We start from the raw sequence: 57,671 nt of genomic DNA on the forward strand, positions 1-57,671 counted from the left end.
CGCCCGCGATCGAGTCCGGATATAAGTCCGCAACCACCCTCCTTGCCACGCACAATTACCTTGCAAATGGGAGGCGACCATATAAGTAATGTCGGGTTTTGACGTAGGTTCGTTGCCAGACAAGCGTTTCAGGAGCGCTGGCGATGAACACGACCGGGAGCATCACCATGTCGATGCGCGAACTGGACCGACTCAGAGTGATTCAGGCCGTCGCCGAACGCCAATAGCAGCCAGGCGAAGGGACGCATCGAGCGCGCCGATTCGACCTTGCAGGGCCGCTTCGAGAAGGTCCGCTATAATCCTCGCCATGAAATTTCTCCGGACGATACTCCTTCTGCTGCTTTGCGCCATGCTGCCCATCAGTGGACTGGCGGCTAGCGGCCTGACCGGAGAATGTCCGATGCAAATGAGCATGGGTTCCGACGAAGGCAGCACAATGTCGTCGGAGATGCCGGGCTGCGAGACAATGAAATCGTCTCAGCCCGAAAAAGCCAAAGGCTCGTTTTGCAAGGTAACCGCGCAATGTCAGCTCGGTAGCCTCTATCACCCGGTGTCGCGCATCGAGATCACGCGTCCCGCCGGGTTCTCCACCTCCGTCGTCTTTCACTACGCGCAGTCGCTCACCGTCCGTGAACCGGCCGGTCTCTGGCGACCTCCGCGCACCGTCTAATCCCTCGCTGACAGGTTCGCCGCATGTGCGGCGAGGTCGTCCTGCGTCCAGGACGTGGAGTTCCTATGGAACTCCGCCGTTGGGGTTAGAACATGCCTTCAATGATAGGCACGCCGTCATACCGGCGTGCGCTTTTTGCGTCGCTCCTGCTCGCAAGCATGGCCGCGCACGCTCAGGAAACATCCATCACGCTTGAGGCTGCACTGCAAGCCGCGACCGACCACTCTGCCGCGATGGGCGCGGCGCAGGCCTCGGTACGAGCCAGCTCGGAAGCGGCCGTGCGAGCAGGTCAGTTGCCCGACCCGATGCTCAAGGCGGGGGTCGACAATCTGCCCGTGACCGGCCAGCAGAAGTTCACGATTGGCCAGGATTTCATGACGATGCGCCGCATCGGCATCGAGCAGGAGTGGGTGTCGAGTGAGAAGCGTCGACTGCGCTCCGCACTGGCGGACGATGTGGTCGAGCGCGAGCGGGCAGGCTATCTCGGACAACTTGCGAACACTCGCCAACAGACTGCAACAGCCTGGCTCAACGCGACTTATGCCAAGAAAGCGGTCGTGTTGCAGCAGGAACTCGCCGAGCACATGAACCATGAGCTCGAGGCGATCAAAGCCACCTATCGCGCTGCGAAATCGACTGCCGCCGATGTCATTCAAGCCAGGGCGATGCTTGCGCAAACGCAGGACCAATTGCTCAGGGCTCGACAGAGCTTGCAAACCGCGCTTATCGGTTTGTCGCGCTGGACCGCCACGCCGGTTTTGGACGTAAGCGGAGAGCCGCCCGCGCCGCTGTCGTATGTGACGATTCTGCCGCCTGAAGAGTTGCGCGAGGTTCAGCCCGTGCTCGTCGCCGCATCGCGGGACATTGCCATCGCCGATGCCGACATCTCCGTCGCGAACAGTAATCGCACTCCGAACTGGTCATGGGAAGTCGCCTACCAGCAACGCGGCGGGGCGTACTCGAACATGGCGTCGATTGGCGTCAGCATTCCACTTCCGATCAATCGCAAAGACCGCCAGGACCGGGATGTTGGCGAGAAAGCGGAACTGGCGACCCGGGCGCGGCTGATGTACGAGGACGCGCAGCGTCAGGTGGAAGCGGACATCCGCGCGCAGTCCGCCACTCTCGCGAGCGGGCGCGAACGCATCGCCAATCTCTCCAGGTCCCTGCTGCCGGCAGCCGACCAGCGTGTGCAGCTCGCGGCAGGTGCGTACAGGGCAGGCACGGGCTCGCTCGCCGACACCTTTGCTGCCAGACGTGCGCAACTCGACGCTGAACTTCAGGTGCTCGACCTGCAGCGCGACGTGTCGCAGACCTGGGCGCAGCTCGAATACCAGGTCGTGCCCGCCTCGATATCGGCTTCGATGTCCGCTAGCCAGTGAAGAGGAACAGCATGCAAACGAAACAACTGGCACGCGCGACCCTGATGATGTTTGCCGCAGCGGCGCTGCTCGGTGCCGGCTATATCGTCGGGATGCATCGTACGGCGGCGACGAATACGCCCGCCACCATGGCGGCTTCCGCTCCGGGCGACGAAACTGATCCAAAGACGGGGCGCAAGGTGCTGTACTGGCACGACCCGATGGTGCCCAACCAGCACTTCGACAAGCCGGGCAAGTCGCCTTTCATGAACATGCAGCTAGAGCCCGTCTATGCGGACGAAGGCGGCGGCGCCACAGGCATCAGGATCGATCCCGGCCTTCAGCAGAATCTCGGCATCCGCTACGCGACGGTGCGCCGGCAGGAAACGCCGGAAGGTTTCGATGCCGTCGGCACCACGCAGTTCGACGAATCACGGTCCGACGTCGTGCAATCACGCGTCACTGGGTACATCGACCACCTTTACGCCAGCGCGCCGATGCAGCAGATCAAAAAGGGCGCACCGATTGCGTCGCTGTTCGTTCCCGACTGGCTCGCGCCGCAGGAGGAATATCTCGCACTCAGGCGCAGCGGATTGGACAGCAGCATGCTGGAAGCGTCACGTGCGCGCATGCGGGCGCTGTCGATTCCGGACGGAGTCATCGCGGCGCTCGACAGGACCGGCAAGGCGCAGACCCATGTCGTGCTGTCGTCGCCTGAAACCGGCGTCGTGAGCGAACTGAACGTCAGGGATGGCGCGATGGTCACGCCGGGGCAGACGCTCGCCAAAATCGCGGGGCTCTCGAAGTTGTGGCTGGTCGTCGAAATCCCGGAGACGCTCGCCTTGAACGTGCAACCCGGGATGACCGTCGATGCGACATTCAGCGGCGACCCGTCCGAGCACTTCAAAGGTCAGATTCGTGAAATCCTGCCCGGCATCAGCACAACGAGCCGGACGCTGCAGGCACGCCTCGAACTCGACAACTCGGCGCTCAAGCTGACGCCGGGCATGCTGATGCGTGTGCGCGTCGCTGGCCAGAAGGCAGTGCCGCGGCTGCTGGTGCCTTCAGAAGCCGTCATCACAACCGGCAAACGCTCGGTCGTCATCGTGAAGAATGGCGACGGGCGCTTGCAACCTGTGCACGTCACCCTGGGCCACGATGTCGGCAACGAGACCGAGGTACTCAGCGGTCTGAACGACGGCGAGACTGTCGTCGCTTCCGGTCAATTCCTTATCGATTCCGACGCCAGCATCAAGTCGGTTCTGCCGAGGCTCGAAGGTCGCGCCGCACCCGCGACTAGTTCGGCTCCAGTCCCGGTCCCCGCCACGACTCGGACGTACGAGACCACCGGCAAGGTCGAGAAAGTGACGGCCAGCGACATCACCTTTTCGCACCAGCCCGTACCGGCCCTGAACTGGCCTGCAATGACGATGTCTTTCAGCAAGCCAGCACCCGATGCGTTTCCGGATGTGAAACCGGGAGAGACCATGCACTTCGATTTCCGGCAGTCCGGCGATGGCTACCAACTGATGAAGGTCGAACCGATCGGAGGCGCCAAGTGATTGCACGTCTGATCCGCTGGTCCATCCACAACCGCTTCCTCGTGTTGCTGGCCACGGTGCTGGTCACGGCGTGGGGCATCTACTCTGTCGCGGAGACACCGCTCGACGCGTTGCCCGACCCCTCCGACACCCAGGTCATCATCAAGGCCTCGTATCCGGGCAAAGCGCCGCAGGTCATCGAGGACCAGGTGACCTATCCGCTAACCACTACGCTGCTTGGTGTGCCGGGCGCAAAAACCATCCGCGGCTATTCGTCGTTCGGCGACGCGTTCGTCTACGTGCTCTTCGACGATAAGACCGACCAGTACTGGGCACGCTCGCGCGTGCTCGAATACCTGAATCAGGTGCAAAGCCGCCTGCCCTCGGGCGCGACGGTCTCGCTCGGGCCGGATGCGACCGGCGTGGGCTGGGTGTACGAGTACGCGCTCGTCGACAGAACCGGGCAGCACGACCTGGGGCAACTGCGCGCGCTGAACGACTGGTTCCTGAAGTTCGAACTGAAGGCGGTGCCCGATGTGTCGGAGGTGGCCAGCATTGGCGGCATGGTGCGCCAATATCAGGTTGTCCTCGACCCGGACAAACTGCGCGCATATGGCATCACCCAGGCGATGGTGGCCGATGCGCTGGGCAAGGCGAATCAGGAATCGGGCGGTTCGGTGGTCGAGATGGCGGAGTCCGAATATATGGTCCGCTCTTACGGTTATCTTCGCTCGCTGGATGATTTCCGCAATATCGTCCTGCGCACGAATGATGCGGGCACGCCAGTGCTGCTCGGCGATGTGGCGCGCATCCAGATCGGACCCGAGATGCGCCGCGGGATCGCGGAGCTCAACGGACAGGGCGAGGTCGCGGGCGGGGTCATCGTGATGCGATCGGGCAAGAACGCGCTGACGACCATCGACGCGGTCAAAGCGAAGCTCGCCGATCTGAAACGGTCATTGCCACCCGGCGTCGAGGTGGTAACGACTTACGATCGATCGCAGCTCATCGAGCGCGCGGTGAACAATCTCAAGAACAAGCTACTTGAGGAGTTCATCGTCGTTGGGATTGTCTGTGCAGTCTTTCTGTTCCATCTGCGCAGCGCTTTCGTGGCGATTCTGTCGTTACCGCTCGGCGTCCTCGCAGCGTTCATCGTGATGCGCTATCAGGGCGTCAACGCAAACCTGATGTCGCTCGGCGGCATCGCGATCGCCATCGGCGCGATGGTTGATGCAGCCATCGTGATGATCGAGAACGCACACAAGCACCTTGAGGCGTTCGAGCACGAGTTCCCCGGCACGCGGATTTCCGCCGCGCAACGTTGGGAACTCATTGCGACGTCCGCCGCGGAAGTAGGACCAGCCCTCTTCTTCTCCCTGCTCATCATTACGCTGTCATTTATCCCCGTGTTCTCGCTGGAGGGCCAGGAAGGCAAGCTGTTTTCGCCGCTCGCATTCACGAAGACCTACACCATCGCGGCAGCAGCCGGATTGTCGGTCACGCTCGTGCCCGTCCTGATGGGTTATCTCATCCGAGGCCGCATTCCGCATGAGAACGCCAACCCCATCAACCGCGTGCTGATCCGGCTCTACAAGCCGTTGCTCGAAGCGACGCTTCGACGCCCGTGGTTTGTGATCGGGCTCGCCGTGATGGCGCTGGCTGTCACGGTCATTCCGATCTCGCGCCTCGGCGGAGAATTCCTGCCGCCGCTCGATGAAGGCGACCTGCTGTACATGCCGACGGCGCTTCCCGGCATCTCGGCCGAGAAAGCGTCCGAACTCTTGCAACAGACCGACCGGCTCATCAAGACGGTTCCAGAGGTGGCGACCGTGTTCGGCAAGTCGGGCCGCGCCGACACGGCCACCGACCCCGCACCGCTCGAGATGTTCGAGACCACGATCCAGTTCAAGCCGCGGAGTCAGTGGCGTCCAGGCATGACACCCGAGAAGCTGGTCGACGAACTGGATGCGATAGTCAAGGTGCTGGGGTTGTCGAACGTGTGGGTGCCGCCTATCCGTAATCGCCTCGACATGCTGTCGACGGGCATCAAGACCCCCGTCGGGATCAAGATCTCGGGCGCGGACCTCTCGCAAATCGACCGGATTGCGACACAGGTCGAAGCCGCGGTGAAGGACCTGCCCGGCGTGAGCTCGGCACTCGCTGAACGTCTCAATGGTGGACGGTACATCGATGTCGATATCGACCGGTCGGCGGCCGCCCGTTACGGGCTCGGCGTGAGGGATATTCAGGCAGTCGTGTCCTCTGCGGTGGGCGGCGAGAACGTCGGCGAGATGATTGCCGGCCGCGAACGCTTCCCCATCAATATCCGCTATCCACGCGAAGTTCGGGACTCCCTCGAGAAGCTGCGACAACTGCCCGTCCTCACGGACCGTGGCGCGCAAATCCAGCTTGGCGACGTTGCGCACATCACGATTGCCGATGGTGCACCGATGATTCGCAGCGAGAACGCGCGTCTTTCGGGCTATGTCTACGTCGACATCCGTAATACGGACCTGCAGTCGGCGGTGAAAGCGATGCAGCGAGCGGTCGCAGAAAAGGTCGTCCTCCCTCCGGGCTATTCGATTGCCTGGTCCGGGCAGTTCGAGTACCTGGAGCGCGCGACGGCCAGGCTCCGAACCGTCATTCCCGTGACGCTGGTCGTCATCTTCGTGCTGCTTTTCCTGACCTTTAATTCGACGGCCGACGCGTTGCTGCTCATGTCGACGGTACCGTTCGCGCTGATCGGCGGACTCTGGTTCATCTGGATACTCGGGCATGCCGTATCAGTTGCCACTGCGGTCGGGTTCATCGCGCTCGCGGGTGTGGCTGCGGAATTCGGCGTCGTGATGTTGTTGTACCTGAAAGGCGCGCTCAACCGGCGTCTCGAAGATGGTGCACTGCTGACCGAGGCGCTGCTGTTCGATGCGATTCGCGAAGGCGCCGTGTTGCGGGTGAGGCCGAAAGCGATGACCGTTGCGGTCGTGCTGGCCGGTCTCATTCCGATCATGATCGGCGACGGTGCCGGGTCGGAGGTCATGCAACGTATCACCGCGCCGATGGTCGGTGGCATGGTCACGGCGCCAATTCTTTCGATGTTCGTGATTCCCGCAGTTTGGCTTCTGCTACAGCGCCGTCGCGCACGGCAGGTCAGCGCGACCCGAACTTACCATGCTGTACCTTCCGGCACGCAAGTGTCATCCACCCAATCTGGAGAAATTCAATGAAGAAATTGATCGTTGCATCTGCCGCTTGTGCAACCCTGTTTGCAGCCCCCGCGTTTGCGGGCGATGACATGGCTGGCATGAACATGGCAGCGAAGCCGTCGGCTGCAAAGGCCTCGTCGAAGACCGCGCTCACCGATGCGGAAGTCAAAAAGGTCGACGCCGCGACCGGTATGGTCACGCTCAAGCATGCCGCGCTTGAGAATGTGGGCATGCCGCCGATGACGATGGCGTTCAAGGCGAAGGATGCCGCGTTGCTCAAGCAGGTTCGCGAGGGTGACAAGGTCAGGGTCCGCGTCGAGAACGTTGACGGGAACCTGACGATTGTGAAGCTCGAAAGGCAGCCTTGATGGAATACGGTTCGGTATCTTAATAGGTGGCCACAGAAGTAGCCCGCTGCCGATGCCTCGATGCTTCTCGCCGCTCCCAACGATGCCGTCAGAACCTGTACTTGAGCCGGACCTGCCCACCGTTCTCAACCTCGTGCGCGGCAACGACCCCGTCGTACTCCAGACGCACATCGAGGCGCTTGGTCGTATACACCTCCACCCCGGCGGAGAACTTGCCCGCGACGTGCGCATTGGTGAGCGTATTGGTGAAGTTGCCGTAACCCGGAGCAGCGGCGAATGACGCGTCGGTCGTGTAGCTATTGCCTGCAATGAAGCTGACCCCGGCGCCGACATAGGCGTCGACTGTCGCTGACCCGATCTGCGCGCGCGTCCCGATCCGCAGATTCGGTGTGCCGCTCGCAATGACGCTGTTCGCGCTCTTCACCTTCAGGTTCAGCGCACCCGCACCGCTCTCCGTGTAGCCGGGGAGATTGACGTCGTTCAGATCGGCGTCGAGCGCCGGCTCCAGGTAGAAGCGGTCGAACGGGATCTGGTAGGCCGCGCGCAAGTGCAGTCCGAGCGTGTACGAATCGGGCGAGGCGGTCGCCACCGCGTTGGCGCCCGGGATGACGCGCGAGCTGTTCATCCAGCCGTAGCTGGCATCCGCCGCACCGGTGAAAGTCCACGGCCCGACCTCGTGCTTCAGCGCGACGACGCCCAGAAGCGCGTTGCCGTTGGCGCTGGTCAGATTGTCGTTGCCGGTGAAGCGGTCGGTCTCGTAGCCAATGGCGCCACCGAGGAACCAGCCGGGCTGCAGTTCGACCTGACCGCCGACCTTCATCGTCGAACCTTGCCAGCCGTAGCCGGGGAAGGAAGCGTCGGCGCTGCGGTTTTCCCACATGCCCGAGGCGCGGAACCACACGCAGGAGCCCTGCTTTCTCACTGTGGTGTCGTCATCGGCAAACACCGGGCAACTGAAGACGGAACGCGCGAACGCCTGGCTCGCCTGGTAGCGCGCCGCAGCGATGCCGAGCAGTTCCTGGCCGGAGACCGCGGTCAGCGTCTGCGCATAGCCCGACGCACTGCCGACGTTGCCGAAGGCTCCGAAGATGGGTGCGAAGGCGGGATCGGCACTGTTCCACAGCCGGTCCAGGTTGGATGCGACGCTCTGCTGTGTGGCCGAAGTACCCTTGCTCGCACCCACGAAATCCGCATCGGTCTTGATCGCGACGGAGTTGCCCTGCATCACTGGCGTGAAGCGGTAGACCGGCGTCGAGGTGCCCGCGAGCGTCGCATCGGGCTGGATTCCGCCGGCCGCCGTCAGCACGGTGCTCGTACTCTTCAGATAGCTCACCGGCTCGACCTGCACCTTGCCGGCAAGCGATGCGGTACCGGTAACATCGAGGACATCGGATCGCTTGTTGGCCGGATCGATCTGGACGTTCAGCGCGCCGGTCGGACTCTGCACGAGATTGCCGGTGAGCACCGTCTTGCCGACCGAATTGGCGCCGCCGACTTTGAGCGTTCCTGCGTTGTTCACCGTGCCGCCTCCGACGTTCAGCTTCGTGGGTGTGTCGATCACGCCGCCGGCCAGATTGTTGACGACACTGGTGCTGCCAATGTCGATGTCGCCGGTGATAGTGCCGGAGTTGTTGACCGTGGTGCTGACAGCCCCGCCCCCGTACACCGTGGGGTACGCCAGGATCGCGTATTTGCCTAAGGTCTGGATGGTGCCCTGGTTGGTGATGACGTTGTTATTGCCCCCCAGCAGACGGATTGCGGCAGCATCGCGATACTCCGGGTCCTGCCCCACCATCTTGCCCGTCGGGAAATTGGGATCGGTCGTGCCGCCTATGACTTTGGAGCCGGGCGCCAGGTTGATCGAGATGCGCCCGGCTGTCTGGCCGTCGCTCTGCGCCAGGATGCCGGCGGAGCCGACGCCTGTCGCCATGACCGTGTCGTTATTCCTGACGTTGACGAAGACCGGGCCGCCCGCGCCCGCGCCGCCCGCGCTGCCCTCTCCCATCACATTCGGCAAGTTGATTGCGTTGAAGTTGGAGACCACCAGACCGCCGCCGCCGCCGACCGATTGCGCGAAGATCGCCGGTGCGTACCGGCCGGTCGTCACGACCTTCCCGCCGTTTGCCACGATGACGTTGACGGTGCCGCCATTGCCGCTGTTGGCAAATACCGCGCCGTTCGTAGCGCCACCGTAGCCCTGTGGGGCGGACGGGTCGCCGGCAAAGCCCCCGCCACCGCCGACCGATTGTGCGACGATCCCATACGCGCCGTCGCCGCTGGTGGCTACAGTGTTATTGGTGTCGACAACAAGAACGTTGCCGCCATCGCCCTTCGCGCTACCGGCGCCGGAGGCCGTGTTCGCGATCTGTCCGCCCACCACGAACCCGCCCCCGCCGCCGATCGACTGCGCGACGATACCGTGCGCGTCGAGTCCGCTCGTCGTCACGTTGCCTTCCGTGTTGACACTGACGTCGCCGCCCTTTCCCGAACTGCCGTTCTGACCGCCGAAGCTCAATGTCACGCCGTAGACGTCGGCGAGCCGTCCCTGAGGATTCACGATGATTTTGGAGGGATCGAACGTCTCATCGCTGCTCGCGGTCGTCACGACACCGCCGCCGCCGCCGATGCTTTGCGCGAAGATGCCGACGCTGTGCTTGCCCAGTGTCGTGACCGAGCCGTTGTTGTCGACGCTCACGGTGCCGCCATTCCCGGCGCTTCCGCCATTGCCGCCCACGGCGACCGACAGGCTTTTCAGCGAACCGCTGATCGCCCCCGACATCGCGCCGTTGCCGCCGCCGCCGCCTACGCTCTGCGCGTACACGCCAAACGCTTCCACCCCCTGCGTCTCGACCGCGCCATTCGCATTCTGCACGACACTCACCGCACCGCCAGAGCCGGCCGCGCCGCCGCTGCCGCCCACCGCGACCGCGGCCTGCACCTTCGAATCATTGTTCGACTTGCCGACCGAACTCGCCGCGCCGCCGCTGCCGCCGCCGCCGCCAACGCTCTGCGCGAAGATGCCGTGGGATTGCGCGCCATAGGTGCCGATCGCGCCGGTGTTGCTGGTGTTCACCGCGCCGCCCTGGCCACCCGCGCCGCCGCTGCCGCCGACCGACACGCCAACGCTGATCTGCGACACGGTGCCCAGAACTTTCGATACTCCATCCGGCTGCGTGAGGAGCTTTTCCAGATCGCCATAAGTCGCCTTGATTTTTTCGCCGACCACGCCGACCTGCAGGATGTTGTTGCCCAGGTTCTGCACATCCTGGTTGAGGCCGAGGCCCTGACCCAGAATGCCGAACAGGGTCTGGGCGTTGGAGATCGTGTCGAGGCCGCCGCTGCCGCCCGCGGCCGCCGCGCCCTTGCCGCCCTTGCCCCCGCCGCCGCCAACGCTTTGCGCGAAGATGCCGGTCGACGCCGCGCCGCGGGTGACGATGTTGCCGTTGTTGGTCGTCGTCACCGTGTTGCCGTCGCCGCCGACGCCACCCTTGCCGCCGACACCGACGGCGATAGCATCCTTGCCGCCGCTGGCCGCAGCGGTACCGCCGCCGCCTGCGCCGCCGCCGCCGCCCACGCTCTGGGCGAACACGGCGTCCGAGCCGTCGCCGCGCGTCGCGATCGAACCGTCGTTGGTCAGGCCGACCGTGCCGCCCGTCCCCCCTGTTCCACCCGTTCCGCCTACCGCGATTGCCGCGCTGAAGCTGGCTTTGGCGTTAGCCGCCGTTGCCGAGGCATCGCCCGTGCCGCCATTGCCGCCGCCACCGCCAATCGACTGTGCGAACACGCCGTGAGCGTCCTGTCCCAGGGTGGCGATCAGCCCGGAGTTTTCCAGCTTGACGGCGCCGCCTGTGCCGCCCGTGCCGCCGCTGCCGCCGAGAGCCACGGAGACCGACAGGGACGCACCTTTGGCAGGCGACGCGGAGTAGGACGCGGCGGTTGCGTCGCCGCCCGTACCACCGCCGCCACCGACGGATTGCGCGAAAACGCCGGTCGCGCTGTCGCCCGCCGTGGTGATCAGCCCGGAATTATCGAGCGTGACGTTGCCGCCGGTGTTACCGGTCCCGCCGGCGCCGCCGATCGCGACGCTGACACTGATTGCAGGAATGTTGGGGCTGCCCGATGCGGCCACGGCACGCGCCGTGGCGCTGCCGCCGGAGCCGCCGCCGCCACCGATGCTTTGCAGCACGACACCTTCGGCATCCGAACCATACGTGGCAACCTGCCCCGTGTTGGTCAGCGAAACCGCGCCAGCCGCGCCGCCTCCGCCGCCTTGTCCGCCAATGGCAACCGAGCTCGACAGGGGGCCGCCGACCGTGAACGCTGTAGCGTTGCCGCCATTGCCGCCACCGCCGCCGATCGACTGGGCCTTGATGCCGGCTGCGTGGTCGCCATGGGTCGTGACGAGCGCGCCGTTGTCGACCGTGACCTGGCCTCCCGAGCCGCCACCGTGGGCATCCCCGCCGATCACCATGGTGATCAGCCCGCCGCCGGCCGACGTTGCGTTGCCGGCATTGCCGCCCGAACCGCCGATGCTTTGCGCGAGTATCCCCGCGCCACCGCTCTGGTCGAGGCTGCCAAATACGCTGTTCTGGCCCAGCGTGAGTTTCACCGCGCCACCATTGCCGCCCTGGCCGCCGTTGCCGCCGATCTGGAAACCCGCACCAACGGTGACGCCGCTGGCGTCGCCGCCACTTCCGCCGCCACCGCCGATGCTCTGGGCGATCAGCGGGATGCTGCCTTCGCCCGATGTGCTGCCGGCCGTGACGAAGGCGTGGTCCGAGTTCACCGTGACCGCACCGCCATCGCCGCCCGCTGCACCTGCACCGCCCGCGCCGTTCAGCACGAAGCTGACACTACCGCCATTGCCCCCGCCGCCGCCGATACTCTGCACCAGGGCGCCATGCGTATATGGGCCGTTCGTTTTGATTGTCGCCGTGTTCGTCGCGTCTCCAAGGGCCAGCGAAGCGCTCCCGCCGGCGCCTGCCTTACCGCCATTGCCGCCTTCACCCACGGTAGTGCCCTGGGCGCCGTCACCGACACCGCCGGCGCCCCCATTGGCCTGCACCAGCACCGCCTCGCCCCCGATCAAACCGGCAGCAGACTGCCCTGCCGGAACATTCGCGGTGTAATCGATGGAGCCAAGGATGGTGGCGCTCGCGCTGCCCGCATTCCCGCCGTTGCCGCCCGCACCGCCCTCATTGCGGATGTTGCCGTCGATGGCCGTGCCACCTTCCCCGCCCGCTCCGCCATTCGCCTTGGCGGTTACGCCGCTGCCCGGCTGATACTGACTGTTCACCGGTTGCATCTGATCGGAGAAAGCGATCTGGCCACTGCTGCCGAGTTCCGCGCTGGCTGTGCCGCCGTTACCTCCGTCGCCGCCGGTCCCGCCAAAACTGCCACTTCCACCCAACGCGCCGCCAGCGTAGCCGCCCTTACCGCCATCGGCGTTTGCCTGCATCGGAAAGATCTGGCCTATAGGGGCGCTGGCGGTCAGACTGCCGTTCTGATACGCAAGTGTCGCGGTACCGCCGGCGCCGCCATCGCCGCCCTTGCCTCCATGGCCTTCCACGGCAAGATCACCCGGAGTGGGCGAGTTACCACCTTCCCCGCCGGCCCCGCCCAGGGCGTACGCGCGAAGGCCGACACCATAGAACTGAATATTGCCTGAGGCGTTGAGCGCTGCCTGACCACCCCGCCCCCCTTGTCCCCCGTTGCCGCCATAGAGTGGCTGTCTGCCTTGGGCATTGGACTCGGCACCCGCTCCGCCGGTACCGCCATTGGCTTCCACGTCGAGCGCGACTTCCGGAAGGACACCTTTCGAGTCGGGACCAACCGTGCCGCTGAACTGTACGGAGACCGCGCCGCCATTGCCACCCGCTCCGCCGTCTCCCGTGTGGGCGGAGCCATTGTCGTCATACCCGCCCTGTCCGCCGGCACCGCCGTCACCACCGTTGACGGACCATTCCGCTCCCATCGTGGGGCTGATGATGGTCGGCGCGAAGCCCCCCTTCACCGTAATCCCGCTGTTGACGCTGTTGAAGGAACCACCCGACTGACCAGCGAAGCCATCCTGGCCGTCGCCGTTCCAGGAGCCGTCGTCAGCGCCTTTGCATCCCCTTTGCCCCGAGGCGTTCAGGTAATACTGGGGCAGCGGCGCTGCGCCAAACGACTGATTGGAGAAGTTGGTCTGTGCCGGCGCCGCAGGCAGCGCGGGGTTGGCGCTGTTGCTGCACTGGGCGCGCGCCGCGACCGGAACGAGCAGCGTAGCAAGGGCCAACGCAACCACCGTTCTACGCCTGGCTCCGCAGCCATCCTCTGCAAAGAGCGCCGAGGTCGCTGCCCGCGCGGACTCACAATTCGATGAATGTTTGAATATGTACATGATCTTTCCCAAACTGGTTGCAGTCTTTTAAAAAAGACATCGAATTTGTCTGCGAGTCGCGCAGAGACTGGTTTTGCTAGCGATCCGGATCGATCGAGAAAATCCGATTTCTGGACGCTACGAATGAACGGCAGTCGGCACTGGCAATTGAGGCCTGTAAAATCGAGTCTCGCCAGTGTGATTAATCTTTAAATGTCGCAATGCGCTTTAATGAGTTCCGAATAGGCCTCAGCCAATATCTGTCTCATTACACGAGTCGGCCCTGTCTGAGTTCGCACTCAATGCGCATTTGAAATAACACCAATCACTTGCGCTTATTCTGGATAGTGCTCGTGGTGAATTAGAGATTTATTAGTAGGAGGGAACGACGCGTGCCGCTAGCGGGGCTTTGTTCGATTCAGTTCTTGCGGTAAAGATGGGGGACCTGATTAGCACCTCGAGATTCTCAAAATGACATCCTCGAATCTTCCACCGCTGCCGCGTTGGCGCACCGCGTTGAAAACGGCGCCGTGTCGTTCGTCTTTGGATGACACAGCGAAACGTGCGGAGAGTGCGATGAGTGGACGCGATTTTCTTGAACCGGGGCCGCTTCCGGCCATAGACGGCGTGCGAATCGGCGAGCTGATCGGATTCAGCGGCGACGGAGCGTCCGCGCTCGTCGTCATTCCCGGTCAGCCGGCGGGCGCGGCCCTGATGGCGCGCACGGTCACCGATCTGCGCGGCGTGCATATCGGCCGCCAGGTGGCGCTGATGTTCGAGGCAGGCGATCCCGCCCGGCCGATCATCATCGGCTGTCTGCTCGGCACGGAATCCTGGCCGCTCGACGACCTGCCCGGGCAGGTCGAAGTCGACGCCGACGGCAAGCGGCTCGTCGTGACGGCCACAGATGAAATGGTGCTGCGCTGTGGCAAGGCGAGCATCACGCTCACGCGCGCCGGACACGTGCGCATACGCGGCAGCAGCGTATCGAGTAGTGCGTCGGGCACGAATCGCATTTTCGGCGGATCGGTTCAGATCAACTGACGCACGGCGTGCACAAAATGGAAGCTCGTGAACACGTGCCGACGCTCAGGCCGCGCGAGCCGGCGGCGGATGCCGCGAGCGGCGTGCTGTTTCGCGTGCTCGACCAGCATGTGGAGGACGCCGCCGGTCTGCGCAGGGTTCGCTCGCGGCTCGTGCGCGCGCCGCACGTGAGATTGTCCGACCTGGCCCGGCTCGACGAGCGCTTGGCAGCGCACCTCGATGGCATTGCCGTGGCGGGCCGCGCGGGAGTGCGTTCGAGCATTCAGGCGCTCGAGCGCACGGGCAAGGGCGAGCTTTTCACTGCCGCCATCGGATGCATAGAGAGCCAGTCCGATCCGGCGATTCTGCGGCTGATCGCACTGGGCCAGGCCGTGCCCGATGCGCGGCCGGGCCTCCATTCGGCGTTCGGCTGGGTGAGCGCGAGCCGGCTCTCGGGCGTCGTCGCGATGCTGCTCGCGTGCGAGGATCCGGCCGCCCGGCTCGCGGGGCTCGAAGGATGCGTGCAGCATCGCGTCGATCCGAAGCGTCATCTGGATATGGCGCTCGTCTCCGGCGACCCTGCGCTGCGGGCGGCTGCATTGCGCTGCGCGGGCGAGATCGGCCGCGTCGATCTCCTCGATGCATGCGAATCCCGCCTCGATGACCCGGACGCGTCGTGTCGATTCCACGCCGCGCGCTCGGCGCTGTTGCTCGGCAATCGCCAGGCTCCGCTCGCCATCCTCCGCGAACTTTCGCTCACGACCTCGGCGTTCAGCGAGACTGCTCTCGCGCTCACCGCAAGCGTGCTGCCACCTGCCGACGCGCATCGCTGGCTGGAGGAGATCGCGGCACGGCAGGAAGGCGTGCGCGGGCTGATTCGAGCCATCGGCTTTGCCGGCGATCCGCGGTACGTCCACTGGCTGACCGGACATATGGGCGATGAGCGCCTCGCCCGGCTCGCTGGAGAAGCGTTCAGCCTCATCACGGGCGCGGACTTCGTGCGGCTTCGGCTCGAGCGGCCGAAGTCTCACGAAGACTCCGATGCCGCCCAGGAGGAAGACGACGGCGCGCCGTGGCCAGATCCCGACAAAGCGCGTGCGTGGTGGGAAGAAAACAGGACGCGAATGCCGGGCAAAGTGCGTCATTTCATGGGCGCGCTGCCGTCGAAAGCGCAGTACGTCGGCGTTTTGCGCAACGGCGCACAGCGGCAGCGTGCGGCGGCGGCCATGCAGATGCGTCTCGCCGATCCGCGCGGCGTGCTCTTCAACTGCGCCGCGCCAGCGTGGCGGCAGAAGCGCGCGTTGCTGGCGTCGATTTAACAGGCCTTCCTGCGTCGGTGTGCGCATCGAGGGGCGCAGGGCCGTCATGACGGCAGACACGCGGCCTCTTTCAAAAACGAGTCGCGCGGATCGTTTAAAGAACGCGAGACCAAGGCGGATTCGGATTATCCGTTGCCAACCGGCCGCACCCATGCGCGCGAACTCGTCCGCATGATCGCTCCCTCATCCCGGAACGAGGCCGGCTGACCGCCGGGATTGCCGATGTGGACCGTCACCAACTTCACCCCGTACAGCACGCAGGGAACCTGGATCCAGGACCGGGACGCGAATTCCCTTTGGCTCGTCGTGGTGAAGGCGACTTTTACCATCCGCGCGGACGGGTCCACTGCAATCGCCGAGAACCAGATTCCGCCCTTCATGGTCCCGCAGCCGTACGATCGCTTCGACAATAGCAGCCTGCGCTACGAGGCGGACCTCCACGGACTCAAGGCGTGCACCGACATCGTCCTGAACGGGAGCGCTTGGGCACCTCGCGGCCGTGTCGCGCGCGTGGTCGACGTTCGCATGAGCGTCGGCGGGATCGACAAGAGACTGCGGGTGTTCGGAGACCGCATCTGGGAACGCAGCGCGTTCGGCACGGTGCGCCTGACGGAGCCCATTCCCTTCGGGTCGTTGCCCATCCGCTACGAGCGCGCCTATGGCGGCTGGGATGCGTTTGCGCCGAATCCGCAGGACCACCGGCTCGAAGACCGTAATCCGGTTGGCGTGGGCTTCGCGATGAGCGCCCAGGCTTGCGTGGGAAAGCGCGCGCCGAACATCGAGCATCCTGCGCAGTTGATCGCCGCAGCCACGGACCGCCCCGCGCCCGCCGGATTCGGTGCGATCTCGTGCCATTGGTCGCCCCGCCGCGAACGGGCGGGCACGTATGACGACGACTGGCTGCAGAAGCGCTTTCCGCTCTGGGCCGAAGACTTCGATCAGCGCTATCACAACTGTGCGCCGGCCGATCAGCAAGCGGATCGCTTCCTGATCGGCGGCGAGCGTGTCGAGCTCTCAAATCTCACAGCCGATGGCCAGCTCGCGTTCGCATTGCCGAGGATTCACCCGACTTTCAAGACGCACTTCGGCGCCGATGTCGTCACGCACCGCGCGCAGCTCGCCACTGTCGTCATCGAACCGGATGCACGCAGGCTCATTCTCGTGTGGCAGACGTCAGTGGTCGGCAACGGGCGAATCGACCAGCTCGACGAAACCGTAGTCCTTGAGAAGACCGTGCTCTGAGGCGCGCGACATGGCCGACTCCGTAAGCTTCAGTGGCTCGCCTTCCAGTGAGGTATGCATTTGCGGCATCGGCGGCCGCAGTCCTGTCGGCCTGAACGCGCTCGCCTCTTCGTCAGCCGTGCGCGCCGGCATCTCCGCGCTCGCTGCGCATCCATACTTCGTCGACAAAGCGGGCAGGCCTATGAAGCTCGCATCCGATGCGCTGCTCGACCCGGGCGCGGACATCTCGCTTCGCCTGAACACGCTGCTCGCATCCTCGCTCGGCGAAGCGCTTTCCGACGCCGTCGCCGATGCCTGGCGCGCAGCGTCCCGGCGGCAGTGCTGGGTAGGACTGCCCGAAGCCCGTCCAGGGCTGCCTGACGATTGCAAGTCCAGGGCAGCGGAATGCATCGCGAGTGTTTGCGATCTGGCGCCGTCGACTGTACACGGACTCGCATGCGGGCACGCCGCCGGTCTCATGGCGATCCAGGCGGCGGCCAATGCTATCGCGCAGGGCCTGGCGGAAATATGCCTCGCCGCCGGAGTGGACTCCTATCAATCGCCTGTAACGCTCGAATGGCTCGACGACACAGGTGCGCTGATGTCGTCGTCGAACCGTAACGGTTTCCCTCCGGGAGAAGGCGCAGGCACGTGCGTGCTCGCGAGCGAAGACATGGCGCGCAGGTTCGCCTTGCCGATACTGGCCCGTGTCCTAGCCTGCAGCACGGTCGTCGAGCCGCATACCGCAACGAGCACGCCCGTGTGCGTCGGCAACGGGCTGACCGCGGCATTGCGGAATGCCATCGTGAAGTTGCCGGCGGGGAGCAAAGGCGTATCGGCGACGTACTGCGATCTCAACGGCGAGCGGCACCGTAACGAAGAGCTCTCCTATTCGCTGCTTCGCGTGCAGAAATCATTCGTCGATGCACACGACTTTCAGACGCCAGCCGATTGCTGGGGCGACGTGGGAGCGGCGTCCGGGCCCCTTTTCGCGTGCCTTGCCGTGATCGCCATGCAACGCGGCTATGCGAAAGGACCGACACCGATACTGTGGTCCGCCTCGACGGGAGGTCATCGCGCAGCCGTGCTGCTCGACCTTTCGACATCCGCGATGACGGTGCAGCCGTGGTGAGCGTGGCGGTCAATCCGCCGAAAACACCCGTTACGGAAGGAAGCAACGGCCTGGCGCCGGCATTGATGCCCAATGTCTGCAAGATGCCTGGTCCGCCGGCGCCTTTCGTGCCGACGCCGTTGCCGAACCTCGGGCGCACCTCCGACCAGTTGAGTGACGGTTCGACTACGGTGCTCATCGAGGGCTGCAAGATTGCAATCGGGAAGGCGTATTTCTACAGCAGCGCTTCACCGGACATGGCAAGCAAGGGCACGGGAGGCGGTGTCGTCTCGTCGCGAGAAGAAGGCAAGACGCAATTCATCGCGCCTGGCTCGATGGACGTCAAGGTGGAAGGAAAGAACGTTCATCTGCTTGGCGAGGACACGACCAACAACGGTGGCAGTCCGGCGAACACCACGGGCAAGGAACAGCAAACGCCGCAAACGCCGCCGCCCAAGATGCCGTTGAATGTGAATTGCGAAGAGAAAACGAAAGAGCGCCGATGGGACGACTGCATGGTCGAGCAGTTGTGCGCGATGGTGAAGGCGTATAACGAATCCAAACACGAGAAGCGCAACGTGGAGCGCAGCCCGTCGCACAACGCTTCGAAGTATCCGGATCTCACGGCAAAGCAGCGCGTGGCGCAGAATGCGGCGAACGCCAACTACACCTCGGGACTCTCGGATTTCTCGGACGAGTTCGACGAGCTTGTGGAGCAGAAGGGTCCGAAGAGCCCCGAAGTCGCGGCCAAGTTCCATTCCGATTGCCAGTACAAGAAATGGCTCAAGAAGGCCGAGACGCCGGTGCGCCGCTCCGGGCGGGGCGCGATGAACCCCGACCACGCACACCCTGCAGGATTGGGAGGACCGCTGACTACCGATAACCTGAAATGGGCCGACGCGAGAGTGAACCGAACCGTCGGGCCAGCAATGGATGCCCACGACCCGAAGAAATATCCGGGGGGCATTGCCGCACACAAATCATGCAAATGCAAATGAAAAGGAGTGTGGAGATGAATGACGAAGAGATGAGAAATACACTTGTCGAAACCCTTGAGCTGCAGAGCAAGAACGCGCAGTTCAGGAAGCGCAGACCGGCCGACGCACATCTTTCACCGCCTGTGTCCGAGGAAGAACTCCGTGCGCTCGATACGCATCTGGCCAGTCAGGGTCTGTCAGCCCCGCCTTCTTACCGGCAGTTTCTGCTGATCTCGAACGGCATAGCAGACTACATGCAACTCTCACGGCTTTCGTTGAGGAGCGCGCGGCAAGTCGTCGAAGAGTACGAGTCGGACGAGGAGTACGAAGACTTCGCGCCGTTGCACGAGTTCGTCATCAGCACGGGCAATACGTCCGATTTCCTCGCGTTCGATCGCCGGACGCTCACGAGCGATGGCGAGATGGCTGTCGTCCTCGTCAACGGACGAGGCGAGACGACCGACTATGCGAACTTCTGTACCTTCCTCTCGGAGCAACGGACGTTTCAATCGGATGTCTGGGAGGTGAACAGCGCGGACCGCGACAATCTTCCGGATAACTGAGACAGTGGCCACCAATCCGCTATACATTCCCTGCCGGGACCCCGCGGTAGGCGCTCCGCTCATCGAACTCAAGATGCATCTTTTGCTGTTCGTGGATGCGCCGCCTGGCCCCGTCATCGCTCGCCGCGTGTGGGATCTTTATTTGCGCAGGTGGGGCGATCCGTTTCGCCTGTACAAGTCCACGTCGGTCGGCGCGCTGGTCAAGCCCTGGTCGGCTGCGGCGCGCCGAAGCTTCGAACAGATCGAGCTGCCCGATCTGCGGCGCCACGAGGACTGGGGCTACGGTTTCGCGGATGAGCGATACAGCGATTCATGGATGTACATGTTTCATGGCTATCGGCCGGTATCCGAAGCGGGGAAGGCGAGCTTTTACCGCTTCGAGTTCGACTGGCACGTCGACCTCGATCGCCTGCTTTCCTTCACGGCCGACGTGTTGCGCATCGTGGACGTGGTCTCCGGCTACGGCGGCTATTTCTTTCAGGGGCTTCCGAACGGCCCGTATGCGCGCACCTACTTCGACCAGGCCTATGCGTGGGGCTGGCGCTACTGGGGCGTCGAGGTCGAGGATCTCGACGTGTCGGTGGATCATATGCTCGAAGGTTACAAGTGCCCGAGCTGGATCACCATCATCGGAGAAGCGCTGAAAAACAAGGATGCTTCGGCAGTGCGACGTGCCGAAGCCGCGGCATTTCGCGCAGGACATGTCGCGAGTAACACGGTGCTTCTGGCGGGTCCGTCGCCGACGCTCGGAGACCGCCATCTGCAGACGCCGCTCACCTACTACGAAGCCATAGCGCGCGCATTGGAACCGCTTCAGGTCAGGCAGCACGGCTCCTTCGGCGGCTCACGCTGGACCGATGCGAACACGATGGCGTGGCTGCGTCGCTTCTCCGGTCCGTGATGCGCAGTTTGAAGCTCGAGTGAGGCGACATGGCAATTCGATCGCTTCGAGGAGCGTGCGCGAATCCGCTCTCACTGACGGTTTCAGCTGATAAGCGCCGACCGTCTGGGGACGGCGATACCTGAGATCGTAGTCCGCCTCAAACTTGAGCGCGTGCCAATCGTAGCGGCGAGTCGCGAAGCGCGCGACCCGCGTTTCCATCCAATGTTCGAGAGACGAGCCTTCCGCATTGCCCGGACAGCGATCACAAACACGACGGACCGGGGCAATTTCCGCGCCGCGCTTTTCACATAGCGCCACTGCCCCGCAAAACCTCATTCAACCGCGACATACTGATCGGCTTAGTCAGGTGCAAGTCAAATCCCGCCTGCGCGCTTCGAGCCCGATCTTCCGGTTGCCCCCACCCGGTAAGCGCGACGAGTTGCACGCTGTTGGCAGCCGCTCCCGCGCGGAATCGTCGTGCCAGTTCGTACCCATCCATACCCGGCATGCCCAGATCAATGAACGCGACTGCCGGGGCGGACTTCTCAAGGGCGTCCAGTGCGCGCGCGCCGTCGTAGTAGACCGCAGCGTCGCAGCCGATCACACGAAGGAGCTCACCGAGGCTGTCGGCCGCATCGTGATTGTCATCCACGACCGCTACTCTCAGCCCTGCAAAGTCGTCCAGTCCGGCGTCGCGCCCAGCAGACGCGTGGCGACGTGCTGCTTCCTGAACGGGCAGCGAAACGGTAAAGCAACTTCCCTTGTCGCGGCCATCGCTGTTCGCCGAGATCGATCCGCCGTGCAGCTCGACCAGTTTTTTCGCGAGCGCCAGTCCCACGCCGAGGCCATCCCCATGAGCCGCCGGTTGCAACCGCGAGAACGGCACGAACAATAACGATTGCTCTTCGGGCGAAAAACCAACCCCTGTGTCCGAGATCCCGATCTCGACACAACTGCCTGTGCGCACCATCGCAATGTCGATTCGTCCACCAGCCGGCGTGTATTTGGCCGCATTGTTGATCAGGTTGGAGAAGACCTGAGCGAGGCGTACTTCGTCGCCGTCGACGGTGAATCCGTCGCTCGGCAGATCGACTTTCAACGCATGTCCCGCGCTCTCGACAGCGGTACGGCTAAGCTCGATCGCAGCTTCGAGCACCGTTGTCACGTCGATGGGTTGTCGACGCAACTGGATCGTACCCGTGTTGATGCGCGCGACTTCCATCAGGTCATCCACCAGCCGCACCATATGCTCGATCTGGCGATCGAGCATCTCGAACACCGCGCCGGCGCCCGCCGAGGTCTGGTTCTGGCGCAGGATTTGCAGCCCATTACGGATCGGAGCCAGCGGATTACGCAGTTCATGCGCGAGCGTCGCGAGAAACTGTTCTTTCATCCGGTCCATATGCTGCAAGCGGGCTTCGCTTTCCCGCAAACGCGCTTCGTCACGCATACGGGCGATCAGGCCCGCCGCCTCGCGCGCCAGGATATCCAGCAACTGAAGCTGACGATCGTTTGGCTCGTAGGCATGCCCCCAGTGCGTCGACAACATGCCGATCAGCTCTCCGTCGCGGGCACGCAAGGGCGTGGTCTGCATCGCGCGAATCCCGGTTTCGCGAAAGACCAGCAAATCCGTCGTATCGACCAGAAGATCGCACGTCTCGACGTCATCGATGATGACACGCTTGCCCGTCGCCAACGCGACGCCGCAGCTCGTGGTCGAATCGATAAACACCTTGCGCCAGTGCGTCGCCGCCGTCAGCGTAAAGCCGCAGTGGGCGATCAGTTCGAGCTGCAGCGTTTCGCCCGTGGCGCCCGAAAGCATCTGCAGGCTGGCGAAATCCGATCCGAGCAACTGTCTCGCCGCCTCGACAATGCGTCCATACAGGGCCGACGGCTCCTGTTCGACGAGCATATGCAGCGACAGGTCATGGAGTGCCCTGCTGGCGGCCAGATCCTCGTTTAACAGCGCGATCAGTCTGGTGGGATCGGGATCGCCATCTGTCATGCCGATCGGTTGATCCACAGGGCGGTCTGCGACTGACGGGCGTGCGGATGGGCTCTGGAGCAGAAGATGATGCCGTTGAACCACGTCGTTCACTTGCGGTTCATCGATAAGATCATGCTGGTAGCTGCACATGCAAATGAGGCGCCGGCCCTGAACGGCTTCCTGTACGCCCGTTTCGTACTCGAGGAAGCTATTCCACTGAGCGCTCTTGACCCATGCGCAATTGCCATTCGTCCGCACGCCTCGGTAGCCCGCAGCGAGCGCCTCGCGCTCGCGCTCTACGAGTCCTTCCACCAGTCGGCGTGGACGCAGAGGCTGCGCCGGATCATAAAACGCGCTTTTGTCCGAGATTTCGATCTGCCCTCTCCGCTCGCGGTCGTCGAGGTCGGGCACGGCTTCACGCAATGCGGCGCGGGCGTCTTCGACGCCGAACGCACCGTCCGTGACCCAGAGGCAGCGCTCGTTGTTCAAGAGGCCCGCACGAAAATAAGGCACGAGCATCTCGCGCAGGTCGGTAGCGGAATCGAAAAGCTGACCGATATGACTTCCCCATACGAGGAAGGGCATCGTTGCAATCCCGGATGGCGCGTGTGTTTGCGCGGAATCGTTTCTAATGTCGTCCATTTTCGAACGGTGCTTGTTTGGAGGCATATCGGTGCGGCGCGCGGAGCAGGCGTCGTGGTCAATCGCAATGATATACGTCTTCGGCTCACCCCCGCTTGCGGACTGAAAGATGCATGGCGCTCCGGCACTTGGCGGCCCAAACCTGACCTGTTCGATATGAAAATCGTCTGCGCCGGCAAACAACCGACTTTTCCTGGACGAATGAAAGAGCTACTTCGACCGATCCGACTCGATCGTGTATTTCGCCATCGCCGACCAGTCTCTTTCGCCCATCCCCGCAGCGACCGTTTCGCTCATGCGTCCATGCACCGCGGTGAGCATCGGCAACGTGCGGCCCGCGTCCGCGGCCGCCTGGGACGCGAGCTTTAAATCCTTCAACCCGAGCGTCGCCTTGAAGCCCGGTTCGTAGTTCGCATTGGCGATGTTCGCCGAGTACACCTGATACGACCGGCTGCCGAACAGCGTATTCAGAATCACGTCGAAAAAGCGCTCGCGCGGCAAACCGTTCGCTTCGGTGAGCACGACGGCCTCGGCCATCGCTTCGATCGCCATCGTGATCATCATGTTGCAGGCAATCTTCGCGGCGTTCGCGGTCGGCGCTTCGTCGCCCATGTCCCAGATGCGGCCGCCGATCACATCGAGCAGCGGCCGCACCTTTGCGATTGCATCCGGCGGTCCTCCCGCCAGTACATTGAGTTCGCCTTTCGCCGCGACATCGGGTCGTCCGAGCACGGGCGCCGACACGTAGCCGATGCCCGCCGCCGCATGGAGCGCGACCAGTTCGCGTGCGAACGCGACCGAGATCGTCGATGCGACCACATGCACGAGACCTGCCTTCGCTTGCGCAAGTACGCCGGACGCGATCAGCGTCGAGCGGATCGCGTCGTCGTCGGACAGCATGGTGAAGACCGCATCGCCCCGAAATGCCTCGACGGGCGATGCGACCATCGTCACACCATCCACCGATCCGCCCGAGCGGTTCCACGCTTTCACGTCATGTCCCGCGCGCGCGAGATTGCGCGCCATCGCACGCCCCATCGCGCCCAGTCCGATGATGCCGATTTCCATGGTTCTTCTCCTTGCAATGAATCAGATGATGCGCGCGGGCGCGATGTGCCACGGCTCTAACTGCTTTATAGCGGCGTTGCGCGTGAGCGATGCGCCGCGAGATCGGTGAAATTCGGCAGGTCGGCCATCACTTCGGCCGCTTCAGGCGAAGCGAACGCCGCATCGACCGATGCCATGTCGCTAAAGCGGCATTCGCAGATGGCGAGCGTTCCCGCTCGCGCCACTGCCGGGAAAAACGCCGCGACGCTTTGCAAACCGTATCGCGACCAATGCCGCATCACGAGCGGCAGATGATGATCCACGTAGTACGCGCGATCGAAACGAACGCCGGGTTCGCCTTCATAAGTCACGTAGATCGTGACGCCGGGTTGCTGAGACATCGTTTCCTCCTTGCGGTGATTCGTGAAGCGCGTGGTCGCGAAACCGGCTGGCGCGGGACTCGCGGCGCTGCCGAGTCGAGCGCGACGTCAGCCGGTTGCGCCGTGCGCCGCGCGATGTATCGCCTCGACGATGCTTTCGTAGCCCGTGCATCGGCACAGATTGCCGCTGATGGCGCGCCGGATCTCATCTCGGCTCGGCCGAGGATTGTTCCTGAGCAGGTCCGCCGCCGCGACGATCATTCCGCTCGTGCAGAAGCCGCACTGAAACCCGTTCTCGGCGATAAACGCCTCCTGCAACGCTTCGATGCTCTCGATGCCTTCGATGGTCCGCACATCATTGCCGCTTATCGACGCCGCCAGCACGAGGCACGACTTGCGCACCTCGCCATCGATCAGCACCGTGCACGCGCCGCAATCGCCCGTCAGACAGCCGATACGCGTGCCTTTAGCATCCAGCGCATCGCGAATCACCTCGACGAGCAACTGGCGCGAATCCACCTGCACGCAACGCGGCTCGCCGTTGAGCGTGAGCCGCACCTCGATCGTTTGTTTCATAGCCTGCTTCCGGTAAGTACGCTGCGCATGTGCCGCTTCACCACACCCGGCACGATCGCGCGACGGTAGTTGCCATCCGCGAGTTCGTCGCTCCAGCCGGCGCCGACGAGATCCAGCGCACTCAGCGCCGCGTGTTCGATGAAGGCATCGGGCGCGCGCAGCGTGTCTTCGTCGATCACGAACCGCCGATACGCAGGCCGCTGCCCGGCCGCGCCGACCGCGAGCCGCACGCTCATCTCGTCGCTGCGATGCAGCGAACACGCGACCGTCACGATCGGCCACGAACTCGCGCTCGCCTTGTACTTTTGATACTCGCAGCCGACGAGCGTCGCGTCGCGCGGCACGCGAATGCCGGTGAGAATTTCGTCGGCGCGCCGTGCGGTGCGAAAGGCGTCGATGAAAAAATCGCTTGCCGCGATGTGACGCACGCCACGCGACGAGCTCAGCTCGAAGATCGCCTCCAGCGCGGCGAGACAGCCCGGCGCATCCGACGACGGATTCGCGAAGCTCGCGGCCCCGCCGAGCGTGCCCTGATTCAGAATCGACGCACCGCCCGTGACCTGCGCGGTCATCGCGGCGAGCAGCGGCGCGTGCGTTGCGACGAGCGGCGAGGCGAGCAGGCGCGCATACGTCGTCATGGCGCCGATATGCAGATGCGTGTCGGCGAGCGCGATCTCGTTCAGGCCGAGCGCCGCGAGACCGATCAGATGACCCGGCCGCGCGAGATTCGCCGACATCGACGGCACCAGCATCGTGCCGCCGCCGAGCACGGATGCATCGTCCTGAAAACGGGCCAGCAGGCCGCACGCTTCGCCGAGTGTCGCCGGCTGATGAAACTTGAAGTAATGGCCGATCATGCGCATCGCTCCTTCAGAGATGCGATGACGTGCGCGGGTGTCGCCGGAACGTGTTCGAGCCGCGCGTCGTCGCCGAGCGCATTCGCCACGGCGTTGCTGACGGCGGCGAGAGCCCCGCCGAGTCCCGATTCCCCCGCGCCCTTCATGCCGAGCGGATGAAACGGATTGAGCGTGACGCGATGTCCGACGCGAATCGGCGGCAGATCGTTCGCACGCGGCAACAGGTAGCTCTTGAAGCGATCGGTGATCATGCGATGCCGTTCGTCGAACCGGATGAGTTCCCACAACGCGACGCCGATCCCCATGACGATCGCGCCGCGCAGTTGTGCTTCGACGAGCGCGGGGTTGATCATCGCGCCGCAGTCGTGGACGACGGCATAGTCGAGCAGCTTGCTGTTGCCGGTGAGCATGTCGAGTTCGAGCGCCACGGCATGCACGGAGTAGGAAAACGTCGGATACGTGGCGATGCGGCCCTGCGCGTCCGGCTCAACGCGCACGTTCTTCGGCGCGAAGCTGCGCGTCACTTCCAGCGGGAGTGTCACGCCCGCCGCCACCGTGAATGGCCGCAGATGCGCACCGAGCGCGAGTTCGGCGACGGCGATCTTCGCGCCGTCCGTCATGCGTTGCGCGTGGCCGTCACGGAGCACGATATCGCCGGGCGCACCGCCCAGCATGTTGGCCGCGCATTGCCGAAGCCGCTCGCGCAGCTCCTGCGCGGCCAGATACGCGGCGGTTCCGCCGTACATCAGCGCGCGGCTGCTGGCGTTGCCGGTGCCGAGCGGCGTCACGTCGGTGTCGCCTTCGATCACGCGCACCTGATCCGCGCGCAAGCCCAGTTCGCCCGCCACCATCTGCGCGATGCCGGTGTCGCTGCCGCTGCCGGGCGATGTCACGCCCGTGAGCACCTGCACGTCGCCCGAGGGCATCATGCGCACCGTCGATGTCTCGTAGCCATTGGGAAAGTTGCCGGGCCGCGCGCCGCCTTCCGGCGTCAGTTCGAACGCGATCCCTATGCCGATGCGCCGCTCCGTATCACGCGCGGCCCGCGAGCGCGCCTGCCATCGCGGGTAATCGAACAGGGTCAGCAATTGTTCGAGGCCGCCCGGATAGTCGCCGCTATCCACGTTGAGTCCCGATGGCAGCAGACGCGGCAAGGCTTCGCGCGCAACCAGATTGCGCCGCCGCAGCTCGACCGGATCGATGCCGGTCTGACGGGCGAGCAGATCGACGGCACGCTCCAGCACGAGGTTGCCGATCTCCTTGCCGTAACCGCGAATGGCCTGCCACGGCGGCTGGTTGGTGATGGCGAGCGAGCATTCGATATCGCAATGCTCGATGGTATAGACGGTCGGAAACACCGCCGGCGTGACGAGCGCCATCGCCCAGCTATGACCCGCTCCGATGATACCGACGTCGACCAGCATCCGGTCGCGCCAGCCAATCAGCCTGCCGTGCTCGTCCGCTGCGATCTCGAAGCTGTGATGTTGCGAGCGCGCCCCCGCGAGCAGCGTCTCGCGCCGCTCCTCGACCCACGCGACCGGGCGCTTCGTGATGCGGCTGAACAGCGCGACCAGCACTTCCTCCGGATGCCCCGCCATCTTGAGCCCGAACGTTCCGCCGATGCGCGGCGCGATCACCCGCACCTGCGACTCCTTCACACGCAGCGCCGCCGCGAGCAGCCAGCGGCTCGTATGAGGATTCTGGAACGTGCCAGTCAGCGTATAGCGTTCGCCGCGTGCGTCCCATTCGGCGATATAGCAGAGCGTTTCCATCGGCGCGCTCGTCGATGCGCCGATCGTCAGTTCGCCCCGCGCGACATGCGCCGCGCGCGCGAAGGCGGCATCGGCATCGCCTGAACGAATGCGGTCGCGCACGAGGAGGTTCGTGTCCCAGCCGGGCTGGACGATCGGCGCACCTTCGCGCAAGGCGTCGTGCGCGTTCGTCGTCGCCACATGCACTTCGTATTCGACGCGAATCTTCTCGAGCGCCGCTTGCGCATCATGGACCGATGTCGCCACGAGCGCCGCGACCGGCTGCCCGAAGTACGTCGCGTGGCCCAATGCGAGACAGCGGCTCTGCAGCGGACCGCGCGCGCCTTTGGCCGGCAGATCCATCGCGGGCGGCATGGGATCGGACAGACGCGCGGCGTCTTCGCCCGTCAGCCCGGCCACGACGCCGGGCATGGCGAGCGCATCGGACAGATCGATCGAAACGAGGGTCGCGCAGGCGTGAGCGCTGCGCAGGATCGCGAGGTGGAGCGCGCCTTGCGGAATGAGATCGGCGCTGTAGTCCACCCGTCCCGAGACGAATCGCGCGCCGTCCAGCCGGGCGACGCTCGCGCCCAGCAGGCTTCCCGGCGATGCATCCTCGAAGGTCTGTTCCATGTGTGCCGGCTGCGCTTGCGTTGGGTTCGTCGCTTCGTTCGTCATCCGTTTGTCCGTGCTCCGGCGCGCATGCACAGCATGGCGCAGGCGCCGAGTGCGAGCAGCGTCGTCATCAGATAGAGACCGCTGTTCAGCGTGCCGCTCAGGGTCTTGAGCCAGCCCATCGCGAACGGACTGGCGAAGCCGCCCAGGAGACCCAGGCTGTTGACGAACGCGATGGCGGCCGCGGCGGCCGGCGAGCCCGCTAAGTATGCCGACGCTAGCGACCACAGCAGCGGAATGGTGACGATCACGGTGTTCGAGGCGATCGTCAGCAGCACGATGGTCGCAGTGAGATCATGCGCCAGAAGCGGCAGCAGCGAAAGCGCGATGGCTCCGGCAAAGGCGGACAGCGCGCCGTGCCAGCGGCGTTCGAGCAGCCGGTCCGAGTGACGGCAGATCAGCACCATGCCGATGGCCGCGATGCCGTACGGAATCGCCGACAGCCAGCCGATACGCTCCACGCTCGTCGCGCCCGCGGCCTTCAGCACCGTCGGCAGCCAGAAACTCAGCGCATACGTGCCGCAGATGAACGTGAAGTACGCGAAGCTCATGAGATACACCTTCGGGTCGGCGATCACCTGCCGCAACTGGCCGGCATGTTTCGAGCCCTCGTCGTGCCCTTCGGCGCGCAAAGCATGGCGCAAGGTGTCGCGCTCCGGCTCGGTGAGCCATCGGGCGCGTTCGATGTCGTCCGGCAGCGTGAACCACGTCACGATGCCCAGCAGCACCGCCGGCACCGCTTCGACGATATACAGCCACTGCCAGCCCGCGAGACCCGCGATGCCCGCGAGATGCGACATCGCCCATCCCGATATCGGGCCGCCGATCATGCCCGCGATCGGAAAGCCCGTCATGAAGAGGCCGAGAATCTGCCCGCGCCGGCTGCGCGGGAACCACTGGCTCAGGAAATAGACCACGCCCGGAAAGAAGCCCGCCTCGAACACACCGAGCAGAAAGCGCAGCACGTAGAACGCGGCGGGACTCGATACCGTCGCCATCGCGCAGCCGGTGATGCCCCACAGCACCATGATGCGCGTGATGGTCTTGCGCGCGCCGATACGCTGCAAAAGCAGATTGCTCGGCACTTCGAACAGAAAGTAGCCGATGAAAAAGATGCCCGCGCCCAGACCGTACACGGCGTCGCTGAACCCGAGCGCCTCCTGCATCTGCAGCTTGGCGAACCCGACGTTGATGCGGTCGAGATACGCAACCACGTAACACACGATCAGAAACGGCACGAGCCGAACGGCAACCTTGAAATACAGCGCACGCTGCGTGTCGTCGGGTGTCGTCACCGGAGCGGGCGCGTTGGCGTCGAGAGCGATTTTGCGCGACATGGCGGCCCCTCTCAGTGAAGGTTGGGAAAACGGCGCGTGGACGACGGAAAGCGTTTCATGAAGCTGTCTCCTTGAGCCTGCCGGCGCGCGGTCGGGCCGGCGGCATGAGCTTTTGTCGGGGCTGCGTGGAGCCGGGCGAATGCCGCGAATCCGCAGGAAGCGAAAAACTGATCGATCGAACAGTCAGCACAGTAGCGGACGAGCGAACGGGTGGTCAACCGGAAACGCGGGCGGAATTTCCCTTGTTGACTGATCGATCAGTCAGGACTAGTATCGGCGGCTGAAACCCTTGCCCGGCGACATGTCGCAACCGAGCGGCCGTCGCCAGCGCGAATCTTCAACGTTCAGCAGAGGAAAGAGCCGTGAGCCATTTCGACGAATACGCAGACAAGTTCGAGACCATCCGCATGACGCGCAGCGACGGCGTGCTGGAGATGCACTTTCATACGCACGGCGAGCCGCTCGTGTGGAACCTGACGGCTCATCGCGAGTTCGAGCAGGCCTTTCTCGATGTCGGCCGCGACCGCGAAAACGACGTGGTCATCATGACCGGCACGGGCGATGCGTTCAGCGGCCCGTCCATCGCGCCCGGCATGCACCAGAACCGCAATTCGATGACGCCCACGATCTACGATCCGATCTACTGGGAAGCGAAGCATCTGCTCATCAACCTGCTGAATATCGAGGCGCCGGTGATCAGCGTCATCAATGGTCCGGCGGTGCGGCACGCGGAGATTCCGCTGCTCGGCGACATCGTGCTGGCCTCCGACACCGCGACCATTCAGGACACCGCGCACTTTCAGGGCGGCATGGTGCCGGGCGACGGCATGCATCTGATCATGCCGTTGCTGATGGGCCGCGCGCGCGGCCACTATTTTCTGCTGACGGGTCAGGAAATCAGCGCCGACGAAGCGTTGAAGATGGGCCTCGTCAACGAAGTGCTCCCGCAGACGGACCTTTTGCCGCGCGCGCGCGAACTCGCGAAGTTGATGCTCAAACAGCCGCGCCTCGTGCGACGCTATACGCGCACCTGCCTGAATCAGGAACTGAAGGCGCGCCTGCATGACGTGCTCGGTTACGGGCTCGCGCTCGAAGGCATCGCGCGCATGAAGGAACCGGCTGTCTGAATATTCGATCCATCGAAATCATTTACATCGAGAAACAAGGAGACAGCATGACAGTCAGCAGCATCACGAGACCGATCGACATGGTAGGTTCGGTCATCGACGTGGTCGATTCCACGCCCGACGTGCTCGGCGAATCGATCATCTGGGACGAGAAGACGCAATTGCTGTGGTGGGTGGACGGCATCGGTCAGGCGATTCATCGCCTCGACATTTCGAGCGGCGCCAAGAAAAGCTGGCCGATGCAGGAAGAGATCGGCAGCATCGGCCTGCGCGCCAAAGGCGGCCTGATCGTGGGCATGCGTTCGGGCTTCTACTTTTTCTCGCCCGAAACCGGTGAACTGAGCGAAATCGCGCGTCCGGATGCCGAGCGGCCCAAGAACCGTTTCAACGACGGCAAATGCGATCGTCACGGACGCTATTGGTCCGGCACGGTCGAAGCCGCCGCCTACACTCCGCGCGGGCGCCTGTTCCGCCTCGATCCCGATCTGCAGCCGAAGCTGATCATGGAAGGCATCACGTGCATCAACGGCATCAGTTTCAGCCCCGATAACCGGCTCATGTACATGACCGATTCGTTCAGTTGCCAGATCGACGTATTCGATTACGACTCGGTGGACGGCGCTATCTATAACCGCCGCAAGTTCGCGGAGGTGCCGCTCGGACGCGGCATTTGCGACGGCTCGACCGTCGATGCCGACGGGTGCTTCTGGAGCGCCAACATGGACGGCTGGTGCGTCACGCGCTACGACCCGCGCGGACGAATCGACATGGTGATCAACCTGCCGGTGCGGCGCGTGAGCAGCCTGTGTTTCGGCGGCCCGGATCTCGATACGCTTTTCATCACGACGGCGCGTCGGCGCATGACCGAAAAGGAACTCGCGCAGCAACCGCTCGCGGGCAACGTGCTCGCGGTGCGGCCCGGTGTGAAAGGACTTGCCGAGCCCGAATTCCTCGGATAAGCAGCGCTCGCTCATCGGCGGACCGCGTCGCCTGGCGCGACGCGGTCCGAATCGGGCGACCCGCGCGCAAGGCGTCGCGATATACTGACTGATCGATCGAATAGGACAACGCGGGAGCGTCTGAACATGAAAACATCGCGTGAGAAGAAAGCGTCCGGGAACCCGGGCAACCATGCTCAGGAAACCGAGCGTGCACCGGGCTCGCGGCTCTCCGCGATACTGAACGCAGCGGAGCGGGTGTTCGGCGAACATGGTTACGCAGGGGCGAGCATGCGCAACATCGCCGACGAAGCCGGTGTGGCGCAGGCGCTCGTGCACTATCACTACGCGAACAAGGACAGGCTCTATGAGGCGGTCTTCGAGCGCCGTTCATCGGCAATCAACGATCATCGCGGCAAACTGCTCGACGCCCTTTTCGAGAGTGACCGTACCGCGACGGTCGAAGACGTACTGACGATCGCTTTCACACCGTTGTCGGAGATTTTTCACGGCGAGGACGCCGCGAACCTCGCGCTTTACGTGCAACTCGTGGCCTCCGTCAGCCTGGGTAGCGACGAGCGGTCTCGACGTATCCGCGAGACATACTACGACCCTATAGCGGAGCGCATCATCGATGCGTTGCATACGGTCATTCCCGGCATCTCGCGGGAGCATGCGACGTGGGCGTATCTCTTTTCCGTCGGCGCCAGGCAGCAAGCGCACGCGCTCAACGGCCGCGCCGAGCGTCTCGGCGCTGCCGCCCGTACGTCGAAATCTACTGCGCATTATGAGCAGCTCGTCAAGTTCGCGGCTGCCGGTATCCGGTCGCTGGTCGATCCGACGCCGGGCGGGAAAGCGGCAAAGGCGTCGGCGCCGAAACGCTCCCGTCGTGCAGCCAGCGTTCAACCGGAGTGAATCAACTCACCGTCGCCTGTTCGGTCGTGACCCGGCCGATCACCCGCTTCTCCTGCAACTCGCGCACGGTGTCCACGTCGAGTTTGAGTCGCCCGACCAGCATTTCGTGGTTGTGCTCGCCGAGTTCGGGGCCGACGCTTCGGATGCTCCCGGGCGTATCCGAAAGCCGCGGCGCCACGTTCTGCATTTTCAACATGCCGAAGCGCGGATGGACGATCTCGATGATCGCCTCGCGCGCCTTGAAATGCGTATCCTCCAGCATCTCGGCCGCGCGGAAGATGTCGCCGCGCGGCACGCCCGCTTCATCGAGCACGCGGCCGAGCGCTTCGCGATCGAAGGTGGCGGTCCAGTCGGCAATGATCTGGTCGAGCGCGGCCTGATTCGATCCGCGCGCGGTATGCGTCGCGTAGGCCGGGTCGGTGGCCAGTTCGGGCTGTCCCATCGCGGCGACGAGCCGCCTGAACACGCCGTCCTGATTGGCCGCGATCAGCACGAAGGTGCCGTCCCTGGTCGGATACACGTTCGACGGCGCGACGTTCGGCAGGATCGCGCCCGTTCGCTCCCGCACGTAGCCGCTCTTGTCGTATTCGGTCACCAGCGATTCCATCACCGCCAGCACGGCCTCGTAGATCGCACTGTCGACCATCTGCCCGCGGCCGGTACGCTCGCGCGCGTGAAGCGCCATCAAGCCGCCGATACAGGCGAAGGTGGCGGCCAGCGTATCGCCGATCGAGATGCCCATGCGCGACGGCGGCGTGGACGGATCGCCGACCACGTAGCGCAAGCCGCCCATCGCCTCGCCGATGGAGCCATAGCCCGCCCGCTGCGAATACGGCCCGGTCTGTCCGTAGCCCGACACGCGAATCATGATGAGGCGCGGGTTGATCTTCGACAGTTCGTCGTAGCCCAGACCCCAACGCTCCATCGTGCCGGGCCGGAAATTCTCGATGAAAATATCGGCCTCTTCGATCAGGCTGCGAATGATCGCCTGTCCTTCGGGCTGCCGCGCGTCGATCTCCACCGATTTCTTGCCGCGCGCGATGATCGGCCACCACAGCGATCCGCCCTTGAGCTTTTCGTGCCCCCAGTCGCGCATCGGATCGCCGACGCCGGGCGCCTCGATCTTCACGACCTCGGCCCCGAAATCCGCCATCAACTGGCCGCAGAACGGGCCGGCCAGCAGTTGCCCCATCTCCACCACGCGAATATCGCCGAGCGCGCCGCGCGGTGAATTCAGTTGCGTCGTCGTCATGCCACGCTCCCACGTTGTTCGAGTTCGAGGCGAACGGCCTGCTCCGCGCATCGCCGGGCCATCGTCTTCAGCGCTGGAATTGCGCGGGCGACGGGTCCATCAGGTCGCTCGCATCGTTGATCGCCCGATCCGATGCATCCAGCGACACGTCGCGCATTTCGACGCGCAACAGCGCCACGCCGATGATCAGCAGGACCGCCACCGATACGACCATCGCGACGATGCCCTTCACGCCGAAGTGCTCGAACAGCATCACGATGGCGTACGGCATCAGGATCGAGGCGAAGCGGCCGCACACGTTGGCGAAGCCGCCGCCGCGCAGCCGCAACGCGGTGGGAAACAGTTCGGGCGCATAGGAGTAGAAGCCGACCGCCACCAGGTAGTAGATCGAGCTGACGAGGCAGAAGCCGGTCAGAGTCAGCAGCGTCGGATTGGTGAGCGTCGGATAGATAGTGCCGAAAACGATGATCGCCACTGCCGAGCCGATCATCGAGACCTTGCGCGGAATGCGGTCGGAGATGAAGAAGGCGAGCAGCGCGCCGGTCGGTCCGCCCGCCGTCATCAAGGTCGTGTAGCCGAGCGACGAAACCACCGACATGCCCTGCTTGACGAGGAACGTCGGAATCCACGCGATCATTCCGTACACCGAGACGTTGACCGCTATCTGCACCAGCGAGGCGACCACGGTGCGTCCGAGCAGCGCTCGCGAGAACAGCGCGCGCAGCGGCACGTAGGTGGTCGTCAGATCCTGCACCACGCCGACGGGCGGCAGGCTGCCGTGCTGCGCCATCACCTCGGCTTCGATCGCCGCGAGCGTCGCCTCGGCTTCTTCCGTGCGTCCGCGCGATTCGAGCCAGCGAGGCGACTCGGGCATGTGCCGCCGCATGATCCACACCAGCACGCCGCCCACCGCGACCAGCAGGAACATGGCGCGCCACGAACTGTGCGGGATGATGAAGTAGCCCGCGGCATTCGCGGCCGGCAGGCCGATGTTGATCAGCATGCCGAGCAGCGCGCCCCAGCGGCCGCGGTATTTGGGCGGAATGAACTCGCACAGCGTGCCGGCGGCGACCACCAGCTCGGCGCCAAGACCGAGTCCCATGACGAAGCGGCAGACGATCAGCCACCACATGTTCGGCACGAAACACGCAGCGAACGATGCGATACCGAAGATCGCGAGATTGATCTGATACGACGCCCGGCGCCCGTAACGGTCACCGATCCAGCCCGAGCTGGCCGCACCGATCAACATGCCGAAGAAGCCGGCGGATATGAACATCGCGCCGTGCGCGAGGTCCGTGAAGCCGTCCTTGACGGCGGCCGCGACGACACTGGAAGGCAGATAGACGTCGAACGCATCGACGAACCCGCCCGCGGCGATCAACATGAGCATTCGCCAGTGAAAGCGCGAGATGGGGAGCCGATCGAGCCGGGCTCCAGAATTGACGATGGTTGCCATTTCCTTGTGCTCCTCCAGGTGTCGCTCCGATCTTCGTCGGGGACGTTAATGACGGCCGAGAAAGTCCAGTAATGCTTCGGCGAATTCCTTCTTCCGTTTGCTTCCCGCGATCACGTGGCTCGCCTCCGGCATGTCGAGACCCACGGCGCCGGGGATCGCGTGCTCGATCGGTCTGGTGGTGCGCGGTCCGGTGACCGGATCGAGCCCCGCGTGCTGCACGAGCGTCGGCACGCGAATCCGATCGGCGCGCCCGCGCATATCGTGATCGAGACAGGCCTCGATCAGCCGTCGATGCGTGTCGATCCGGCCGTTCAGCTCGCTCCACACGCCCTCCTCGCCCAGCAGACGATCGACGTTCTTCGCGTAGTACTCCGGCTCGAACGACAGCAGCGAAACGATCTTCTGGAACGGCAGGAAGCCGAAGTCCCGATGCGTCCACAACAGCATCTTCAGTTGATCGGCGAGATAGCGATCGCAGTACAGCCAGCAACCGGTATTGACCATCGAGCGCGCGAGCGACGGCTTCGCCACCGCGACTTCCTGCATGATGCAGGCGCCCATGCCGATCAGCCCGACCAGATGCGCGCGTTCGACGCCGAGGTGCGCCGCGAGGCCGATCACGTCCTGCGCATAGAGCGCGGTGGTAGCCGGAACCGCATGGTCGTCGCCGCTTTCGCCGATGCCGCGATGATCGAAGATGATGACTTTGTAGCGCTCGGTGAGGCCCCACGGCAACTGCTTCTCGCCGCCGTGGCAGAACGTGCCCCAGCCGCCCGCGAGGATGATCGGCTCGCCCTCGCCGTGCACCTCGTAGTACATGCTGTGATCGTTGATTTTTGCTACTGGCATAGGAGTCCTCGTCCGGGATCGTTAAGCGGCCGCACGCGCGATCTGCTCGAAGCGCGCGATACAGGTCTGGGAATCGACGATGTCGGCGTAGCGGCGTCCTACGTCGAGCAGGTTGGCTTCATGCGGTCCCGCCTCCATGTCGCCGCAGCAGTCGGCGGCGACGATGGTGCGAAAGCCGTGCGAGAACGCATCGATGATCGACGCGCGCACGCAGCCCGACGTCGTGCAGCCGGTGATCACGACCGTATCGACGCCGTTGCGCTGCAAGATGCTGCTGAGCGGCGTGCCGAAGAAAATCGACGGACCGGCCTTGACGAGATTGACGTCATAGCTGCGGTCATAGACGCGCGGGTCCATCTCGGTGGCGGGATCGCCGTGAAACATGCCCGTGCGGACCGCGGTCGTTTTCCACGGGATCATGCCGCGCTCGTTGCTCCACGCCGTGTAACACGACGCCACCAGCACGCCAGCCTTGCGCGCCGCCGCCAGGAGCGGCACGGTTCGTTCGACGGCCGCGTGAATGTGCGGGGACTTGCCCGCCGGCATGGCCGGATCGGTGAACGCACGCTGAAAATCGACCACCAGCACCGCCGGCGTGCTGCCGAAGCCGACCGGGTTCTCGCCATAGCCTGCCAGATCGAATAAGTCGCTCATCGTGGTTTCTTCCTGTCGGCGAGCCAGCCCGATTCGAGCACCGCTTCGGTGTCGCCGCCGAGGGCGGGTTCCCGAAGATTCGGCCGGGCCGGCTCATTGCTGAAACGGATCGCGGGCGCGAGCTGCTCGCGTCCGTGTTCGTCGATCAGAACCATTGCGCGCGCCTGCGCGTGATCGTCGTCGTAGCCTTCGCGCAGGGTTTTCACCGGCGCGAAGCACACGTCCATGCCGTCGAACCATTGCTCCCACTGCGCGAGCGTTTTGCTGCGGAACGTCTCGCGCAGAAAGTCGATCAACGGCTTCTGATGCGGTCCCGGGCCCGCCTCGCACAACGGCACGAAATCCGTGCGCTCCAGACGCCCGAGCAGCGTGCGTACAAACTTGATCTCCTGACCGCCCAGCACCAGATGCCGGCCGTCTTTCGTCTGGTATATCTGGTAGAACGCCGAACCGCCGAGACTGCGCTGATCCTTCGCGACGTAGTCGCGTTTCTCGGCGAAGACGCTGCCGGCCACGTTGGGGCTCGCGGCCAGGATGCAATCGTGCATCGAGATATCGAGGTAGTCGCCGCGGCCGGTGGTCTCGCGCCGGTACAGCGCCATCAGCACGCCGGACAAGGCCTGAAGCGAACTGACGATGTCCGCGACCGGCAGGCCGGGAATCGCCGGCTGGCCGTCGCCGCCCAGATTGATCGAGAGCGCGCCGCTGAGCGCTTCCACGGCGAGATCGTGAGCCGGCCGCTGCACGTACGGTCCGTCCTGGCCGAATGCGCTGATCGAGCAATAGACGATGCGAGGATTGCGCGCGCTCACGGCGGCGTAGTCGATGCCGAGCCGCGCCATCACGCCCGGCCGGAAACCTTCGACGAAAACGTCCGCTGTCTCGCACAACTTCAACAGTGCTTCGCGCCCCGCCGCCGTTTTCAGATCCAGCGTGACGCTGCGCTTGCCTCGATTGAGATTGCGGAAAAATACGGTCGAGCTTCCTTCCACCGGACCGATCTCGCGGCCCGGATCGCCGATGCCCGGCGGCTCGATCTTCACGACCTCCGCGCCGTGGTCGGCCATCGCCAGCGTGAGATACGGGCCGGGGAGGAACATCGAAAGATCGATGACGCGCAGACCTTCGAGTTTCATGCGTGCCTCCTAGCGCGCCGCGTCGTGCGACACGAGCGGACCGAGCAGATCAGCATCGTCATGCCCCAGCGGCGCACAGACCTGCTGCGCGAGGCGCTGGCCGTTCACTTTGAGCGGGTTCGACAGAATCCGGAAATCCTGCTTCGACGGATGCGGCACCCGATTGATCATGCCGACCTCTTCGACGAACGGATTGGCGAGCGCCTGCGCGACATCGTAGACAGGCGCCACCGGCAGATGTCCCGACAACAACGCGAGCCAGTCCGCCGTCGAGCGGCTGGCGAAGATCGGATCGAGCGCGTCGGTCAAGGCATCGCGATGCGCGTGGCGCGCGCCTGGCGTCGCAAAGCGCGGATCGGCGCCGAGCGCTTCGTTCCCGCTCAGCTTCAGCAGCACCTGCCAGAACTTCTCCATCATGCAGGCCACGAAAATCCAGCCATCGCTGGTCGGGAACGTCTGCACGGGCGCGACCGAAAGATGCGAGCCGCGCGACAGGCGCGTGGGGACGTCGCCCTCGTTCAGGTGCCACGTTCCCGGATAGGTCAGCTGATGCAGCGCAACATCGAAGAGGCTCGCATCGATATCGCAGCCGATGCCGGTTTTGCGTGCATGCAGCACGCCGCTCAGCAGTCCCGTAACGCCCGTCATGCCGGTCATGAAGTCGATCATCGACACGCCGTTGCGTGACGGCGGGCCGCCCGGCTCGCCGGTCAGGCTCATCAGGCCGGCTTCGGCCTGCATCAGGAAGTCGTAGCCCGGCCAGCTACGGCGCGGATTGTCGCGACCGTAAGCCGAAATATGCAGACAGACGATGGCCGGATTCGCGCTTTTCAGATGCGCGTAATCGATCGCCAGTTTCGCCGGCTGATCGCCGCGCAGATTGTTGATCACCGCATCCGCGCTTTCCACCAGCCTGAGAAACGCCTCGCGTCCCTCGTCGGTCTTGATGTCGAGCGAGACGCTGCGCTTGTTCGTGTTGAAGGTCTGGAAATACTGGCTGTCTCCGTTGCCCAGCATGTGCGGCCCGACATGCCGCGACGCGTCGCCGCCCTGCACCCCGCTTTCGATCTTGATCACTTCGGCGCCCAGATCGGCGAGGAACATCGAACCGTAGGGTCCGGCACCGAAATGCTCGAGCGTGAGAATGCGTAGGCCATCAAGGAGCGTCATCGCTTGCCATCCTGTTATGCCGTGCTGCGTTCGATCGAAGCGCCGCTCAGGCAGCGCGTGCTCTACCGCCTCGTAAGCTTCCGCTGGGGATAAATACTAGTCTGCCTTGGATGGCTCGATAAGCTTATTATTCTTATGCAACGATAAACTGCGCTTATCGATCGAAATGGACACAATCGGGGAGACGAGATGCACGTCACGCTGAGACAGTTGCGCGTCGCGTTGGCGGTCGCTCATCACGGCAGCTTTCGCCGCGCCGCGGAAGAAATGCATCTGTCGCAGCCGGCGTTGTCGTCGTCGGTCGCGGAACTGGAAGCGACGCTGGGCGTATCGCTATTCGATCGGACTTCGCGCATGGTGCGGGTGACGAGCGTCGGCAGACCGTTTCTCGATGCGTTGCGCAGGTCGATCACCGATCTCGACATGATCGTGCGCGAGGTCGGCACGATCGCGCAATCGAAGCGAGGGCGCGTGGTGGTAAGCAGCGTCGCGTCGGCTGCCGGCACGTTGATGTCGGAGGTATGGAAGAGAGTCGCCGAGCGCTTTCCGCAGATCGAGCTCGACATCCGCGACGATGTCGCGACCAACGTCGCGAATGTCGTGCGTTTCGGCGAAGCGGATTTCGGCATCACGGCACAATCCACTTCGCTTTCGGAGGAGCTCGTATTCGACACGCTCCTCAAGGAAAAGTATTCGCTCGTCTGCACGAAGGAACACCGTTTCGCGAGCAAGCGGCGCGTGACGTGGAGCGATCTGTCGGGGGAAATACTGATCGGATTTACGCCTACCGCCGGTGCTTATGCGCAGATCAATAATCAAACGTTGAAGGGCGACGTGCGCTTTGCGCGGATCCTGCAGATGTCGCAACTCTCGACCGTGCATGCGATGGCCGAGGCGTCGATCGGCATCACGATCTTGCCGCATACCGCGCTGCCCGTTCCCGATCATCCGACGCTGGTCAGCCGGCCTCTTTGCGGGCCGACGCTCATGCGCACCCTCGGCGTCTTGCGTCGTCGCGACCATTCGCTGTCGCCGGCCGCGCTTGCGGTGCGAGAACTGCTGCAGGAAGTTGTCGCGGAGATGATGGAATGAGGTTTCACGGCAGCGTCGCGGCGCGCGATAAGTTTCGATGCAGCGCCACGGTCCATTCCAGACCGATGAATCTGTGTTTCCGTGACTGCCGCACAATCACGCAGGTTCCGCGTCACGATAGTTATCGGCCATCGCAACAGCGAATTCTCGCAGAGGGGCGCCGTCCTTTACGTGATTCAGATGAACCGTCCTCGCATCCGCGGTCGAGCCTTCGTGGACTGCGCGACCGATCTGCGCCAGCAAATCGGCAATCAGCGCCTGACGCCTGCGAAATGCAGCCCGCCGGTTCGACGGAACCTCGCTGATGTCGCGGTGCCACTGGCGAAGCGGCAGCAAGAACCGTCCATTGGCTTCGACTCCGCCTAGTTCGCGCCAGAAGCCGTCATAGTCCGCGGTAAACTGAATTGCGGTTGCAGCGGAAACGTGCGTCTTCTTGGTGACGCCGGTGAGCGCGTCCACCCTCGCCATCCTGCAAAGTTCGCCGACCGCTTCCATCACAGCGGCCTTCGGTCGTAGGCCGTGACATGCGCGTGTAGCCTCGCGCACCCGGTCTCTGTCTCCGCCAGCCGGGCCTTGCAATCCTCCGATCAGCGCGCCCCGTTTCCCTGAGCCGGTATGCATTTCGAAGCTCATGGTCGCCCACGCAAGATCGACGTGCTCGAGCTCGTCGCGCCAGGCGACGGTCAATAAGCCTTCGCGCCAGCAGCGTACCGGCTCGCTCACGACAAGCGAATACCTGCCGATCGATGCCAACGTCACATATTCCGAATTCAGGTAGACCCTGCGCGTCAGATCTTCACCGAACAATTCCTGAACAACTGGGAAATGACCGCACAGCAGTTCCGCCCGCGCGTAGGCAGGCATATCGGCCTGAGCGAAGCAATGAAAGGGTCGTTCGAGATAGCGCCGGTTGCGCACAGCGATATCCGCAAGCAGTGAGTTCGTCGTCAACGCCTTCACCCAGATACGCGCCGCGGACGGATTGAGCATTGCGTACATCAGAACGCGGGCCCGTCGGAAGATATCGTGAGGAGTTCGTTTGGGGATAGCTTTGGCTAACAGATTGCAAGCTTCAAAAAGCGACATTATCGACCACGAAATATTTTCTTATTCACGAAAGACGCGGGCGCAAAGGCGACCGTGGCATTGCGATAGTCGCTGCCAGAAAGTGTTTCGTAAGAGACGGTGTTTAGCTTCGTAAGCCCGGTCACAAACCTCGTCACGAATGTTCGTCTTCGCAACGGGCCATGCGAGCATTTCTTTCGATGCGATATAGCTGGCATCGTATTATTACGCGATATTTCAAACGTAACGGGAGATTACAGGATAACTCGGCGGTCGCCTAGGCCGTTTGAAATTTCGTTAAGGGCAGCAGGAAGCCGGACGCATCATCGATGACGAAGCTCGCCGGCGGGCAGGTCCGGCGGCTCTCTTTTCGGTTCGGCGAACACGCACCGGAGTCTCGCGTTTCACGCCCTATGGTCGCGAAGGAACCTGAAGAACTCCACCCCTTCTTGCAGGCGTCGTTTCATCATCTCCCAGCTCACAAGCATCTCGCGCACGATTTCCCAGATCTTTGTGGGTCTGAAATAGAAGCGCTTGTAAAACTCCTCGACGCCAAGAAAAATCTCTTCGCGCGACAGGTGCGGATAGCCGATAGCCGATTGCTGAGTGCCGGCGGAATTGACGAGCGTGATAACTTTGCTTTGCTCCAGCCACCCGTTTTCGACAGCCTGCTTATGAAGGACCGTCCCCGGATACGGCGCGGCGAGCGATACCTGGATCGTGTGCGGATTGATCTCTTTCGCATACTGAATCGTCTTCTGTATCGTCTCTTGCGTTTCTCCCGGAAGCCCAAGAATGAATGTGCCGTGGATCTTGATGCCAAGCTTGCGGCAATCGTCGCTGAAGCGGCGTGCCATATCGGTCCGCAGCCCCTTTTTGACATTGACCAGAATCTGGTCGTCACCCGACTCGTAGCCCACTAATAAAAGCCGCAGCCCGTTCTCCTTCATCACCTTGAGGGTTGAATACGGCACGTTCGCTTTCGCGTTGCAGGACCACGTCACCCCTAGCTTGCCAAGGCCGCGAGCAATTTCCTCGGCTCTCGGTCTTAGATCGGTGAAGGTGTCGTCATCGAACATGATCTCCTTCACTTCGGGCATGTTGTCTCTGATCCACTTCACTTCTTCGAGGACGTTATCCACCGAGCGGGTGCGATAGCGATGCCCCCCGACTGTATGCGGCCAGAGGCAAAACGTGCACCGCGACTTGCAGCCTCGGCCCGTGTAAAGCGAAACATAGGGATGCTTGAGATATCCGCTGAAGTAGTTCTCAGTCTTGAGATCGCGCTTGTAGATGGGCGCGACAAACGGCAGTTGATCCATGTCCTCAAGAATCGGCCGGGCTTCATTGTGCATGATTCCACCGTCCGCCAACCGATAGCTCAGACCGAGAATTGACTCGAACGGGACGCCTTGCGCGATGTCGCGGCACGTGAAGTCGAATTCTTCACGACACACGAAATCGATCGAATCGCTCGCAGCAAGCGAGCCGTGAGGATCGACGGCTACCTTTGCCCCGATCATCCCGATCAGGATGCTGCCTTTGCGTTGTTTCAGATGCTCCGCGAAATGCGCATCGCTCGAGAACGATGGCGAGCTCGTATGAATGATGACAAGATCGTATTCCTGAGCGATATCCAATGTCGCATCCAGAGACAGACCATCTGCAGGAGCATCCACGACACGGCTATCCGGGACCAGTGCTGCAGGCTGCACGAGCCACGTCGGATACCAGAATGACCGAATCTCGCGTCTCGTCTGGAAACGTGAGCCTGCTCCGCCATCGAAGCCGTCGAAGGAAGGTGCCTGTAGAAACAGTGTTTTCATTGATGCCCTCAAAGATAACAGTCCGCTTGCAGGGATCGGTCGCCCAGACAGACTCGCCGGGTTCTGGTGATGTTCGTATTGCTTCAGGCTTTCACAAAGCTATGCCGGACAGCGGCTAATGGACGCTACGCTCTCCGGTGAGAACACTGGATTGTGGGGGGAGGCTAAAGAATACTACGACTCCCGCCTTATAAATTGCAATCGCTCGAACATAGAGTTATGCCAAATATCGGCTCCACCGAAACGAGAACGCTTTCGCGTGTCGAGAAGCCGGCTTGCTTGTATAGCGCGCCCCTTTGACGTCGGCCGATCCTTGAATGCAAGCTCATGAAAGCTGCTGCTAATGAATGTACTGAGTTGCGACGAACGGTCTGAATTTTTTGTTAAGGCATTACTTGACATTCGCGTTGCCCGGCTTGGCAGCGACTGAGCGCCCAGGGCCGAACGAACGCTCGGCCGCTTGCCAGTAAATGAGCCCTGGCACAAAGAACAGAAGATCACGCACGCGTCGCGCACCTGCGAGTGCGAGACACGTGGGCGCATCGATACCCAGCATGCCGCCGATCAAAACGAAGCCGCCTTCCTGCACGCCGATGCTACCCGGCACGACAAAGGCCACACTGCTTACGAGTTGGATCAGCGCCTCCAACACGAACGCTGTCGCGAAGCTTGCATTCGAGCCCAGCACGCGCAATGCCACCCAGATCTCCAGTGTCAGGCCGAGGCACTGCAGCGTTTGCCAGATGAACACATAACGCACAACGATGCCGGTCTGCCGCCAGATCAATCTGATGGACTGATCGATTCGCGTCGACTTCCCGACTAACGCGTAGACCTTTCCACTCGTGACTTTGTTGAGCGTTCGGGCGACACGTTCAAACGGCCGTGCATGCTGCACGAGCACGAACAGCAAGAGCACCGGCATGAGTGCGGCTAGCCCCCACGCGAACTTTCCCGCAAGGCGCACGGCATCCGATGATGTCTGCCCCAACACATAGCCAATGGCTACGAGTGCAAAGACGACCTGGCTGATCAGCGTGAGTTGCATGTCGACGACGAGGCTCGCCAAGGCCGTTGCCGGACGCACACCGACACGGCCGAGCAGGCGAAATGAAACGATCTCTCCGCCGATTCGCGCTACGGGCAGAAGTCCGTTGATCGACTCGCGAATCCAGACGAGCTTGAGCATGGTTCCGAAGGAGGGCCGCTCCGCATCGCGGATCAGCAGGCGCCAATCCCAGGCGTTCGGCAGCATCGGAATGATATGTACGAGCGCGGCGAGCAGCAGCCCTGCGCCGCCGGATTCCAGCAAATGCAGGATCGCTATAGGGTCATCGCGCCAGATGAGCCACCCTGCGATCACCAGGCCGAGCAACGCGGTAACGGACCCGAGGAATTTCATTCGAGCACGTCCTGTCCAGGGCAAGCGTCAGATGTCGAATCGATGATCATTCCAGACCCGGGTCATGTTGAACACACGACGACATCAAACCGTCCTCGTCGACATCGAAGTGTTGTCCGCGCCATAACACGCGACACGAGAGGAAACTCGACAGGTAGATTGCGAATTGAAGGACATCCCAGAGCGGCAACCATGCGAAGCTGCTGCCGCGCTCTCCCGTCGAGCGATCCGTTTGCCACACCAACAGTGCGCGAACGATGAATGTCAGCACGACCAACCCACACGCCAGAAGATTGCCAAAAGAAAAGAACACGGCGATCAATGCAAGCGGAAACGGATGCATCAGGATAGCACCGAGATGCCCCATTCTGTCCGCAGCGCGAATCGTGCGGCTCCATCGCAACTCGTGCGCGAACAGTTGCGAAAACGTCGTTTCGACGCAGGCGTGACGCACGATAAAAGGCGGAATCGCGACTACAAAACCGCTGCTGCGGACCGCTTCGCCAATCGCGTGGTCCTCTGCGAGATGATGTCCGAACTGCGCGAGACCGCCGATGCGCTGCAGTGTTGCGCTCGTAATGACAATCGTCTGGCCGAAGCAAGGCCGCGCGCGTTCGATCGAAAGTCCGGTCACTACGCCGGGCAGGAAGTGATAGTCGGTCATGGCGCCGCTGACCCGAGGCCAAAACCCGGGCGCACACATTCCACGATAGGCGCACGTGACCAGACCGACGCCGGGTTGTTGAAGCGCACCGACGACATCGCGCAGGAAGCTGGGCCTTACGCGTACGTCGCTGTCAGCAAAGCACAGCAGATCGTGCTCGGCACGATCCAGCATGTTCATAAGATTGGCGATTTTTCGATTGGGCCCGTACACCCTGGCATCTACAACGACCGTTATATCTTTCTCAGGAAAGCGCGCACGCAATATGTCGAGGCTTTTCAACGCGGCATCGCCTTCGTCATGGACGCCGAAAACATATTGAATCGCTCCTGGATAGTCTTGCTCCACAAAGCTCGTCAAGTTCTCGAATAGCTCCCACTCGGCGCCATGCAACGGCTTGATGATGGTAACCGCCGGGAAGCAAACGGCCGCACTTATCGGACGCGAGAAGAAACGTCGCATAACGAAGCCCGCCGACACGGTGTACACGATACCGATGCCCGAGCACAGTGCGGATAACGCGGCGGCACAGGCAAAGAGCAGGTGGACAACATGCAGTTGAGCCATATGCTTCAGGTCCATAGCGCCGTCGGGATGCCAAGCCTGCGTGACCGTTGCTTATGACAAGCTTAAGGACGACGGTATTTCTATCGCGTTTCCGGATTCGCTTCGCTTGTCGGCGCAATTGCAGTCGAGCGGGCTGCGATCCTCGATGAAGAGCAGCGCATTCACGATGACCCGCAATCGACTCGAAGCTGTCGTGGACGAGGCCGCGCTACACGCGAAGCGGCACGTTTTCGGTCACGCACACGAATGGTAAGATCGGTTGCATCGCTGATATCGGCGGCGAACGTCCAGGTGCAAAGCGGCGAGGACCTTTCGATGTGCAATCATGCCGTGCAGTTTTACGAGAACGACTGGTTTCTGTGCGAACGCGTCGCCAACTTTATCCATGAGGCTGCCCGCGCAGGCGAACCAACGGTCGTCATCGTCACTCGCGCACACCGCGAGGAGATCGAGCGGGTGCTCGGCAAAGCCGGGGATCTCGCATCGCCCACCAGCACCGATCCGGCCGACGTCGTCTGGCTCGATGCCGACGCTACGCTCGACACATTGCTGATCGAAGGATGGCCGAACGCCACGCGCTGCGAGTCTGTCCTGGGCACGCTGATCGGCACGCTCTCCGGTAACGGCAGAGTTCCTGTCCGGGCGTTCGGCGAGATGGTCGCCATCCTGTGCGCCCGCGGAGAGTCCGACGCGGCGCTGCGTCTGGAGCAACTATGGAACGATCTCGCACGCAAGCATGCATTCTCGCTTCTGTGCGCGTATCCCACACGCGTATTCAGAGGCAGCGAAGAGGCGCGCGCGTTTCACGCGATTTGCTCAGCCCATGACTCCGTTTTGCCGCCCGAAGCATTCGTTGCGACGGCCGAGGACACCGTGCCCTATCAGTTGGCCGTCGCGGCGTGGCAGCACAAGACGAAGGCGCTCGAACTGGAGATCGCGCGGCGAGCCGACATCCAGCGTGCACTCAGCGAACTCAGCGCTCACCAGCACAGAATCAGGGAGAACGAGCGCAAGAGGATCGCACGCGAGATTCATGACGAACTGGGTAGCGTTCTAACCGGCATCAAGGCATATGTCTCGGTTGCAGTCGATCGCGCGCGACGCGAAGGCAGCGCGCCCGACCCTCAACTCGTCGATGCCGCACGATTGGCCGACGACGCACTCGACACCGTCCGCCGCGTGATCACCGAATTGCGTCCGACTGTCCTGGACGACCTCGGTATCTGGGTGGCGCTCGAATGGTATATCGAACAGATCGAAAAGCAGACTGGATTGCCGTGCTCGCTTACGATCGATCCGAGGCTGAGCGCATCCGAGGTCGGTCCTGAACTCGGCACTGTGCTCTTTCGCATCATCCAGGAAGCGCTGACGAATGCGGTCCGGCATGCGCAGGCAAAATCGATGGTCGTGCGCGCGCAATGCGACGAGGCCTTCGCCGTCTTCGAAGTCTGCGACGACGGCAAGGGCATCGATGCCGTGCGTCTGCTCGGCCAACATTCCTGGGGCATTGCCGGAATGCACGAGCGTGCGCGACACTTCGGCGGCGCGCTCACCATCGCAGGCGCGCCCGGCATGGGCACCACGGTGAGCTTGCGATTACCTCTCGAGACGCTGTATGACGGCTGAATCCGTTATCAGGGTATTGTTGGTCGACGATCATGCGGTCGTTCGCAACGGCGTTCGCCTGATGCTCGGAACAAGCGACGATATCGAGGTTGCCGGAGAAGCGCAGACAGCCTCCGACGCCCTGCTGCTCGCGAGGACCCAGTCTTTCGACGTCGCACTCGTGGATGTCGCACTGCCCGATCGCAACGGGCTCGAACTGGTGAGGCCGTTGCGGGCGCAACAACCCACACTGGCGGTGCTCATGCTCAGCATCTACGCCGAAGAGGTTTATGCGTTGCGCGCAATCAAGCATGGAGCGGCTGGCTATCTCACCAAGAGCGTGTCCGCCGAAACCCTCATCGCCGCTGTGCGCAAGGTTCACTCAGGCGGTAAATTCATTACGGCCTCGCTCGCGGAACGCTTCGCCCAGCATTTAGGCGAGGCATTGGGACCGGCACACGAAACGCTGTCCGACCGCGAACTGGAAGTATTGAAGTTGATCGCGGGCGGCGAAAGCCTCGCCAATATCGCGACCACGCTGCATCTGAGTCCCAATACCGTCACGACGTATCGAGCGCGAATCTGCCAAAAGATCGGCTTGAAGAGCAACGCACAACTGGCGCGCTATGCGCTCGAGCACGGCTTGCTCGTTTGAGCGGCTGGATTGGCGTCCCGCCGATTTTGTATTGATTCCCCTACACAACGTGTATTGCTTTCTTGCCTGCGCGCGCGGGGCACGAACGTCATACTGGTTCATCCCATTTCAGCCCCTGTAGCGCTTTGGACGCTAGATCCCGCGATATGGACCAGACGCTGACGCCTCACGAACTCGCGACGCTGATTCGACTTGTTCGATCACCTGCCCAGGTCCAGATCGATTCGCTGGATTTCGGCGCACTCGCCCAACGTGGCCTCGCGTGCATCGACACGATCGCGCAGAAATCAGGTCAGGCACGCGTTACCGCAGCCGGCCACGCGTTGGCGAGACGGCTCGGCATGGTGCGGCCGGTTGCATCGTGCGTAACTTCCCGGTCAGAGTGAACAACGGTACGTGCATGTACATACATGCTTCGGAAGCGTCATACGGTTAAGCGAAAGCGTAACTGCGCGCTCCAGGGCAATCGTGACAATCTCAATTGCGCATTCGGAGATTCAAATGAGCGAGTCATGGATTCCGATCGTCGTCGGCATTGCGGTTATGTTGATTGCGACAGTCTTGATCGCCCAGCATTATCGGCGGGAGCAGCGTCGGCGGCATGACATGAGAAAGTGGCAAGAACCGTTTCAGGAGACATGGCGATGGCGCGAATCGCACCATCGCCGCTAGAAGCGGTACGGTACGACCGCTCCGCTCGACGGCGCTCCCCGGCGCGCAGCCACAGTTCCCGAATCGGACGTTCCGCGCATAGCCGAGACGCGGTTTGACCATCACAGACACGGACGAGAGACGTTTATGTCACGCGACTATCGTGAGGAGCAGGAACTGGCTCATATCCGGGCCATGATTCTGGAGCTTGAGCGCATGGCCGATGAGTATCACGCTCAGCATAATGCGGTGTTGCAACCGAACTATTGGCGAGAGCGTATTGCGACGATTCTCGTCGATCCAGATCTGCCCTACCCGCTTGAGAAGCACGCCACCGAGCTTCTGAACCGGCTGGACCGGATTGCTTCAGCCCCTCGGCGGTCACATGCCGATTCTTCGCGAAGATAAGCGTCAGGGCAAAGGCGTAAAACATGAGCGGACGAACTGGTGAAATTCATCAATCGCTTATATCGCGTAACACACTGTAACCACATCCCGGGCCGTCTTTTCTTCGATTGCCGTTAAACTCCTCAAGGTCGTTCGCATCGGGAACATCCCGGCGTTAGCACGCAGTCCGCATCGGGCCCGTCGTGGACAAACGCGAACGATACGGCGACAGCAGTTCCGCATCCGCAGATGCCAACGGACGGAACATCGAACGCTCCAATATCGCAATAGCGATTTCTCATCGAATCAGATCAGGCCATGCCCTGAGCCCCCGCGACCTACAGGCTTCGTCGGCTCATCAGCTCAACCCGACGAGTCAAAGTCAGTAACGCGTCACGCACGGTCGCCACAGGGTGATGAGTTCATCTGTTTGGCGCCGACTCAATCGTTGCACGTGCGCACGGGAAAACAATCGTCTTCGGACACCCGCCCGACACGTGCCGTTCGCCGCACAGGAGCTGGTAGTGAAACATTTCGGGCATCTTATCGTCGTTGCGCTGCTTCGAACGCTTGCCATACTTCCCTACAAGTGGGTCGCGAAGTTCGGCAGCGCAGTCGGCGCGGCCCTCTATGCGCTTCCCAGCCGCCGCAAACATATCGTTCTCGTCAACCTGCACTTGTGCTTTCCCTCAAGGTCGGAACATGAACTCGATGAGCTTGCAAAAGATCACTTTCGGCATGTTGTCCGGAGCTATCTCGAACGCGGCGTTCAATGGTTTGGCAGCGCTAAAAAAATCAACAAACTCGTTCAGATCGAAAGCGCGATCGATCTCGACGACGTGAATGCCCCGCCCACGATCTTCATGGGGTTCCATTTCGTCGGTATCGAAGTCGGATGCTTGCATTACTCACTGAAGATGCCCGCTGCTTCCTTGTATACGCACATGTCGAACAAGCGTCTTTGCGATTTGGCCCGGCGGCAGCGCGGCCGATTCGGCGCCGAGATGATCGAACGTTCAACGAGCGCGAAAAAGATCGTGCGACTCCTTCAGGGAGGCAAACCAGTCATGCTTGCCGCAGACATGGACCATGGCATCGAAAACTCCGTGTTTGTGCCATTTTTTGGCATCCCTGCGTGCACGCTGACTTCTGTTTCGCGACTGGCAAAAATGGGAGGTGCGCGCGTAGTGCCATTCGTCACTGAAGTACTACCGAATTTCGAAGGGTACAAGCTCACCGTTTTTGCAGCGCTTAGCGATTTCCCATCAGGAAGCGATACGAATGATGCGCGGTCCATGAACGCGTTTCTCGAAAGCCAGATACTCAAATTCCCTGCCCAGTATTACTGGGTGCATCGACGCTTCAAACATCGTCCCGCAGGTATGCCCGCAGTTTATTGATGCCGCGCGCGGTGCGGGGCGGCACTAAGATGAAGGCGTCGGCCTCGCCGGCAAGACCACGCCATCCGCGATCGCCTGACTCATTTGGCCGCCCATTTCGCCACGATCTCCTGCTCGTCGGAGGGATGCTTGACGCTGGCCACGCAGAGCGCCGAAAGCGCGGCGAACACGACGTAGGCGCAAACAAGCCAGGGCTGACCGCCGTTGAACTTGAGTAGAACCGTCGCGATGATCGGCGTCAGTCCGCTCGCAAAAATCCCCGAGAACTGATACACGAACGAGATACCCGTGTAACGCACGTGCGGATCGAACAGCTCCGAAAAGAGCGCGGCCTCGGGGCCGTAGATCATCGCGTAGAAGATGCCGAACGGGATGACGATCGCGAGCCACACTGCGAGCACGTTTACGGGCTGGCTCGACATCAGCCAGAACGCGGGAAACACCGATGCGCCGCAAATCAGCGAGCCCCAGAAGAAGGTGCGCGCGCGGCCGAAGCGATCCGAAAAGCTTCCGAACAGCGGAATGAAAAAGCACATGACGAGCGCGGCGGCCATCACGCCGACAAGCGCATCGGTGCGCGTGAGCTTCAGTTCCTGCGTCAGATAGGCGATCGCGAACACCGCGAACAGATTGAAGAACACGCCTTCGACATAGCGGATGCCGAGCCCCAGCATGACCTGCCGCCGAAACTGCGACATCAGCGTGGCGATCGGCAGCTTGACCGCATCGCCGCGATCTTTCACGGCCTGGAACTCGGGCGTCTCCATGATCTTCAGCCGGATCCACAGGCCGATTGCGATCAGAATGACCGATGCGCCGAACGCAATGCGCCAGCCCCACGCGAGAAACTGCGCCTCGGTGAGCGTCTGCGACAACAGCGCGACGAGGCCCGACGCGCCGCACAGTCCGATGGACACGCCCATCTGCGGCAGGCTCGCATAAAAGCCGCGCTTGTCGGGCGGCGCATATTCGAAGGCCATCAGCACCGAGCCGCCCCACTCTCCGCCCAGCCCGATCCCCTGCAGCACGCGCAGAAGCAGCAGCAAAATCGGCGCCCAGATGCCGATCTGCGCATACGTGGGCACGAGTCCGATCGCCGCGGTCGCCACGCCCATGATCACGAGCGTGATGACGAGCATGCTCTTGCGCCCGATCTTGTCGCCGAAGTGGCCGAAGATCACGCCGCCGAGCGGGCGCGCGACGAAGCCCACGAGGAAGGTCACGTACGCGAGCATGGTGGAGACCAGCGGGTCGCCCGTCGGAAAATAGAGCTTGTTCAGCACGATCCCCGCGATCACGCCGTAGAGAAAGAAGTCGTACCACTCGACCGTCGTGCCGATGACGCTCGCAAGCGCCACGCGCCACACAGGGTTGCCCTGATCGCCTTGCATCATGCCTCCTTTATGCCCCGCGTTCCCTCTGCCGGGGAATCGAGCGGCGCTGGATATGCGCATTGGGCCGCGCACACGGCCTCAGACAGCGAGCGTCACCACTGAAACGATCACCAGAAAACCGAGCGTCGCCCGCCTGAAACGGCGCTCGTCGATCAAACCGAAAAGACGCATGCCCGCGAGGATGCCGAACAGATAGCCGGGCGCGAGAATCCACAGCGGCATCGGGCCGTCGATCATGAATGCGCCGCGCATCCACAGCACGATGAGGGCGGCGACCGACATCGCCATCACGGTGACCATCAGGTTCGCGCGCGTGTCGACGCTCGGCGCGGAACTCGACAGCAGATACAGGATGACGGGCGGCCCGCCGATGCCGGTGCCGCCGAGCAACGCACCGCTCAGTAGTCCGAGCGCGATCGACGTCGGCACGCGCGGCTGCGCCTTGTGACGCACGCCCGCGAGCAACGCCAGCGAGAACACGAGGACGAGCACGCCGATGGCGCGCCGGATCAGCGACTGATCCGCGTTGACGAGCGCCCATGCGCCGAACGGCAACGCGACGAAAGCGGCGATGCAAATGGGCATGACGACGCGCCACTGCGCGCGGCCGATGAACTGCCGCAGCACCGGCAGCACCGCGAACGCTTCGAGGAGAAGCACGGGCGCGACGATGAACTTCGGGCTCGTCATCAGCGAAAGCAGCGGCATCATGACGAGCGACCCGCCGAAGCCGCTCGCCCCGCGCACGAAGCCGCCCGCGACGGCGGCGGCGAAGGCGATGACGACGAAGCCCGGCGTCGGCATGACGTCAGCTCTTCAGAAAGCCGCCGTCCACCGCGAGCGTTTCGCCCGTGATGAACGCGGCCGCATCGGATGCGAGGAAGAGCGCCGCGCGCGCTACATCGTCGACGGTGGCGAGCCGGCCGAGCGGAAAACGCGTCAGCACCCGGGTCTTCACGTCGGGCTTGAGGATGTCGCGGACCATGTCGGTCTCGACGAGCGCGGGCGCGACCGCATTGACGCGCACGTTGAACGGCCCGAGCTCGCGCGCGAGCCCCTGCGTGATGGCGACCACCGCCGCCTTGCTTGCGCCGTACCAGACATTGCCGACGGAACCGCCGCCGCGCATCGCCGACACCGACGCGATATTGACCACCGCGCCGCGCTCCTGCCGCTTCATGTGCTGCGCGACGGCCTGCACGCAATGAAACACGCCGCCGACGTTCACCGCCATGAGCCGGTCGAAGGCGGCGGCGCTGGTCGTCTCGAACGGGCCTTGAGCGAGAAGGCCCGCGCTGTTCACGAGCACATCGATGCCGCCGTGCTCATCGACGATACGCGCGACCGCGATCGCGACGGCGCCGCTATCGCTCACATCGAGCCCGATGCCCGACGCGCCTTGTCCCAGCGCGGCGGCGCTCTGCATCGCGGCATCGGCATCGAGATCGGCGATGCACACCGTCGCGCCCTGCGCCGCGCAGAGCTGCGCAATGCGCAGACCGATGCCGCGAGCCGCGCCCGTCACGAGCACCGTGCGTCCGTCGAGCCGTGTATCGATGGTCTCCATCGTCATGTTCCCCGCGTCAGTGAGTTCGAACAACGTCGAGTGTGACGCATCGTTCCCGCGTCCGATGTGGGCAGGCCGCCATGAAACGCTCGCTTCATCGTGAATCAGATCGCGCAGATGACGCTTGAGCCGTATGTAGCCGTCGTCGGATTCGTCGCGCGGGCGCGCCAGCTTCACTTCGATATCCGCCTTGATGCGCCCGGGCCTGCGCGTCAGCACGATGATCCGGTCCGAAAGCAAAATGGCTTCGTCGATGCTGTGCGTCACGAGGATCATCGTCTTGCGCGCCTCTGCCTCGCTTTCGGCGAGCAGACGTCCCAGTTCCTGCTGCATCGCGGCGCGGTTCTGCGCGTCGAGCGCGGCGAACGGCTCGTCCATCAGCAGGACTTCGGGATCGACGGCGAGCGCGCGTGCAATCGACACGCGCTGCCGCATGCCGCCCGAAAGCTGATGCGGATAGTGCCGGGCAAAGCCGTCGAGGCCGACGAGCCGCAACTGCTTCGCGACGATCTGCTCGCGCTCCACGCCCGGCACCTTCTTCATGCGCAGCCCGAACGCGACGTTGTCGCGCACCGTCATCCACGGAAAGAGCGCGTAGTCCTGGAACACGACGGTGCGCCGCCAGGTTGGTCGCGCGACGCGCTCGCCATCGACGAGCAGTTCGCCGGCCGTCGGCGTCTCGAAGCCCGCGAGCAGGTTGAGCATCGTCGTCTTGCCGCAGCCGCTGTGGCCGAGGATCGAGCAGAACTCGCGATCGCTCACCTCGAAGCTCGCATTGTCGAGCGCGAGCACGTCGCCGCCGCGCCGGTGTCCGGACGCGTACACCTTGCTCACGCCCTTCACGCAGACTGATCCCATCGCATGTACTCCTTGTGGACCCTAGTGACCGGCCGCGCGCGACCACGGCAGCAGACGCCGCATCAGCAGTCGCAACGCGCCGTCCATCGCGAGGCCGACGAGCCCGATCGTCGCCATGCCGACGATGATCGAATCGGTGCGCAGGACGCTGCGCGCGTCGTTGATCATGAAGCCAAGACCGGAGATCGCGCCGACCAGTTCCGCCGCGACGAGCGCCATCCAGCCGACGCCGAGCCCGATGCGCACGCCGGTCAGGATCTGCGGCAGCGCGGCCCGAAACACCACGCTCGTCAGGATCGACGCCTCGCTCGCGCCGAGACAGCGCGCGGCGCGAATCAGGTTCGGCTCGATGCCCTTCACGCCGGTGATCGTGTTGAGCAGGATCGGAAAGAAGATGCCGAGAAAGATGATGAATTCGTTCTGCGCGTTGCCGATGCCAAACCAGAGAATCGACAGCGGAATCCATGCGAGCGGCGGCACGGGCCGCAGGATTTCGACGATCGGATCGACCTGTTCCTCGACGAGCGGCCACCAGCTCATCGCGATGCCGAGCGGAATGGCCGCGCACGCCCAGACGAAGGCGACCAGCTCGCGGCGCACGCTGTCGATGAGGTTGTGGATCAGATCGCCCGACTCGATGAGTTGCCACGCCGCCGCGAGCACCGCGCTCGGCGCGGGCAGGAGATTGCGCGTGGTGTCGTCGAGAAGCTGGGTGCTCGAAGACTGCCACGCGGCGATCAGCACGAACAGCAGCGTGAGCCCGCGCAGCTTGCGCAACGCGCGGCCGAGCCACGTTCGTTTCCTGAGCCTCGCGCGCGCGGCGCTCCGGGCACTCGCAGGTTCGATCGTCGTCACGTCCACGGTGTCTCCTTTCATGGCTGCGTCATGTGCTATGAATCGATGATGTCCTCGACGGTTACGGTCCGATGCGTGCTCGATCCACGCTCACGGCGTCCAGGTCTTCTTGTCGAAGGTCCAGGGCCGCACGAGATCGCCCTTTTCCGGGAACGGCTGCGGCGCCTTCATGCTCTGCACGTCGAGATACGACGGATAGGGAATCTTCGCGGGATCGCCCGTCCAGCCGGCCGGCACGAACGGCGGCGCTTTGGGCACGGTCCAGCCGAGCTTGTCGAAGGTCTTCTGCATGAAGCGCGTATCGACCGCCGCGACGAAATCGTCTGCGCTCAGCGGCCGCACGATGCGTCCGTGTTCATGCAGCCAGCGGAACACGACCGAGTTCACCTGCCCCCAGAACTGCGCGTTCGGATACACGTAGCTCGGCTTGTAGGCGTTGTTGTAGCGCTTCACCTGATCGAGCAGGATCGGCTTGGAATAGCTCTTGAGTTGCGGCACCTGCGCCATCAGGTCGGCGGTCTGCTCGGGATGCAGGCGAATCCAGAGCGTCGCTTCGACGAACGCATCGCAGAGCGCCTGCACCACGTCGGGCACGTTCTGAACGAGTTCGTCGCGCACGTAGAACTGGCCTTCGTACATGTTGTAGGGAAAGATCGAATCGGCGACGCGGCCGTTCTTGCGCTGCTCGGTGATCATCGCGACCGTCGGGTCCCACGACACCACACCCGCGAGTCCTTCGGGCATCGCCATCTGGTCGCCGGGCGTCATGTTCTTGAGGATCACGTCACGGCCGATCTTCACGTCGTTGACCATCGCGGCCATCTGCACGTAGAACTCCGCCGACGAGCCCGTCACGATGCCGAGCGCGGCGGGCGGGTTGCTTCCCTTCAGATCCTTGAACGACCTGATCTTCGAATCCGGCGGCACGACGAGCGCATGCAGCAGGTTCGGGCTTTCGATCGCGATCGCCTTCACGGGAATCTTCTTGTCGAGCAGCGAAGAGAACGGAAAGTTGCCGCCGCTGCCCACCTGAAAGCGCCCGGACACGAGCACTTCGTTGATCTCCGGCCCCGAAGCGAACGCCTGCACCTTCGTTTCGAGGCCGCGATCCTTGAGGAAGCCCTGCTTGTCCATGACGATGTTGACCGCGTTCTGCCCCGACCACGGCGCCTGATACGCGATCGACAGCGGCCACCAGCCCTTGTCCTTCAGCCATTGCACGGACTTCTGCGACACCTGCTCGCGGGGCATCGGCCAGCCCCAGTCGCTGAACGTCGGAGCGGCATCGGCGGCCTGCGCCGTCTGAGCGGCGCAGAGTCCCGCCACACATGCCGCCGCGATCAGAACCCGGCGCCATGTCGCGATGCTTGCGGTCACGATTCGTTCCATGCGTGTCTCCTTGCTGTACGAAGTCCGCGTCTGTCGTGCGGATCGAGTCGGCCGGCGCCGTCGCGCTATCCCCGCGCCGCCGACAGCGTCATGTCCATGCCGCCGAAACGCACGCGTGCATGCGCCAGGTCGCGCTGCGCGCCGAGATAGCGGATCATCTCGGCGAGCGGAGAGGTCTTGTCTTCATAGGTCGGCTCGCTCTTCTTCAGAGGGGCGAGCAGTTCGGGCGAATAGAACGCGGCGAGCAGGATATCTTCGTCGCTCGCCGATGCGCCGAGCTGCGCGCGCAGACGCGGCACCGCGGGCGCGAGGTGCGCTGCGGGCGCTTCCTCGACGCGCTCGTCGTCGCGGATGCGCGCGCGTTCGAGAAACACGTCGGCGGGCTGCGCGGCAAGACGTCCGTAATAGCCCATCGCGTATTTGCGCACTTCGTCGGGAATGGTCTTGTAGCGCTCGCCCTGCACGACATTGAGCACCGCCTGGGTGATGATGTACTGCGCGAACGGGCTGACGAGAATCGGATAGCCGAGATCGCGCCGCACCTGCGCCGCCTCGTCGAGAATCTCGGGAAGACGGTGCGACATGTTCATCGTCGCGAGTTGCGATTTCAGGTTCGAGATCATGCCGCCCGGCACCTGATGCTCGTCTAGCGCCGGATCGTATTCGGCGACGCGGCCGCGCGGCTTGTCATCGCGTTCGCAGACCCAGTCGAAGTAGTCGGATACTTCCGCGAGTGCCGCGAGGTCGACGTTCGTCGCGAATCCCTGACGCGTCGCGCGCGCGTCGATCTCCTGCGCGGCCGGCAGCGATGCCCCGTTCGCCAGCGGCGTCACCGCCGTGTGTCCGAGGCTGAAGCCCGCCGCCATCGCCACTTCGTAGACTTCGGGCGCGAGGCCCGACTGTGCATGCGAATGCAGTTGCAGCGGAATCTCCCCGACCGC

46 protein-coding genes (1 of these 46 only partly in view) are annotated in these 57,671 nt (G+C 63.2%); 22 read left to right on the plus strand and 24 right to left on the minus strand.

Annotated elements, in window-relative coordinates; all coding sequences use genetic code 11:
- Positions 1-307 precede the first annotated feature (307 nt).
- From QCE73_RS15695 to QCE73_RS15715, 5 genes are all read left to right on the plus strand, one after another.
- Positions 308-670, plus strand: coding sequence for a hypothetical protein (locus QCE73_RS15695; protein WP_309882175.1), 363 nt, complete (start codon positions 308-310; stop codon positions 668-670).
- Positions 671-762: 92 nt separating this feature from the next.
- Positions 763-2,052 (plus strand): TolC family protein, encoded by a 1,290-nt coding sequence (locus QCE73_RS15700; RefSeq protein WP_309882177.1) that lies wholly within the window; start codon positions 763-765, stop codon positions 2,050-2,052.
- 11 nt (positions 2,053-2,063) lie between these two features.
- Entirely contained in the window at positions 2,064-3,593 is a 1,530-nt protein-coding gene (locus QCE73_RS15705) for an efflux RND transporter periplasmic adaptor subunit (protein WP_309882179.1), read from the plus strand.
- Complete coding sequence (locus QCE73_RS15710) at positions 3,590-6,796, plus strand: efflux RND transporter permease subunit (RefSeq protein ID WP_309882181.1); 3,207 nt, start codon at positions 3,590-3,592, stop codon at positions 6,794-6,796. Before QCE73_RS15705 ends, QCE73_RS15710 begins: the two co-directional genes overlap by 4 nt.
- Positions 6,793-7,143 carry a copper-binding protein gene (locus tag QCE73_RS15715; protein WP_309882183.1) on the plus strand — a complete coding sequence of 117 codons (351 nt, stop codon included), beginning with the start codon at positions 6,793-6,795 and terminating at the stop codon, positions 7,141-7,143. Before QCE73_RS15710 ends, QCE73_RS15715 begins: the two co-directional genes overlap by 4 nt.
- An 88-nt stretch (positions 7,144-7,231) precedes the next feature.
- On the opposite strand, the gene QCE73_RS15720 is transcribed toward QCE73_RS15715, so the two are convergent.
- The gene (locus QCE73_RS15720; protein ID WP_309882185.1) at positions 7,232-13,429 is read right to left on the minus strand and encodes an autotransporter outer membrane beta-barrel domain-containing protein; all 6,198 of its coding nucleotides are present in this window, start codon (positions 13,427-13,429) and stop codon (positions 7,232-7,234) included.
- A 651-nt stretch (positions 13,430-14,080) separates the two neighbouring features.
- Here QCE73_RS15720 and QCE73_RS15725 point away from each other — a divergent pair.
- The 7 genes from QCE73_RS15725 (at position 14,081) to QCE73_RS15755 (ending at position 20,619) form a co-directional block, all read left to right on the plus strand.
- Positions 14,081-14,548 (plus strand): DUF6484 domain-containing protein, encoded by a 468-nt coding sequence (locus QCE73_RS15725; RefSeq protein WP_309882187.1) that lies wholly within the window; start codon positions 14,081-14,083, stop codon positions 14,546-14,548.
- A gap of 17 nt (positions 14,549-14,565) precedes the next feature.
- Complete coding sequence (locus tag QCE73_RS15730; protein ID WP_309882188.1) at positions 14,566-15,846, plus strand: TIGR02270 family protein; 1,281 nt, start codon at positions 14,566-14,568, stop codon at positions 15,844-15,846.
- Between the two features lie 222 nt (positions 15,847-16,068).
- Entirely contained in the window at positions 16,069-17,088 is a 1,020-nt protein-coding gene (locus QCE73_RS15735) for a DUF2169 domain-containing protein (protein WP_309882189.1), read from the plus strand.
- Positions 17,089-17,098: 10 nt separating this feature from the next.
- The gene (locus QCE73_RS15740) at positions 17,099-18,199 is read left to right on the plus strand and encodes a beta-ketoacyl synthase N-terminal-like domain-containing protein (RefSeq protein WP_309882190.1); all 1,101 of its coding nucleotides are present in this window, start codon (positions 17,099-17,101) and stop codon (positions 18,197-18,199) included.
- Between the two features lie 2 nt (positions 18,200-18,201).
- Positions 18,202-19,176 (plus strand): PAAR-like domain-containing protein, encoded by a 975-nt coding sequence (locus tag QCE73_RS15745; RefSeq protein ID WP_309882192.1) that lies wholly within the window; start codon positions 18,202-18,204, stop codon positions 19,174-19,176.
- Positions 19,177-19,205: 29 nt separating this feature from the next.
- Complete coding sequence (locus QCE73_RS15750) at positions 19,206-19,718, plus strand: SMI1/KNR4 family protein (protein ID WP_309882194.1); 513 nt, start codon at positions 19,206-19,208, stop codon at positions 19,716-19,718.
- Positions 19,719-19,791: 73 nt separating this feature from the next.
- Positions 19,792-20,619 carry a type VI immunity family protein gene (locus QCE73_RS15755; protein ID WP_309882196.1) on the plus strand — a complete coding sequence of 276 codons (828 nt, stop codon included), beginning with the start codon at positions 19,792-19,794 and terminating at the stop codon, positions 20,617-20,619.
- Positions 20,620-20,905: 286 nt separating this feature from the next.
- Here QCE73_RS15755 and QCE73_RS15765 read toward each other — a convergent pair whose 3' ends face one another.
- From QCE73_RS15765 to QCE73_RS15795, 7 genes are all read right to left on the minus strand, one after another.
- The gene (locus QCE73_RS15765; RefSeq protein WP_309882197.1) at positions 20,906-23,413 is read right to left on the minus strand and encodes an MEDS domain-containing protein; all 2,508 of its coding nucleotides are present in this window, start codon (positions 23,411-23,413) and stop codon (positions 20,906-20,908) included.
- A gap of 27 nt (positions 23,414-23,440) precedes the next feature.
- On the minus strand, positions 23,441-24,298 hold the full coding sequence (locus tag QCE73_RS15770) for an NAD(P)-dependent oxidoreductase (protein WP_309882199.1): 858 nt from the start codon (positions 24,296-24,298) through the stop codon (positions 23,441-23,443).
- Between the two features lie 65 nt (positions 24,299-24,363).
- A complete protein-coding gene (locus tag QCE73_RS15775; protein ID WP_309882201.1) occupies positions 24,364-24,678 on the minus strand; it encodes an EthD family reductase in 315 nt (104 codons plus the stop codon).
- A gap of 87 nt (positions 24,679-24,765) precedes the next feature.
- Positions 24,766-25,233 (minus strand): 2Fe-2S iron-sulfur cluster-binding protein, encoded by a 468-nt coding sequence (locus tag QCE73_RS15780; protein ID WP_309882202.1) that lies wholly within the window; start codon positions 25,231-25,233, stop codon positions 24,766-24,768.
- Positions 25,230-26,090, minus strand: a complete 861-nt coding sequence (locus QCE73_RS15785; protein WP_309882203.1) for an FAD binding domain-containing protein — start codon at positions 26,088-26,090, stop codon at positions 25,230-25,232. The genes QCE73_RS15780 and QCE73_RS15785 overlap by 4 nt, the downstream gene beginning before the upstream one ends.
- Positions 26,087-28,474, minus strand: coding sequence for a xanthine dehydrogenase family protein molybdopterin-binding subunit (locus tag QCE73_RS15790; protein ID WP_309882205.1), 2,388 nt, complete (start codon positions 28,472-28,474; stop codon positions 26,087-26,089). Before QCE73_RS15790 ends, QCE73_RS15785 begins: the two co-directional genes overlap by 4 nt.
- Positions 28,475-28,515: 41 nt before the next feature.
- Positions 28,516-29,853, minus strand: coding sequence for an MFS transporter (locus tag QCE73_RS15795; RefSeq protein ID WP_309882206.1), 1,338 nt, complete (start codon positions 29,851-29,853; stop codon positions 28,516-28,518).
- Positions 29,854-30,215: 362 nt separating this feature from the next.
- On the opposite strand from QCE73_RS15795, the gene QCE73_RS15800 reads away from it, so the two are divergent.
- The 3 genes from QCE73_RS15800 to QCE73_RS15810 all read left to right on the plus strand — a co-directional run bounded on the left by QCE73_RS15800 (position 30,216) and on the right by QCE73_RS15810 (position 32,833).
- Entirely contained in the window at positions 30,216-30,980 is a 765-nt protein-coding gene (locus QCE73_RS15800; protein WP_309882207.1) for an enoyl-CoA hydratase/isomerase family protein, read from the plus strand.
- A 47-nt stretch (positions 30,981-31,027) separates the two neighbouring features.
- Positions 31,028-31,939, plus strand: coding sequence for an SMP-30/gluconolactonase/LRE family protein (locus QCE73_RS15805; RefSeq protein WP_051626634.1), 912 nt, complete (start codon positions 31,028-31,030; stop codon positions 31,937-31,939).
- Between the two features lie 126 nt (positions 31,940-32,065).
- Positions 32,066-32,833 (plus strand): TetR/AcrR family transcriptional regulator, encoded by a 768-nt coding sequence (locus QCE73_RS15810; protein ID WP_309882210.1) that lies wholly within the window; start codon positions 32,066-32,068, stop codon positions 32,831-32,833.
- A gap of 1 nt (position 32,834) precedes the next feature.
- On the opposite strand, the gene QCE73_RS15815 is transcribed toward QCE73_RS15810, so the two are convergent.
- The 6 genes from QCE73_RS15815 to QCE73_RS15840 all read right to left on the minus strand — a co-directional run bounded on the left by QCE73_RS15815 (position 32,835) and on the right by QCE73_RS15840 (position 39,353).
- Entirely contained in the window at positions 32,835-34,085 is a 1,251-nt protein-coding gene (locus tag QCE73_RS15815) for a CoA transferase (protein WP_309882211.1), read from the minus strand.
- 67 nt (positions 34,086-34,152) lie between these two features.
- Positions 34,153-35,544, minus strand: a complete 1,392-nt coding sequence (locus QCE73_RS15820; RefSeq protein ID WP_404989771.1) for an MFS transporter — start codon at positions 35,542-35,544, stop codon at positions 34,153-34,155.
- A gap of 45 nt (positions 35,545-35,589) precedes the next feature.
- Positions 35,590-36,393, minus strand: coding sequence for an alpha/beta hydrolase (locus QCE73_RS15825; RefSeq protein WP_309882213.1), 804 nt, complete (start codon positions 36,391-36,393; stop codon positions 35,590-35,592).
- A 21-nt stretch (positions 36,394-36,414) separates the two neighbouring features.
- Entirely contained in the window at positions 36,415-37,047 is a 633-nt protein-coding gene (locus tag QCE73_RS15830; RefSeq protein WP_309882214.1) for an isochorismatase family protein, read from the minus strand.
- Positions 37,044-38,183 carry a CaiB/BaiF CoA-transferase family protein gene (locus QCE73_RS15835; protein WP_309882215.1) on the minus strand — a complete coding sequence of 380 codons (1,140 nt, stop codon included), beginning with the start codon at positions 38,181-38,183 and terminating at the stop codon, positions 37,044-37,046. The genes QCE73_RS15830 and QCE73_RS15835 overlap by 4 nt, the downstream gene beginning before the upstream one ends.
- A 9-nt stretch (positions 38,184-38,192) precedes the next feature.
- Positions 38,193-39,353, minus strand: a complete 1,161-nt coding sequence (locus tag QCE73_RS15840) for a CoA transferase (protein ID WP_309882216.1) — start codon at positions 39,351-39,353, stop codon at positions 38,193-38,195.
- A gap of 189 nt (positions 39,354-39,542) precedes the next feature.
- Between QCE73_RS15840 and QCE73_RS15845 the strand changes: the two genes are divergently transcribed.
- Positions 39,543-40,445, plus strand: a complete 903-nt coding sequence (locus QCE73_RS15845; RefSeq protein WP_309882218.1) for a LysR substrate-binding domain-containing protein — start codon at positions 39,543-39,545, stop codon at positions 40,443-40,445.
- A 96-nt stretch (positions 40,446-40,541) separates the two neighbouring features.
- On the opposite strand, the gene QCE73_RS15850 is transcribed toward QCE73_RS15845, so the two are convergent.
- The 4 genes from QCE73_RS15850 to hpnI all read right to left on the minus strand — a co-directional run bounded on the left by QCE73_RS15850 (position 40,542) and on the right by hpnI (position 45,969).
- Positions 40,542-41,531 (minus strand): DUF535 family protein, encoded by a 990-nt coding sequence (locus QCE73_RS15850; protein ID WP_309882220.1) that lies wholly within the window; start codon positions 41,529-41,531, stop codon positions 40,542-40,544.
- 383 nt (positions 41,532-41,914) lie between these two features.
- Positions 41,915-43,336, minus strand: a complete 1,422-nt coding sequence (gene hpnJ / locus QCE73_RS15855) for a hopanoid biosynthesis associated radical SAM protein HpnJ (RefSeq protein ID WP_309882221.1) — start codon at positions 43,334-43,336, stop codon at positions 41,915-41,917.
- A 391-nt stretch (positions 43,337-43,727) separates the two neighbouring features.
- Complete coding sequence (locus tag QCE73_RS15860) at positions 43,728-44,738, minus strand: lysylphosphatidylglycerol synthase domain-containing protein (RefSeq protein ID WP_309882222.1); 1,011 nt, start codon at positions 44,736-44,738, stop codon at positions 43,728-43,730.
- A gap of 46 nt (positions 44,739-44,784) precedes the next feature.
- Positions 44,785-45,969, minus strand: a complete 1,185-nt coding sequence (gene hpnI, locus QCE73_RS15865; protein ID WP_309883123.1) for a bacteriohopanetetrol glucosamine biosynthesis glycosyltransferase HpnI — start codon at positions 45,967-45,969, stop codon at positions 44,785-44,787.
- Positions 45,970-46,215: 246 nt separating this feature from the next.
- Between hpnI and QCE73_RS15870 the strand changes: the two genes are divergently transcribed.
- The 6 genes from QCE73_RS15870 to QCE73_RS15895 all read left to right on the plus strand — a co-directional run bounded on the left by QCE73_RS15870 (position 46,216) and on the right by QCE73_RS15895 (position 50,667).
- A complete protein-coding gene (locus tag QCE73_RS15870; RefSeq protein WP_309882223.1) occupies positions 46,216-47,595 on the plus strand; it encodes an MEDS domain-containing protein in 1,380 nt (459 codons plus the stop codon).
- Complete coding sequence (locus tag QCE73_RS15875) at positions 47,585-48,229, plus strand: response regulator transcription factor (RefSeq protein ID WP_309882224.1); 645 nt, start codon at positions 47,585-47,587, stop codon at positions 48,227-48,229. The genes QCE73_RS15870 and QCE73_RS15875 overlap by 11 nt, the downstream gene beginning before the upstream one ends.
- A gap of 146 nt (positions 48,230-48,375) precedes the next feature.
- Positions 48,376-48,615 (plus strand): hypothetical protein, encoded by a 240-nt coding sequence (locus QCE73_RS15880; RefSeq protein WP_309882226.1) that lies wholly within the window; start codon positions 48,376-48,378, stop codon positions 48,613-48,615.
- Between the two features lie 115 nt (positions 48,616-48,730).
- Positions 48,731-48,901: a hypothetical protein gene (locus QCE73_RS15885; RefSeq protein ID WP_309882228.1), complete on the plus strand. Its 171-nt coding sequence runs from the start codon at positions 48,731-48,733 to the stop codon at positions 48,899-48,901.
- A 126-nt stretch (positions 48,902-49,027) separates the two neighbouring features.
- The gene (locus QCE73_RS15890; protein WP_309882229.1) at positions 49,028-49,288 is read left to right on the plus strand and encodes a hypothetical protein; all 261 of its coding nucleotides are present in this window, start codon (positions 49,028-49,030) and stop codon (positions 49,286-49,288) included.
- 476 nt (positions 49,289-49,764) lie between these two features.
- Entirely contained in the window at positions 49,765-50,667 is a 903-nt protein-coding gene (locus QCE73_RS15895; RefSeq protein WP_404989772.1) for a lipid A biosynthesis lauroyl acyltransferase, read from the plus strand.
- A gap of 80 nt (positions 50,668-50,747) precedes the next feature.
- On the opposite strand, the gene QCE73_RS15900 is transcribed toward QCE73_RS15895, so the two are convergent.
- From QCE73_RS15900 to QCE73_RS15925, 6 genes are all read right to left on the minus strand, one after another.
- Positions 50,748-52,058 (minus strand): MFS transporter, encoded by a 1,311-nt coding sequence (locus QCE73_RS15900; protein ID WP_309883125.1) that lies wholly within the window; start codon positions 52,056-52,058, stop codon positions 50,748-50,750.
- Positions 52,059-52,139: 81 nt separating this feature from the next.
- The gene (locus QCE73_RS15905) at positions 52,140-52,865 is read right to left on the minus strand and encodes a sulfite exporter TauE/SafE family protein (protein ID WP_309882233.1); all 726 of its coding nucleotides are present in this window, start codon (positions 52,863-52,865) and stop codon (positions 52,140-52,142) included.
- Positions 52,866-52,869: 4 nt separating this feature from the next.
- Positions 52,870-54,486, minus strand: a complete 1,617-nt coding sequence (locus tag QCE73_RS15910) for a glucose 1-dehydrogenase (RefSeq protein ID WP_309882234.1) — start codon at positions 54,484-54,486, stop codon at positions 52,870-52,872.
- A gap of 21 nt (positions 54,487-54,507) precedes the next feature.
- A complete protein-coding gene (locus QCE73_RS15915; protein WP_309882235.1) occupies positions 54,508-55,362 on the minus strand; it encodes an ABC transporter permease in 855 nt (284 codons plus the stop codon).
- Positions 55,363-55,431: 69 nt separating this feature from the next.
- Positions 55,432-56,730: an ABC transporter substrate-binding protein gene (locus QCE73_RS15920; RefSeq protein ID WP_187609097.1), complete on the minus strand. Its 1,299-nt coding sequence runs from the start codon at positions 56,728-56,730 to the stop codon at positions 55,432-55,434.
- A gap of 65 nt (positions 56,731-56,795) precedes the next feature.
- Positions 56,796-57,671, minus strand: partial view of a pyruvate carboxylase subunit B gene (locus QCE73_RS15925; RefSeq protein ID WP_309882237.1) — the 3' portion only. The gene runs 630 nt beyond the window's last position; the window shows 876 of its 1,506 coding nt (coding positions 631-1,506); its start codon lies off the right edge, out of view — the gene reads right to left on this strand; the stop codon is at positions 56,796-56,798.

Origin of the sequence: Caballeronia sp. LZ029, assembly GCF_031451275.1 — a bacterium.
Classification (GTDB): domain Bacteria; phylum Pseudomonadota; class Gammaproteobacteria; order Burkholderiales; family Burkholderiaceae; genus Caballeronia; species Caballeronia jiangsuensis.

What these genes read in the sequence shown, in the direction of transcription:
- QCE73_RS15695 (WP_309882175.1), top strand. Translation starts at nt 308, where the DNA reads ATGAAATTTCTCCGGACGATACTCCTTCTGCTGCTTTGCGCCATGCTG.
- QCE73_RS15700 (WP_309882177.1), top strand. Translation starts at nt 763, where the DNA reads ATGCCTTCAATGATAGGCACGCCGTCATACCGGCGTGCGCTTTTTGCG.
- QCE73_RS15705 (WP_309882179.1), top strand. Translation starts at nt 2,064, where the DNA reads ATGCAAACGAAACAACTGGCACGCGCGACCCTGATGATGTTTGCCGCA.
- QCE73_RS15715 (WP_309882183.1), top strand. Translation starts at nt 6,793, where the DNA reads ATGAAGAAATTGATCGTTGCATCTGCCGCTTGTGCAACCCTGTTTGCA.
- QCE73_RS15725 (WP_309882187.1), top strand. Translation starts at nt 14,081, where the DNA reads ATGAGTGGACGCGATTTTCTTGAACCGGGGCCGCTTCCGGCCATAGAC.
- QCE73_RS15730 (WP_309882188.1), top strand. Translation starts at nt 14,566, where the DNA reads ATGGAAGCTCGTGAACACGTGCCGACGCTCAGGCCGCGCGAGCCGGCG.
- QCE73_RS15735 (WP_309882189.1), top strand. Translation starts at nt 16,069, where the DNA reads ATGTGGACCGTCACCAACTTCACCCCGTACAGCACGCAGGGAACCTGG.
- QCE73_RS15740 (WP_309882190.1), top strand. Translation starts at nt 17,099, where the DNA reads ATGGCCGACTCCGTAAGCTTCAGTGGCTCGCCTTCCAGTGAGGTATGC.
- QCE73_RS15750 (WP_309882194.1), top strand. Translation starts at nt 19,206, where the DNA reads ATGAGAAATACACTTGTCGAAACCCTTGAGCTGCAGAGCAAGAACGCG.
- QCE73_RS15755 (WP_309882196.1), top strand. Translation starts at nt 19,792, where the DNA reads ATGCATCTTTTGCTGTTCGTGGATGCGCCGCCTGGCCCCGTCATCGCT.
- QCE73_RS15770 (WP_309882199.1), bottom strand. Translation starts at nt 24,298, where the DNA reads ATGGAAATCGGCATCATCGGACTGGGCGCGATGGGGCGTGCGATGGCG.
- QCE73_RS15775 (WP_309882201.1), bottom strand. Translation starts at nt 24,678, where the DNA reads ATGTCTCAGCAACCCGGCGTCACGATCTACGTGACTTATGAAGGCGAA.
- QCE73_RS15780 (WP_309882202.1), bottom strand. Translation starts at nt 25,233, where the DNA reads ATGAAACAAACGATCGAGGTGCGGCTCACGCTCAACGGCGAGCCGCGT.
- QCE73_RS15785 (WP_309882203.1), bottom strand. Translation starts at nt 26,090, where the DNA reads ATGATCGGCCATTACTTCAAGTTTCATCAGCCGGCGACACTCGGCGAA.
- QCE73_RS15790 (WP_309882205.1), bottom strand. Translation starts at nt 28,474, where the DNA reads ATGGAACAGACCTTCGAGGATGCATCGCCGGGAAGCCTGCTGGGCGCG.
- QCE73_RS15795 (WP_309882206.1), bottom strand. Translation starts at nt 29,853, where the DNA reads ATGTCGCGCAAAATCGCTCTCGACGCCAACGCGCCCGCTCCGGTGACG.
- QCE73_RS15805 (WP_051626634.1), top strand. Translation starts at nt 31,028, where the DNA reads ATGACAGTCAGCAGCATCACGAGACCGATCGACATGGTAGGTTCGGTC.
- QCE73_RS15810 (WP_309882210.1), top strand. Translation starts at nt 32,066, where the DNA reads ATGAAAACATCGCGTGAGAAGAAAGCGTCCGGGAACCCGGGCAACCAT.
- QCE73_RS15815 (WP_309882211.1), bottom strand. Translation starts at nt 34,085, where the DNA reads ATGACGACGACGCAACTGAATTCACCGCGCGGCGCGCTCGGCGATATT.
- QCE73_RS15820 (WP_404989771.1), bottom strand. Translation starts at nt 35,544, where the DNA reads ATGGCAACCATCGTCAATTCTGGAGCCCGGCTCGATCGGCTCCCCATC.
- QCE73_RS15825 (WP_309882213.1), bottom strand. Translation starts at nt 36,393, where the DNA reads ATGCCAGTAGCAAAAATCAACGATCACAGCATGTACTACGAGGTGCAC.
- QCE73_RS15830 (WP_309882214.1), bottom strand. Translation starts at nt 37,047, where the DNA reads ATGAGCGACTTATTCGATCTGGCAGGCTATGGCGAGAACCCGGTCGGC.
- QCE73_RS15835 (WP_309882215.1), bottom strand. Translation starts at nt 38,183, where the DNA reads ATGAAACTCGAAGGTCTGCGCGTCATCGATCTTTCGATGTTCCTCCCC.
- QCE73_RS15840 (WP_309882216.1), bottom strand. Translation starts at nt 39,353, where the DNA reads ATGACGCTCCTTGATGGCCTACGCATTCTCACGCTCGAGCATTTCGGT.
- QCE73_RS15845 (WP_309882218.1), top strand. Translation starts at nt 39,543, where the DNA reads ATGCACGTCACGCTGAGACAGTTGCGCGTCGCGTTGGCGGTCGCTCAT.
- QCE73_RS15850 (WP_309882220.1), bottom strand. Translation starts at nt 41,531, where the DNA reads ATGTCGCTTTTTGAAGCTTGCAATCTGTTAGCCAAAGCTATCCCCAAA.
- hpnJ (WP_309882221.1), bottom strand. Translation starts at nt 43,336, where the DNA reads ATGAAAACACTGTTTCTACAGGCACCTTCCTTCGACGGCTTCGATGGC.
- QCE73_RS15860 (WP_309882222.1), bottom strand. Translation starts at nt 44,738, where the DNA reads ATGAAATTCCTCGGGTCCGTTACCGCGTTGCTCGGCCTGGTGATCGCA.
- hpnI (WP_309883123.1), bottom strand. Translation starts at nt 45,969, where the DNA reads ATGGCTCAACTGCATGTTGTCCACCTGCTCTTTGCCTGTGCCGCCGCG.
- QCE73_RS15870 (WP_309882223.1), top strand. Translation starts at nt 46,216, where the DNA reads ATGGTAAGATCGGTTGCATCGCTGATATCGGCGGCGAACGTCCAGGTG.
- QCE73_RS15875 (WP_309882224.1), top strand. Translation starts at nt 47,585, where the DNA reads ATGACGGCTGAATCCGTTATCAGGGTATTGTTGGTCGACGATCATGCG.
- QCE73_RS15880 (WP_309882226.1), top strand. Translation starts at nt 48,376, where the DNA reads ATGGACCAGACGCTGACGCCTCACGAACTCGCGACGCTGATTCGACTT.
- QCE73_RS15885 (WP_309882228.1), top strand. Translation starts at nt 48,731, where the DNA reads ATGAGCGAGTCATGGATTCCGATCGTCGTCGGCATTGCGGTTATGTTG.
- QCE73_RS15890 (WP_309882229.1), top strand. Translation starts at nt 49,028, where the DNA reads ATGTCACGCGACTATCGTGAGGAGCAGGAACTGGCTCATATCCGGGCC.
- QCE73_RS15900 (WP_309883125.1), bottom strand. Translation starts at nt 52,058, where the DNA reads ATGCAAGGCGATCAGGGCAACCCTGTGTGGCGCGTGGCGCTTGCGAGC.
- QCE73_RS15905 (WP_309882233.1), bottom strand. Translation starts at nt 52,865, where the DNA reads ATGCCGACGCCGGGCTTCGTCGTCATCGCCTTCGCCGCCGCCGTCGCG.
- QCE73_RS15910 (WP_309882234.1), bottom strand. Translation starts at nt 54,486, where the DNA reads ATGGGATCAGTCTGCGTGAAGGGCGTGAGCAAGGTGTACGCGTCCGGA.
- QCE73_RS15915 (WP_309882235.1), bottom strand. Translation starts at nt 55,362, where the DNA reads ATGAAAGGAGACACCGTGGACGTGACGACGATCGAACCTGCGAGTGCC.
- QCE73_RS15920 (WP_187609097.1), bottom strand. Translation starts at nt 56,730, where the DNA reads ATGGAACGAATCGTGACCGCAAGCATCGCGACATGGCGCCGGGTTCTG.